A 57,671-nucleotide genomic window follows, 5' to 3' on the forward strand; every position below is an offset into this window, starting at 1 on the left:
ATTTTGTACCATTTTTGCAATGGCATCTTTACGCATAAAGACTACACCTGGTTTTGATTTGGCATAAGTAATGAATTCATCCATTACTTTTACGATGGCGGGGCTTCCTCCAATTCTGTCGTGTAAACTCACAGACATCATGCGTCTTTTGGTAGCACCTTCAGCATAGAGTTGGTCGAATTCTAGTTTCAATTGCGCTAAGAATTGGTCAGGACTCCATTTTTTGCCTTCAATATTCACGATGTCGTTGTTGCGAATGGTGTACGGCATCACAACAAAGTTTTTACCATTGACTTTGGTAATAAAGGGTTCGTCTCTACTCAAATCATCAATGTGGTACAAAAAGCCTAATTCTTGTAATACTTTGAGTGTATTTGGACTTCTACGCAACCAATTGGCATTATAACCCACCCCTTTTTGTCCTGTGATGGCAGCTACAGTATCAACTCCTTTTTTGACAAAATCCAATTCATCGGCATAACTTTTATTCCATTGATTGTCCCAAGCAAAACCATGAGCGGCAATTTCGTGACCTTGATTAGCAATTGCTTTAGCTATTTCTTGATATCGAATTGCGGCAGCACCAACCACATGCGAGGTTACTTTGATATCGTGCTTTTTCCATAAATCGAGCATTCTGTAAATACCTTCATTCGCTCCATAACGGTACCAACTATCGGCTGCCAAATCTGGGTTTCCTTTGGGAAGCGGATTGCCTGAAAATGGACTTTCGGCGCCTTCAGGTTGGCCGCCTGTTTCAAATTGCATAGACACCGAAATCACTAATTGTGCGCCATTAGGCCAATAGGATTTTGTAAGCTTTTCTTCAGTTGTTTTTTGGCAATTCGAAAAAAAGAATAATGTAAGTAAAGAACAAAGTAGGGCTATTGATTTTGTTTTCATAATAGAGCTTTTTATTTTAGACAAAATTAATCGGTGCAATTGGGTTTAATTTTGTAAAAAACAAGGGTATATTTGTAAAAATCAATGGTATTATGAAACGCTTTACTAATTTTCATTCGCTTAATGTCTTTTCTCTTCATTTGGATGTTTGGGAATACGAATGGCATACGCATAATTTTTACGAAGTTATTTTTATTGAGCAAGGAACGGGTATGCATTTGCTGAATGGGTTACGTTTTGAGTATAACGCTGGCGATATTTTTTTGCTAACGCCTGAAGATGCTCACGCTTTTGAAATTCAGTCGACTACTGTTTTTTCTTTTGTGAAATTTACCGAGCAATTGTTTTTTGAACTAATCGATAATCCGCATGCCAAAGAAGCTGTTAGCAGTATCAAGAATGCTATGCTGAATACCAATAATCGGTTAGGGTCGGTGGTTGCCTCTTCCACAGATAGTAAGTACTTGTTTGATTTGTTGAAAGTACTTCAATATGAATTTCGAAACGATGCTCCGTATCAGTACGCTATAGCATTGTCTGTTTTTAAGTCGATGATGCTCTATTTGGCAAGACATCGTAATGAATCGGCTTTACTGCTTTCCAATGCCAATGACCGTCTCCAAGCCGTGTTGTCCTATATCCGTTTGCACGCGCTCGATGCTGAAAAGATGAAAATCAACGCTCTGGCTGCTGCTTTTCATTTGTCACCAAATTATATTAGTGCCTATATCAAAAAGCACACAGGACTCTCGTTACAGCACTACGTGATTCAAATCAAAATCAAGCAAGCCGAGCAATTGTTGCTACAAAATAATTTTAATGTGGGCGAAATTGCCAGCCGTTTGGGTTTCAATGATGCGAGTCATTTTAATAAAGTATTCAAAAAATACAAAGGTGCGGCACCTACTGCATTTCGTGTGTCGGATAAGCTTTAGAATGAATTTTTTTTAGTGTTTCCCCTTCGAGCTATTTGTTAAGTGCCTTGATTTCTATATATTTAACAAAAAAATAGTCCCATGAGAAGACACCTACTAGCACTCGTTTTTTTTGCCTTTGGCATTTGGTTTACTTTCGTTGCTTGCAATTCTAAGAAAGAAGCTGAATTTGCAGCGCCAACAGCTTCAACCGGAACTTTGTTGTATGCAAAATTGCCAATAGATTCCGTTGCTATCGCAGCATTTTATCAAAAGTTCCCCAAACTCCAATCGTACCAAGAGTCAATCAAAGCCTTGTATGCCAAGCAACAATTCACATCGATTTGGTATGACAAAAAAGGATTAGTAGAGTTTGGAAATACCTTATACTCAAAGTACGAAAACAGAGCGCTAGAAGGAGTCAAAGCCAAGTTTCCCTACGAAAACGAATTGAACACCATTTTTGATGGTCACGCAGAAACCAATTTGTCGAACGAAACCAATGACTTATTGCTAAGCCATTTGTACTTGTTTTACGCCAATAAAGTGTACAACGGAATCGACCAAAAAGTAACCGAAAAAATTGGCTGGCTTTTGCCTCGCAAAGAAATTGGGTATACAGAATTGTTAGATTCCATTTTGTCGCATCCTAAAAAAGCCTTAAAAGATGAAAAACTTTTGTTCAGCCAATACGGGAAACTGCGTCAATTTTTGCAAAAATACCGTGACATAGAGAAAAAAGGGGGTTGGGGTACGATTACCGTTGCCACCGATTTCAAGTCGTTCAAACCCGGCGATAGCGCACAAGCCATTCAGCAAATCCGCAGTCGCTTGTTCCTTTCGCAAGACCTTTCTTCCGATTCTAAAAGTGCGATTTACGACGAAGACCTTCAAAAAGGCGTGGCTAATTATTTGGTTCGAAACGGATTCAAAGAAGATGTGGTTTTGTTGCCCAAACACATTCAGGCGATGAACGGACCAATTGAAGAACGTATTCAGCAAATTATGGTCAATATGGAGCGTTGTCGCTGGATTTCACCCGACTTAGAAAAAGCCAACGAATTCATCGTGGTCAATATTCCGTCGTACTATATGTACCTGAGTCGCGGGGGTAAAAAAATCTTCGATTCGCCAGTTGTAGTCGGAAAAGCAATGAATAAAACCGTGATTTTTAGCGGCAAAATGAGTTATATTGTTTTTAGTCCGTATTGGAATGTTCCTACCAGCATCATCAACAAAGAGGTGAAACCTGGTATGGCCAAAAATCCCAATTACTTGGCCAATCACAATATGGAATGGAATGGTGGTCGCGTGCGCCAAAAACCCGGAAACAGCAATTCTTTGGGGTTGGTTAAGTTTATTTTTCCCAATTCAAACAATATTTATTTGCACGATACACCTTCCAAAGGCTTGTTTGCCAACGAAGAGCGTGCTTACAGTCACGGTTGCATCCGCGTGGGAAAACCTCGTGAATTGGCCATCAAAATTCTAGAAAACGACAAAGCGTGGACACCTGAAAAAATCGATGCGGCGATGCATAAAGGCAAAGAAAACAGCTATGTCTTAAAGAACAAAATCCCCGTTTACATTGGCTATTTCACTGCTGTAGTCAAAGACGATGGGCAAATCTACTTCTACAAAGACGTCTACGAAAGAGACGAGCGATTGGCTAATTTATTATTCAAAGAAGAGTAGTTTTTGGAGCGGGAGTAATGTGGCTTTTTTGGGCAACATCGTCCCGTCATCCATTATATCTTTGCCTTTTTAAAGGAAAAAGGCAAAGGATGCCATTCCTGCCGGGGCTATAAGGTTATAGGGTTGCTTTTTTGGGAGTTATTAATTGTATATTGTTGATTGCCATTTATTTTTGGTAATTAATCCAAAGTTTTAGTATAAAGTATATTTTTAGAAATCAAATAGAAAATTCACAAAATGCAAATAGGAATAATAGGACTTGGAAAAATGGGATTTAATCTCGCTCTAAACTTAAAAAGAAACCAATATCAGGTAGTAGCACAAGATGTAAATACAGATTTTGTTGCTAAAATTGGTAAAGAAGGAATTGAAACAGCTTATACTGTCGAAGAATTGTGCCAAAAACTAAGCAATCGAAAAGTAATTTGGCTAATGGTTCCTGCAGGAGAAATTGTTGATTCGGTGATTAATGACTTGATTCCTTATTTGTCCGCCAATGATATAATAATTGATGGAGGGAATTCTAATTTTAATGATTCCAAGCGTCGTTATTCAAAATTAAAAACACTTGGAATGAATTTTTTAGATTGCGGAACTTCAGGCGGAACTTCCGGAGCCTTGCATGGAGCTTGTACCATGATAGGTGGAGACCCAGAGGTGTTTGATTATGTAGCAAAAGTGTTTAAAGATATTTCTGTTGAAAATGGTTCTCTTTATACCGGTGCAGCAGGAAGTGGTCATTTTACCAAAATGGTGCATAATGGTATTGAATATGGGATGATGCAATCTATCGCCGAGGGATTTGAAGTCTTTGAGCATTCAGAATTTGATATTGATTTTCAAAAAACTGCTAAATTGTTCAATCATGGTTCTGTGGTACGCAGTTGGTTGATGGAATTGACCGAAAATGCTTTTGCAAAAGATCCAAAATTAGACGGTATCAAAGGAATTATGCATTCTTCTGGCGAGGGTAAATGGACATTAGAAACCGCCCTAGACTTAGGTGTACCCACTCCTGTTATTGCCCTTTCTATTATGATGCGCTATCGATCACAAATGTCCGATACTTTCTCTGGCAAAGTAGTGGCAGCACTCCGAAATGAGTTTGGGGGGCATGCAGTAGAGAAAAATGAATAATATTTTTGTCTCCATTCAATTCAATGAAGTACTCACGTTTATAAAATTATAATTCATGTCTTTACTGATCCTTATCGCAAGTATTGTTTTGTTATTGGTTTTGATTTCTGGCGCTAAGCTCAATGCTTTTATAGCTTTGATAATAACAGCTTTTTTCGTTGGAATTTTGAAAGCGATGCCATTCGTTACTTTACTTGAATCTATTCAGCTAGGGATTGGAAATACGTTGGGTTCTCTAGTTCTCATTATTGCATTTGGAGTGATTTTGGGGAACTTACTATCAGAAAGTGGAGCCGCTCAAAGAATTAGTTCGGTAATGATCCGAACTTTTGGTATGCAACACATCAAATGGGCAATGGTGCTTACGGGTTTTTCTGTTGGGATTTCAATGTTTTATAACGCTGGTTTTATCATACTAATTCCAATGGTTTTTGCAGTTGCCAAAAGTACAAAACAGCCTATTATTTATTTAGGCATTGCGATGGCTTCAGCTTTGTCTATTACTCACGGTTTTTTGCCACCGCATCCGGGGCCAACAGCCATTGCTGTTATTTTTAAAGTGAATATTGGGAAAACCTTACTTTATGGCTTAGTGGTGGCAGTTCCCGCACTAATTGTTGCAGGCATAGTTTTTCCTGAATTGATAAAAAAAATTCAAGCGTTCCCTCCAAAAGGATTATTCGAAAGCAAAACATTCGCAGAATCTGAGTTGCCTTCTTTTAAAATAAGTATCATAACAGCATTAGTTCCTGTTATTTTAATGGCGTCTGCTACTTTTAGCGAATTGGTTTTAGATGAAGAAAATAATTTGCGTGCCTTTTTAATTTTTATTGGTAATCCCACCACTTCTTTACTACTCGCAATTTTGTTTGCGATAGTTGCCTTGGGGCTTTTTCGCGGTAGAAAAATGCAGGATATTATGGATAGCTCTGGAGCGGCATTAGGTTCTGCTACAATGATTATACTAATAATTGCTGCTGGTGGTGCCTTTAAACAAGTTTTGATAGATAGTGGAATAGGAACAGATGTAAGTCTTTTTTTTAATGAATCTTCTCTTTCTCCTTTGGTTTTAGGTTGGCTGATTGCAACAATCATTCGTATAGCTTTAGGTTCTGCTACAGTTGCAGGATTAACAGCTGCAGGAATTGTACAACCCTTAGTAATTCAATCGGGTGTCAATCCAGAATTAATGGTACTTTCTATTGGTGCAGGTAGTTTAATGTGCTCTCACGTTAATGATACAGGATTTTGGATGTTCAAAGAATATTTTGGGATTAGTGTTTCGGATACGTTTAAAACTTGGACAGTAATGGAAACCATTATTGGTGTTATGGGATTAATAGGTGTACTGCTATTAAATGTATGGATCAAATAAATAGAACGCCTATGTATTATGTTGGAATTGATATTGGCACCACAGCTACAAAAGCAGTTTGTTTTGATATTCAAGGAAATGTTGTCGAGGAACTGTCGATTTCGTATCCTATGTTTCATCCCAAACCACATTGGAGTGTTCAAGATCCACAAGAAATATTAGACACTGTTGTAACATCAATACGAACTATAACCAAAGATGTTCGACCAGAATTTATTAGTTTTAGTGCAGCCATGCAAAGTATTATTGCCATTGATTCAAATGGAACACCATTGACTCCTGCTATATTATGGGCTGATAATAGAGCCATAGCTTTAGTTGAGGAACTCAAAAAGTCCAATAAATCAGAATGGTTGTATCAGAAAACAGGAATTCCAACGCATCCTTTTTCGCCTTTGGCCAAAATAGCATGGTTCAAAGCGTTTGATGCTGAAACGTTTTCCAAAACCTACAAATTCATTAGTATAAAAGAATATGTTTGGCATCAACTTACAGGTGAATATGCTATTGATACTTCAATGGCATCAGGAACAGGAATAATGAACATTTATACTTTGCAATGGGATGATGAGATTCTTTCTTTTTTAAATATACAAATGGAGCAGCTTTCTCCAATTTATGAAGTAACCCATAGTTTAAAAGGGATCTCAGATGGTTTTTTATATGTGATTGGAGGAGGAGATGGTGCTTTGGCAAGTCTAGGAACAGGCGCAATTAATGAAGGATGCATCGCTTTAACCATTGGTACTAGTGGAGCAGTTCGACTCCCAATTGATCAACCCTTTCTTGATGCCCAAATGAGAACGCAATGTTACCATCTCAAAGAGAATCAATACCTTACTTTAGGAGCTGTAAATAATGGAGCAATTGTGTTGCAATGGCTAAAGGAAACAATGCTAAAGACAACCGTTCCTTATGAAACTCTTTTTCTAGAAGCTGAAAAAATTCCTCCAGGTGCTGATGGATTGCTTTTTGTCCCTTATTTACTTGGAGAGAGAGCGCCAATTTGGGATGCATCCGCTCAAGGAACTCTTTTAGGAATGCAAATTACTCATACCCAATCGCATTTGGTCAGAGCTACTTTAGAGGGGATTTTGTTTGGATTATTTCAAATTACAGAAATTCTAATTCCTGATGAAGAAAAGCGAAAAAATACTACTGTTATGGTTAGTGGGGGATTTGGTAAAAGCGACTTTTGGTTACAAATAGTTGCTGATATTTTTCAAATGAAAGTGTCTATAACTAACACAGTTGAAGGTGCTGCTTGGGGTGCTGTTTTAATTGGTTTGGAGGCTACCGCCGGAATTGTAAAAACGAAGCATGATATTGGAAAAACATTTTTTCCAAATCAGTCAAATGCCGAAATATACAAAGAAGCCTTTAAGAGATTTAAAAAAGTATATACTCTGCTAAAAGAAATATAGTGTTTGCTGTTTTTAGCTGATTAGCTGTATTTAAATTGAATCATGTTTCATTGTGGTTAAGTTTAAAGTAATTTCCCCGCCAAGAAAAATGCCGAAACAGAGAAGTAAATAATCAATCCCGTAACGTCCACCAAAGTAGCCACAAACGGAGCCGAAGCCGCTGCAGGGTCGAGTTTCATTTTGCGTAACAAAAACGGAATCAAGGAGCCCGAAAGTGTTCCCCATAAAACGATAAATAGGAGCGAAGTGGAGACACTCAATGCTACCCATAGCCAATATGGACCGTAATCATAAATTCCAGCTTCTTGCCAAATCACAATTCGGATAAAGCCTAAAAGTCCTAAAATACCACCCAATAACAATCCAGAAACAAACTCTTTTTTCATTACATACCACCAATCACGCAATTGCAATTCTTTTAGCGCCATAGCACGAATAATCAAAGAAGCCGCTTGCGAACCCGAATTTCCTCCACTCGAAATAATCAACGGAACAAACAAGGCCAAAACTACGGCTTTGGCGATTTCATCATCATAATGTCCCATAGCCGATGCGGTGAGTAACTCTCCCAAAAACAAAACGACCAACCAACCCGCACGTTTTTTGACCAAATCGGAGAGTGAAGTTTTGGTGTACGAAACATCCAATTCTTCCATACCCCCAAATTTCTGCATGTCCTCGGTATCTCGTTGTTCTATTTGCTCCAATAAGTCGTCAAAAGTCACTATGCCCACCAAGATTCCTTTTTCGGTCACAATAGGTAAAGCTTCACGGTCGTATTTGTCAAAAATCGCCAAGCTTTCCTCAATTTTTTCGGTGGTGCGAATGGCGATAAAATTTTTATCCATCAATTCTTCAATCAATGTGGTGTCTTCAGCCATAAGTAATTGACCAATACGTAAATCATCAATTAACTTGTTTTTGTCATTCACTACGTAGACAAAATTGAGTGTTTCTGCTTTTTTACCATAAATCTTAATCGATTCCAACACACGTTTTACCGTCCAATCCTTTTTCGCCTGAATGTAATGAGGCGTCATTAATCGGGCAATACTATCACTTTCATAGCCCAGTAAATTCAGCGCTTGCTCTCTTTCTTTTTGGTCCAACAAATTGATGATTTCCTTGATGATACTATCTGGGAAATCCGTCAAAAGAAGCGTTCTATCATCGGGAGCCAATTCGTTAAAAAGTTCCTTTGTGGCTTCATTTCCTAAATTCAAAATCAGCTCTTGTTGAATTTCACTATCAAAATACGGAAATACCTCAGCTTTGGCTTCTCCAGCTAAAAGGAGAAAGGATAGCACGCGGTCTTTACTGCTTTTTTGTGTCAATTGGTCTGCAATGTCGGCTGGATGTTTGGAGGTAATGTGATCCATAGCAATAAAATTAATGAGGTATTTACTTTTTCGTTTTAGACAGGATAAACTATCTGTTTTTGGGTGGTATCGATTTGTTTCGGCTTTGAATTGTTTCAAAGCTACTCCAATCAATTGGTTTTATAATTGATTCATTTTGTGCGGGATATTTTGAAAGCATTTGCGCGGGGCGAACGGGTCTTTTTTCAAATCCGCCGCCACAATTCGGACAAACATTTTCTAAAACACTAGTAACACAATCCGAACAAAAGGTACATTCAAAAGTACAAATCATGGCATCTGTACTTGCGGGAGGAAGTGGCTTTGCACAGTTTTCGCAGTGAGATCTTAGTTCTAGCATAAGCTTGTTTTTATGTCAGGGTAGGGAACAAATCAGAATTTATTTTTTAGGCTCTTCCATTACTTGCCCAGCTTCAAGCAATGCTTTTTGGAGCGTTGCATAAGGGACTTCTTGAACACTACTTTTGTTTTGTATGGCCAAGGCTGCTATTTGTGCGCTTGATTCGGCCAAAATCATAAAAATAGGCTCCATGCGAATGCTTCCATAAGCGATGTGCGAACTTGATACGCAAACAGGCACCACCAAGTTGCTACATTCATTGGCTTTGGGTAAAACGGTTCCCATGGCTATTTTATAGGGCTTCGGTGGTTCGATGCCTACATCACCTTCGTTTTCTATCCATCCTTCTTTGGTGACATAGCGTTGTACATTATGAGAATCTAAGTTGTAAGACCCCATACCAATGGCATTTTCGGCTTGCGTTTCTCCTCGTACTACATTTCCAGTCATGACGTATGCACCAACCATTCGTCTGGCTTCTCTGATGTATAATTGATGGGGAAAACCGCCATTGTCTAGGAATTCATCTTTTGGATAACCCCATTTTAGCATCGCGGTTCTGATTTTTTTGGGTACTCTAGGATCTGTAGCCGTAAAGTAAAGTAGTCCTTTTTGGTAGTTTTCGTGTTCTTTGGCTATGGCTTTTCGGCGTTCGTATGAAGCTTCGGGATAGTCGTAGTTCATTCCAATATTGTCATGGCTAAACGGACCGTGATTGTTCACATCGGTTTTGAAGTTAGGAATAGCATCAAATTTTTTGAAGGTTTTTTTCCAGCCTGCTTGATACAATCTTCCTAATATTTCATAGTCTTTGGGGTCATATCCTTCTGGTTTTTCTATCGGAATTTGGTTTTCTTTTACGGTGGTTAAGCATAAGCGGTAGCAGTAGGCTTCCATTTTATGATCGCCTGTTCCATTTTTACTAACTGGGTCTGGTGAAATTTTAGGCAACAAGCCTGAAGAAGTGTCACCCGGAACCCAATAAGGGTTTATCTTGAAATTTTTGAAGTTATGATCGTGCTGGTATAATTTTTTTTGCACCCCGTTAAATTTCTCAAAGTATACGGCATTGGCTTCTCTGCCAACATGATAAGAAATACCAGCTGCAGCCATCAAATCGCCTTCATAGGTGGCATCAATAAATACTTTTCCTTCTATTTTTTTTCCGCTTAAGGTGTAAAAAGCCTCAATGGTGGTTCCTTTTTTATCTATTTTTTTGTTGCGATCCAGCCATTCGTTTTTATAGACTTTAATCTTGTGGTCAGCAATCCATTGGTCGAAAATATGTTCAGCTACATGAGGTTCAAAGACCCACATGGTTTTTGACTTTTCGTCTATAGCAGGTGTACCTTGACCTTTGGCATTAAAACTTGATCTTTTTTGCCATTTCCAAGCGTTTTCGGTTTGATAATAGTCGTATACTTTTTTATAAAACATTTTGGATAAACCACCTATCAATTGTGTTTTCCCAGCATCGGTATACCCAAGTCCAGAAGCCGACATGCCACCCAAATGTTGATCGGGCGAAATAACGAGTACCGATTGCCCAAGTTGTGCCGCTTTGACCGCTGCAACCACCGCTGCCGATGTTCCACCGTAGACTACAATATCCGCCTGAAGTGTTGTGTTGTTTTGCCCCCAAAGCGAACCACCTAGTAATAAACTATAAAATAATACCTTGATTTTTTTCATATGATTATAGTAAAGTGATACTTAGGTTGATGAATTATAACTAATTGATTATAATTCTTTTATAGTATTTTATTTTGTACAAAAAGTACCTATAGCATAAGTTTTGGCTTGTCCGCTAATGATAACACGATCGCCACGTAATTCACAATTCAGTTTACCCAATCTTTCAGAAACTTGAAGCGCATAGAGTTCTTTTTTACCCAATCTTTCTGCCCAAAGCGGAATTAAAGAGCAATGTGCTGAACCAGTTACAGGATCCTCGAGTATTGAAGCTTGTGGTGTAAAAAAGCGAGAGACAAAATCACTATTTTTTCCGGGAGCAGTTAGAATTACGCCTCCAGTTTCCATATTGATTTGGTCAAATAAATTGCGGTCAATTTGAATGTTTTTTACAGCTTCTTCATTATCATATATTAAAACATAATCTCTTGATTTTAAAACTTCTTTTGGTGCTATACTCAATGATAACTTTAGGTTTTCTGGTAGTGTTGAAGGAACTGGCATTCTAGCAGGGAAATTCAAGAAATAGTAATCGCCTTCTACTAAAACCGTAAGGTCTCCGCTTAGGGTTTCGAAAACAAACGTGGTTCTTGGATCATTTAGAATAGTTTTTAAGGCATGAACCGTAGCCAAAGTAGCATGACCACATAAATCCATTTCAATCTCGGGGGTGAACCAACGCAGGTGAATTTTTTCGCCTTTGTCTACAAAAAAAGCGGTTTCGGCAACAGCATTTTCTTGAGTGATTTTTAATAAAAGCGCATCGGGTAACCACTCTTTTAAGGGAACGACTACGGCTGGATTTCCTCCAAATAAAGTATCGGTAAAAGCATCAATTTGATAAAAGTCTAATTTCATGGGGATGTAATTGTTAGCTAGTTTTTTTATTTTTATCAAAAATAAGGATTTCTGTGGTTCTTATGGTTTTTTATTCTTACCGACGGCTGATTTTTTGAGGTTGATTTTTTCAATAAAAAAAAACTGATGTTTTGACGATCAGGTTTCATTTTCTTAGTACGGGCTAGTTTACAATTGGTACGCTTCTTTCAAAAATGCTTTTAAAGAAGTTGGTTCTTGACCGATGAACGTTTTTAAACTGCTGTCTACTTCTTCAAAGTCATTGTTTTTCATTCCTGCTGCGAAAAGCACCGACATGGTAATGATGGATTCTGGTAGTCCAAATCCTTTCAAAGCGTTTTCAAAATCGGCCGAGGAAGGGCTGATGTATGGTACTTCTTTCCCTGAGAGTTCTGATAAATAACTAGCAATTTCGGTGAAAGAATGCGCTTGGCTTCCGGTAAGATGGTACGTTTTATTTTCGTGTCCATTGCTTGCTATAATTTGAGCAATTGCTTTGGCTAAATCGTTTCGGTTTGCAAAAGCAACTTTCCCTTCACCTGCTGGGAAAAACACTCCTGTTTCGAGTACATTGGCTCCAATAAACATTGGCACCACGTCGGCATACAAACTATTGCGTAAGAAAGTATAAGTTAGTCCGCTTTGTTTGATGTATGCTTCTGTCTCAAAATGATCTCCTAGTAGCGGTTTTAAGGGGGAAGTTTCGATATCTTTTATTGCAACTCCAGTGTAAAAAATATGTTGTACTCCGGCAGCTTTTGCGGCATCAATCACATTTTTATGTTGACCAATTCGGTCATTAAAGTCACTTGATGAGATTAAAAGAACGCTGTCGATTCCTTTCATGGCTTCTAATAGACTTGATTGATCTTGATAGTTCCCGATTTTTACGGTTATTCCTTTTTCAGAAAACGGAAGGCCTTTTTCTGTGCTTCTTGCGAGTACCGAAAGTTCAGCAATAGGATGTTTTGCTGTTAGTTCTGATACAATTTGACTTCCTAGTTGGCCTGTGGCTCCAGTAATTAATAGTTGACTCATTTTTTATTTCTTTAATTATTAATACTTACTTTTGTAGAGCAAATATCTTTTAGTTAGTTTGATTATACAAGACGGTACTTTTTTGTGCTTAACTAACTTGAAAGTTATTATTATTGAAAATCAATGATTTATGGAGGAAATAAAAATAAAAAAAGAAGATTTTAATTTATTGAATTGTCCTATTCGAACGATTTTAGATCGCTTTGGAGACAAATGGTCGGTTTTAGTCTTATTGATTTTAGGCGAAAAAAAGAAGCTTCGTTTTAATGCGATTAATAAAGAAATTGGAACCGATATTTCACAAAAAATGCTGACGGTTACCTTACGAACACTAGAAGCCGACGGTTTGGTTCATCGTACCGTTTATCCCGAAGTTCCGCCAAGAGTAGAGTATGAAATTACACCGTTGGGAGCGTCTCTAGTGCCGCATATTGACAATCTGGCGCAATGGGCGGCAGTCAATATGGAATCTATTAAAACGTCTCGCGAACGATTTAAAAAATAGATAGAATACTATTGCTTTCCGTTTGAGGCAGCTGCTTCAAAATTGTCGTAATAGGTAAAATCTTTGGTGATTAGTCCATTTTCGATGGTGAAAATGGTGCAAATGGGGAGGGTAAATTTTGTGTTATCTGGAGCTGTTCCAGTAGAAACGAATTCAACTACAATATGATTAGTATTGGTAGGATATAGTTGGATGATGGAGTCGTGAACGTCTGGAAAAAGGGCTTCTAGTTCTCCATATTTTTTAGCAATTTCTACTCTGTTTTGTTCTACGATGCCAGTTCCTAAACTCGGATCCTTGAAAAGTGCTTTTTCACTGTACATTTTTGCCATTTCTTCCCATTGGTGTTTGTTAAATAGCTCGTAATAGCGTTCTACTATTTTTTGATTCTCGTTTGAAGAAGTAGAGGGGTTGATGCAAGATAGTAATAGCAAAAAGAGAAAAGAAATACCGTGAGTGTTTTTCATTTTAAATAGTATTTTGTTGTTTTTTTAATTACTTATAAAAATATAAAAAATAGTTAGCGTTTTAGCTTCTGATGTCTCTATTAATTATAAGAACTCACGGATATTTTGGCTAAAGCCTATTTCAATTGAATTTTTACAAAAAAACAATCGCATTCAGGTTTTTAATGGTTGAAGTAGTTTGTTTTTAGGTCAGAATTTCTAAAATAATTTATTGTTTTTTTGTAGTACAGACGTTTCTAGCCCTGATGGGTGCGGCATCCTGTGGCTCTGGGGTTCAGAGCCACAGATATAGCGTACAGCAGGATTAAGCTCCTAAAAAAAAAGCGACTCCTTTACAGAAATCGCTTATGGATAGGGCAGAGGAGGAATTATTGATTTTGTAAAAACGCTTTCAGTTCCTCGTAGGTTTTGATTTTAGTACTTATTTTATCTTTGTTTAAGACACTTTCTATTTGTGGCGGAATAGGTAAAGTCACGCCTAATGCGGGTTCTACGATGTCTAAAAACTTGATAGGGTGGGCGGTTTCCAGAAAAATTCCCAAGGCATCGGGATGGTTTTGCAACTCTTTTTTCAATCCTAAATACCCTACTGCTCCGTGTGGTTCTGCGATGTAGCCTTTTTGCTCTTGGATGGTTTTCATGGCCTCGAGTGTAGCAGCATCGCTAAAGGTGTAGGATGAAAAGTCTTTTTCGAATTGTTTCAAATCATTTTGATACATTTCTTGTATGCGCACAAAATTACTCGGATTGCCTACATCCATAGCGTTCGAAATCGTGGCGATGGAAGGTTTTGGGTCGTAAACGCCATTTTCTAGGAAACGCGGTACGGTATCATTGGCATTGGTAGCAGCTACAAAATGTTCGATAGGTAAGCCTAATTTTTTAGCGATAATACCTGCGCATATGTTGCCAAAATTTCCACTAGGACACGAGAAGACCAATGGTTTTTGTTGTTTTTTTAAGGCTTTATAGGCAAAGAAAAAGTAGAACATTTGGGGTAGCCAACGAGCAATATTGATGGAATTTGCAGAAGTTAAATGAACAGCAGCCAATTCAGAGTCCAAAAAAGCTTTTTTGACCATGTCCTGACAGTCATCAAAAACACCATCTACTTCGAGCGCTTTGATGTTTTGTCCCAAAGTGGTCAATTGGCGTTCTTGAATGTCACTCACTTTACCCGATGGATACAAAATCACTACATCTACTCCAGTCACGCCCAAAAAACCACTGGCTACGGCACCTCCTGTATCTCCAGAAGTGGCTACCAATACGGTGTTCTTTTTCGAAGGGTCGTTTCGGTTGAAATAAGCAATGCAACGCGACATAAAACGTGCGCCTACATCTTTAAATGCCATTGTTGGACCGTGAAATAATTCTAACGAATAAATCCCGTTTTCGACTTCGACTACAGGGAAATCAAAGCAAAGCGTTTCGGCTATGATTTGGCGTAGCGTGTCGGCTGGAATTTCGTCGCCTACAAACTGCTGAATGGCTTGAAAAGCGATTTCCTCGTTGGAAAGCTTTTCGATGTTTTCAAAAAAATCGGCCGCTAAAGGTTGAATCGATTCGGGAAAATATAAGCCTTTGTCGGAGGCCAATCCTTGTACCACCGCTTCCTCAAAAGAAACGTTGGGTGCATTATGGTTTAAGCTATAGTATTTCATTTTTATTGAATAGTCGCTCTCGACTGTGCTCGAGCTGACAGTAATTAGTGATTAGTAATTAGTGATTAGTAATTAGTAATTAGTCCTTAGTGATTAGTAATTAATCCAGATAATTAGTTTATGGTTTGTTCTTTTGCTTGCATAAAACTGTATTCCCCCTTTCGGGGGTTATGGGGCTATGCTATTATACTAACTCCATCTGGATTAATTTTCGACACGTGAATTTCGTAGGGTAAATTCATTTCCTCATAAATTTTACTCATGGCATCAGCTATCTTCTGAGCGTTGGTTTCGCCTTTGCTTAATGCAAAAATTGAAGGGCCAGAACCTGAAATTCCAGAGCCCAAAGCGCCGTTTTCGTATGCGGTTTGTTTGATGGCATCAAAACCAGGAATCAGCATACTGCGAACGGGTTCTATGATTTCGTCATGCAATGATCGCCCTATAAGTTCGTAATCTTGAGTGTACAAGCCAGCGACTAAACCACCCACATTGCCCCATTGCTTAATGGCACTTTTTAGGGAAACGGTTTGCTTCAAAACCGAACGCGCATCCGATGTTTTGAGTTCAATTTGTGGATGAACTACAGTGGCGTATAATTCTGAAGGACTGTCGATTTTGATAATGTCTAAAGGGTTGGAACTTCTCACTAAAGTGAAACCACCCAAAAGGCAAGGCGCTACATTATCAGCATGGGCATTGCCACTGGCTAATTTTTCGCCTTGCATGGCAAATTGCACCAATTCTTTGCGCGAAAATGGTCGGCCAAGTAATTCATTGATTCCAAAAACGGCTCCGGCTGAACTTGCGGCGCTGCTTCCAATGCCACTTCCGGCTTTGATGTTTTTATAGATTTCGATTTCAAAACCTATTTCGGTTTCGAAAGCTTCTAGCAGTGCCAAAGCTGCAACTCCTGCTACATTTTTCTCGGTTTCTAAAGGCAAATCAGCGCCTACGATTTTGGTAATTCGAACCCCTTTTTCGGAAGAAGTCCGCACAATCATTTCGTCGCCTGCCGTGGCCAAACACAAGCCCAATACATCAAATCCACAAGAAAGATTAGCGATAGTAGCTGGACAAAATAGTTTTATTTCTTTCATAAGTCAGCCCCTCCCGACCTCCCCCAAAGGGAGGAGTACAGAGGATTTATTAGTTAATATTTATTTTTAAGCTCTCGAGATTCTTCGCCGTGGCGAATTAGGAGGCTACACATTTCCAATACGAATTACATCGGCAAAAATTCCTGAAGCCGTAACAGCAGCTCCTGCTCCAGCGCCTTTAATCAATAATGGTTGTTCTACATAACGATCGGTGTAGAATAACACAATGTTGTCTTTTCCTTCTAAGTTGTAAAACGGATGGTCTTTGGCGATGAATTGCAATCCAACATTGGCTTTGCCGTTTTCGAATTGGGCAACAAATTTGAGACGGGATTCTTTTTCGTTAGCTTCTTTTAATAATTGCTCAAAATGGGAGGCGTTTTTAAGAAGTGATTTAAAGAAATCGTCATTGTTATTGGTTTTCATGCATTCGTCTGGTAAGAAAGAAAGGTTTTCTATATCTTCAATTTCCATCTGATAACCGCTTTCTCTAATAAGAATTAAAATCTTTCTTGCTACATCAACTCCGCTCAAATCGATTTTTGGGTCAGGTTCTGTAAATCCTTGAACGCCTGCTTCTTTTACTACATCATGAAAAGAATAATTTGGACCGAAATTATTAAAGATAAAATTCAAACTTCCTGATAAAACCGCTTGTATTTTGTGCACTTTATCGCCTGATGCAATTAAGTTTTTTACGGTGTCAATAATTGGTAAACCTGCACCTACATTGGTTTCGAATAAGAAAGGAGCATTGTATTTTCTGGATAAATTTTTAAGGTTTTGGTAGTTGGCATACGCCGATGAACAAGCAATTTTGTTACAAGTCACTACTGCTACGTTTTGTCTTAAAAATTGTTCATAAAGCTTAGACACACTTTCATTGGCAGTAATGTCGACAAATATGCTGTTGCGTAAATTGAGTTCTTTTACTTTGGCAATAAAAGCCTCGGCATTTGCGGGTTCACCACTTGCTAAAAGGGATGCCCATTCTTTGAGCGACATGCCTTCTTCGTCAAAATACATGTTTCTAGAATTAGAAACAGCAATAACACGTAAATTGATTTTTAAATTTTCTTTTAAGAATTTCTTTTGTTGGTGAATTTGCTCCATGAATTTTTCGCCCACGTTACCCACACCCATAACAAACAAGTTAAGTTGTTTGGTGTTTTCTTCAAAGAAGTTTTCGTGTAAAGTATTCAAGGCTTTTTTGACATCTCTTTCATTGATAACCACAGATATGTTTCTCTCAGAAGCCCCTTGTGCAATCGCACGTATGTTGACATTGTTTTTTCCAAGTGTACTAAACATACGTCCGCTAAGCCCTTGGTGGTTTTTCATATTTTCGCCTACTAAAGCAATAATGCATAGGTTTTTTTCAACTATGCAAGGTTCGACTTTGTTTTGAGTAATTTCAATTTCAAACGCTTTGTTGATGGCGATTTCTGCATTTTCTGCATCAGAATTCAAAATACCAATACAGATGGAATGTTCTGAAGAAGCTTGCGTAATGAAAATAACATTGATGTTTTCGTTTGACAATACTTCAAAAAGACGTTTAGAAGAACCCGCCACGCCAATCATTCCCGAGCCTTCGAGCGTAATAAGTGTGATGTTGTCAATGTGACTGATTCCCTTTACCGGTGAGCCATTAGCAGCAATTGTATTCGAAATAAAAGTACCTTCTGCTTCTGGCTCAAAAGTGTTTTTGATTAGAATTGGAATATTTTTTCTTAGTACTGGCTGAATAGTTGGCGGATATAAAACTTTAGCCCCAAAATGCGACAACTCCATAGCTTCTTGATAAGAGATAGTTGCAATAGGTTGTGCTTGTTTTACCAATTTAGGATTGGCAGTGTACATTCCGTTTACATCTGTCCAAATTTCCAGTTCTTCTGCTGCTAATGCGCTGGCAAGAATCGCTGCTGAATAATCTGAACCGCCACGTCCTAGAGTAGTGGTGATTCCATCCTCAGTTGCTCCAATGAAACCTGGAAGGAGTACTACTTTAGAATCATTTGTTGCAAAGTAATCTTGGATGAGACGATTGCTTACTTCAAAATTCACGCTTGCTTTTCCAAAAGTTGCGTTGGTTTTAATGAGTTCACGACTGTCTTTATAACTACTATTTTTTAAGTTTTGTTTTAAAGCTTCAGCAATGATGAATGAAGATAATAATTCACCAAAACTTAAAATGGTATCGGCAGTTCTTGGAGATAACTCACCCAACAAGAAACAACCATCCAACAATGTTTCTAGGTGATTGATGATACGTTTGATGTGGCTCAACAAAGCACTTTGCTCGCTTACTGGTATTAATTGCTTTAAGGTATCGAGGTGTTTTTTCTCAATTTCTAAAACGATGTCTCTAAAACTTTCATCGTTTTGTGCGGCTTTAGAAGCAGCTAGTTGCAGCAAATCTGTGACTTTGCTTAAGGCAGAAACGACTACTGCAAGTGATTCTTTTTCTGCTTTGTTAGTTATTATCGCAATTACTAGTTTTATATTATCTGCATTGGCTACTGAAGTTCCGCCAAATTTTAATACTCTCATTGTATGTTTTTGTTTAATTGAATGCTAAAGTTTGCTGCCTCCCAAAAGTCTATTTTCTAAAAAAATAGATGGAATAAATCGGATGATATGTAATAAAGTATACCCCTAAAGGGTAGTAGTGGTTGTAGTAGTAGAAGTGGTAGAAAAAGCAATTGCAACCCCAGTTGGCGTTGTCATTAGTAGTTTATATGTGCTTTTTATACTTCTCATTTTGATTTTTCAAAAGTACAGTTTTTTTGTAAAGATTTAGAACTGTTTAGTCTTTTTACGAATATTTTAAAAATAAGGAATCATTATTCATAAAATTGCACATAATTTATTTTTACTCAAGAATGATTATGATTTTTACTTTGTTTAATATAGTTGTCCTATAGGGTTTTTGTTTGTTCTTGTGTATTTTTAATTATTTTAAAGTCCTTTTTTGTAAATGAAGCTCTTGATTAGCGAATAATGTTGATTAATAAAGTAATGGATTGAAGCTACAGATTTCGTTACTTTTTTAAAGATGTAAAGCAGTATATTTTTTTAAATTATTTCTATTTTCAGTTGGTTTTTAATGTGAATTTATTCAATTTTGGCGCTTAAACGATTCTTAAAATGGATAATACTCATTATATTTCTACTGAACTTCTTACTTTTGAAGCACTACAAGAGATTGTTACCTTTCAAAAGACCATTGCTCTCTCTGAAGAAGCTAAAGTAAATATTCAGAAATGTAGGGATTTCTTGGATAAAAAAATGGCAACTCATAACGAACCTATTTATGGGATCAATACTGGTTTTGGCTCTTTGTGTAATGTCAAGATTTCCAATGAAAATCTATCGAAGTTACAAGAGAATTTGGTTAAATCACATGCTTGTGGTACAGGTGAAGAAGTGCCAACTTCTATTGTGCAATTGATGTTGTTATTGAAGATTCAATCTTTAAGCTATGGTCACTCTGGAGTGCAATTACAAACGGTTGAGCGTTTGGTTGATTTTTATAATAATGCAATCTATCCTGTTGTTTATACATTAGGTTCTCTTGGTGCATCAGGAGATTTGGCTCCTTTAGCACATTTGTCTTTACCTTTGATTGGAGAAGGAGAAGTATATTTTGAAGGAAAAAGAGTCCACTCAAGCGAGGTGCTTAAAGTTTTTAACTGGGAGCCTATCGTTTTACAATCCAAAGAAGGTTTGGCTTTGTTGAACGGAACACAATTTATGGCGGCTTATGGCGCACACATACTTATAAAAGGATACAAATTATCTTATTTCGCTGATTTGATTGGCGCAATTTCTTTGGAAGCTTTTGATGGACGAATTGAACCTTTTAATGAATTGATACATTATATAAGACCGCACAAAGGACAAATTGTAACGGCACAACGTGTAAATGAATTTTTAGAAGGTAGTCAAATTATTGAACAACCTAAATCGCATGTACAAGACCCTTATTCCTTTCGTTGTATTCCACAAGTACATGGCGCTTCAAAAGATGCGATGGAATATGTGAAAAAAGTTTTTAAAACTGAGATTAATTCTGTTACTGATAACCCAAATATTTTTATAGAAAGTGACCAAATCATATCTGGTGGTAATTTTCATGGACAACCTTTGGCTTTGGCTTTAGATTTTATGGCGATTGCATTGGCGGAGTTAGGAAGTATTTCAGAAAGAAGAACCTATCAGTTAATTTCTGGCTTACGAAATCTTCCAGCCTTTTTGGTTGATAATCCAGGATTGAATTCAGGTTTTATGATTCCACAATACACCGCAGCAAGTATTGCAAGTCAAAACAAGCAATTGGCTACTCCTTCCAGTGTTGATAGTATTGTTTCTAGCAATGGTCAAGAAGACCATGTAAGTATGGGGGCTAATGGAGCTACAAAATGTTTGAAAGTACTAGACAATTTAGAACGAATTTTGGCAATTGAATTGATGAATGCTTCACAAGCTATCGAATTCAGAAGACCTTTGCAGTCAAGTGAATTTATAGAAATATTTTTAGCATCTTACAGACAAGAAGTTCCTTTTGTAAGCGAAGATAGAATATTGCATTACGATATCGAAAAAACCATTTTGTTTCTTGACAGTTTTCATATCGAAGACGATTTGTTAACGTTAAATTAACATTGGCTTAAAATAATGAACTAATTTTGCAATTCTAAATCCTTATAAAATGACATTAAATAGTGTTTTCCAATTTTTAGTACCAAAGGACAAAAAGTTTTTTCCTTTATTTGAAGAGGCATCAAGCAACTTAATTGAATTAGCTTCTAATTTGCACGAAGCAGTAAACTTACCTCTAAAGGAAAGAGAAGTTTTGTTCTTAAAAATTGATGAATTAGAACAGCGTGGTGAAGACTTAACGCGTCAAACCAATTTAGAATTAAGTAGAAACTTTATTACTCCTTTTGATAGAGAAGACATACACTCATTGATTACTTCAATTGATAACGTGGCCGATAATTTACATGGTGCAGCTAGTAGAATGCGTTTGTATCAAGTAGATAAAATCACCAAATCTATCCGTAAATTGACAGAAATCAATTTAGAAGCTTGTCAACATATTGATGCTGCTGTAAAAGAGTTGAAAAACTTAGAGCGAATGAAAACCATTACTACGGCTTGTGCTAAAATCAATAAATTAGAAAACAAGTCTGATAATGTTTACAATAAAGCTGTTTTTGAAATCTTTGAAAACGAAACTGACGTAAAAAATATCATTAAATACAAAGAAGTTCTTTCTGTATTAGAAACTGCTACTGATAAATGTAAAAGTGTAGCTAGTGTTTTGGAATCCATCACTGTAAAACACTCATAAACTTAATTTATTCCTTATAGAAAATACAATTATGGAATTTACTTTATTAATTATAATTATTGTTTTAGCCTTAATCTTTGATTACATCAATGGTTTTCACGATGCGGCTAATGCAATTGCTACCGTAGTTGCAACAAAGGTACTTTCTCCATTTCAGGCAGTATTATGGGCAGCTTTCTTTAACTTTTTAGCCTATTGGGTATTTGGTTTTGGTGTAGCTGACACAGTTGCAAAGACCGCAAGCACAATGGATATAAATCTAGTAGTGATTTTAGCTGGAGTTATTGCGGCGATTTGTTGGAACTTGCTAACTTGGTGGTTAGGAATTCCTTCTAGTTCTTCACATACTTTGATAGGTGGTTTTGCTGGTGCAGCCATTGCCCACGCTGGTTTTGGTGTGGTTACTTGGTTCAAAGAAGGAAAAGATGGAGGCTTACCTTCTGGGGTTTTAATCGTTATAGCATTTATTGTTTTAGCGCCTTTACTAGGAGCTTTGATTTCTTATTTGATATCGATTTGGTTATTGAATTCTTCTAAGAAAAGTATTTACCCCAAAATATTTACCTTGTCAATTATGGCAGTAACTGTTTGGTTTGTTGAAAAACAAATGAAATATTATGCTGATATTGAAAAACCAAGATTTGATTCTCATTTTTGGAGTGTTGCTTTTGAAGCGCATAATATCAAGTGGTTATTAGTTGCATTTATTATTTTGTCAATTAGTACTTTTTGTTTGATTTTTAGCAGTTTGAATATTCATCAAGCGAATTCTTGGTTGAAAAAATTTCAATTGCTCTCTTCTGCTGCATTTAGTTTAGGACACGGAGGGAATGATTCCCAAAAAGTAATGGGAATAATTGCTGCTGCAGTTGCAGTATATATTCATACGAGTGGAGTAGCGCAAGAGTCTTTGCCAGACTGGTTGAATGTAATTTTGCCAAATGATGATAAAGGTATAAAGGGCGCAATGCCATCTTGGATTCCGTTAGCTTGTTATTCTGCTATCGCAGCAGGTACCTTGAGTGGTGGTTGGAAAATTGTGAAGACAATGGGTTCTAAAATCACTAAAGTATCTTCATTCGAAGGTGTTGCTGCTGAAACAGCTGGTGCATTAACCTTATACTTTACAGAGCATCTTAAAATCCCAGTAAGTACAACGCATACTATTACAGGTTCTATTATTGGTGTAGGATTGACCAAAAGAGTTTCTGCAGTTCGTTGGGGAGTAACCGTTAGTTTGATGTGGGCTTGGGTTTTAACTATTCCTATTTCAGCATTGTTAGCAGCGATTACTTATTACGTACTAAGTATCTTTTTGTAGATAACAAGCAATACATAAAAAAAAGGACTATGAAGAATTTTTCTTGATAGCCCTTTTTTTTTGCTGTTTAACGTTCACAATATTTTTTTAATGAATACAATGCTTTTTCTTGAATTTTCTTTTGAAAAAAGCCTGTCCATCCTAATAAAAATCCTTTCCATCCCATAGCTTGTTGCGACCATTTCCATACATTGAAGTTATCGGTATGTTTGTATATAAGCCCATCTTTGAATTCAAATTCAGCGGCAATATGATTGACTACTTTTCGGTTAGTTTGTGAAAAAGTGTAATGTGCAACCCATTTTGCTGTGCCATAAGTATCATCTGCTTTTACTTCATTGTAATCTATTTTTATAGCTCCTTTGGCTCTTTCTAAAAGCATTTTCCACATCATACTGGCTTGTTCTTCTTTTAAAAGTCCAAAAGCAGGGTCACGAAATTGAATGTCGGGATGATAACATTCTTTCATAGTAAGGGCGTCTCCATTTTGAAAAGCTGTGTAGAATTTATGGATGAGTTGTTCGTTTGGATGCATGATTATGAGTTAATTTTTAATAATAAATTAGGGTCTGGGCAATTGGATAAATAAAAAGAAAGCGTACTTTGACTACATACTCCAGGATAATCACCTTCTTTATCCTGTATATCTTTTATGATTTGGAAATGCAAATGAGGTGCATAGTCGCCATTTACGCTTGCTTTTCCTAATGTGGCTATTTGTTCTCCTTTTTTTACAACTTGTCCCTTAGATAGCTTTTGAATGCTCTCTAATGATAAATGACCATATAAAGTGTAAAATCGATGATTATCTATTTCGTGTTCTAGTATAATTGTAGGGCCATAATCTCCCAATTGATTATTGAATTGAAAGCTGTGAACTTTTCCATCTAAAGCTGCTAGAATAGGAGTATCGGCACTTGTCCATAAATCTAAACCAATGTGTATGTTGCGCTCTTCTTGTTCAGTCATGTTGAATACTTGGCTTCTTTTGTATAAATTTCGTGTCTCGTTATATCCGCCGTAGGCGACTCTAGCTTTATTTTGTTTTAGAAAGTTGTCTATGAAGTTTTCAAAATCAGCAGAAGTAGTTAAATTATAGTTTGTTAATTCTTGATTGTGAATGGATAAATCTAAGGCAACATATGAAGAATAGGTTACTGTTGGAGCAATTACCTTTATTCCTTCGAGTTTTTGTAGTACTTGTTCAAGTGAGGTCATTCCTTTTTTTATTGAATTTTAAAAGTAATAAAAAAAGTATATAACAAAATGGTTATTTTATAAATAAAAATGCCGTTCCTGTTCGAAACGGCATTTTTTATAAGTGTTTGTTTTTAGTATAAACTAGGAAATTTAGCAGGATTGCTTTCGTGCATCATGCTGTATACTTTTTCGAAAATATCCTCAGCAGATGGTTTTGAAAAATAATCGCCATCGGTTCCATAAGCAGGGCGATGTGCTTTGGCAGTAAGTGTTTCAGGCTTGCTGTCTAAGTATTTGTAACCATCTTGAATCTCTGTAATTTGTTGTAGAATAAAAGCAGAAGCTCCTCCAGGAACATCTTCATCGATAACTAAAAGACGATTCGTTTTTGCTACACTTTTTACAATATCATGATTCAAGTCAAAAGGAAGTAAGGATTGAACATCGATAACTTCGCAATTGATTCCCACTTCTAAAAGTTCATTAGCAGCTTGTTGTACCAAACGCAAAGTTGAACCGTAAGATACCAAAGTGATATCTGTTCCTTCTTTCAGTGTTTCAACAACTCCAATTGGTGTTTTGAATTCACCATAATTAGTTGGAGCTACTTCTTTCAAACGATAACCATTTAAACATTCAATCACCAAAGCTGGTTCGTCACATTCTAAGAGGGAGTTGTAAAATCCAGCAGCTTGTGTCATGTTTCTAGGAACCAATACATGCATTCCTCTAACTGCATTGATAATCATTCCCATTGGAGAGCCAGAATGCCAAATTCCTTCTAAACGATGACCGCGAGTACGAACGATTAATGGTGCTTTTTGTTTTCCAACGGTACGGTATTGCAACGTAGCCAAGTCATCACTCATGATTTGGATAGCATACAGTAAATAATCTAAGTATTGAATCTCTGCAATAGGACGTAATCCTCTCAATGCCATACCAATCCCTTGACCAAGTATGGTAGCTTCACGAATACCTGTATCGGCAACACGTAATTCTCCATATTTTTCTTGCATACCTTCCAATCCTTGGTTCACATCACCAATAGTACCCGCATCTTCTCCAAAAATCAAAACTTCAGGATATTTGTTGAAAAGAGCGTCAAAGTTATCGCGTAAAATCATTCTTCCGTCAGTATCAGCAGCTGCATTTTCGTTATAAGTTGGAGCTACTTTTTGTACTGATTGAACATTGAATTTAGATTCAGAGTAAAGATTGCTACTGAATTTTGGTTGCGTTTTATTGATGTATGCTGATATCCATTGTGCTAATTCAGCATGACCTTTTTGGTTGATTAGCAGACGTAAAGATTTTCTAGCGGCAATTAAAATTTCTTTTTTTAATGGGTTTTTAATGGCTTTTAAGTCAGCAATATGTTTTGCGATAAAATCTTTATTGATGCTTGAAGGTGCTAATTGTTCTAATAGGGTAATTAGCTCTTTTTGTTCATTAATTATTGGTTGAATGAAGTTATTCCAAGCTTCTTTTTTTGCTTCTAAAACTTCTTTTTTTGCTTCTGCATCAATCACGTCTAATTCTTCTGGAGAAGCAATATTAATGGCAATCATCCATAAACGCATTTGACGTAAACAGTCATATTCTTTTTCCCAAGCCAATCTGTCGCTGTTTTTATAGCGTTCATGAGAGCCTGATGTAGAATGACCTTGAGGTTGTGTAAGTTGTTGTACGTGGATTAAAACAGGGACGTGCTCTTCGCGCGCTATAGCTGCTGCTTTTTCGTAAGTAGCAATCAATTCCGCATAGTCCCAGCCTTTTACTCTAAAAATTTCGTAACCGTTATTTTTTTCGTCTCTTTGGTATCCTTTTAGAATTTCAGAAATATTTTCTTTAGTAGTTTGGTGTCTAGCATGAACAGAAATTCCATATTCGTCATCCCAAACACTCATTACCATAGGAACTTGTAGTACTCCAGCAGCATTGATGGTTTCAAAAAACAAACCTTCAGATGTACTTGCGTTTCCGATAGTTCCCCAAGCAATTTCGTTTCCGTTTTTAGAAAAATTAGAAGAATTACTTATCTCAGGTATGTTTCTGTATATTTTTGAAGCTTGTGCTAATCCTAACAATCTTGGCATTTGGCCTGCTGTTGGAGAAATATCGGCACTTGAATTTTTTTGTTGTGTTAGGTTCTTCCAACTACCATCCTCATTCAAACTGTGTGTAACAAAATGGCCTCCCATTTGTCTTCCTGCCGACATAGGGTCGTGGTTCAAGTCTGTGTGACCGTATAATCCAGCAAAAAATTGAACCGGAGTTAATTCGCCAATGGCCATCATAAACGTTTGGTCTCTGTAATAACCAGAACGGAAATCTCCGTTTTGAAAAGCCTTAGCCATTGCTAATTGTGGTACCTCCTTACCATCACCAAAAATACCAAACTTAGCTTTCCCGGTAAGTACTTCTTTACGTCCTAAAAGGCTACATTCGCGACTGGTAATGGCTAATTTGTAATCGTTTATAACTTCTGTTTTAAAATCTTCAAAAGTTAAAGTAGTGTTGTGTTGTTCTTTTACCATGATGTAGTAGATAGTAATTTTATGCAAACTTACTTAAAAACAAGTGATTTTCATAATTCGTTACATAAAATAAAATTAAATTATTTTCAATCAAAACCGTTTTTTAAGGGTTTTAAATTGTTTAATTATTCGTTATTTTATTAAAATAATAGTAAATTACTATTTTATTGTTGGTTTTTAAGCGTTTTTAAAACCATTTTCTTGTAAAAAGATTGATTAGTTTACTTGGGTCAAATGTAACGACAAAGCGAATTTTTTGATTATAATTTCTTTGAGAAATTTCCCATCCATTACTTGAACGAACTGGAAAATAGAGTTCAAAATAATCTGTTAATAAATTCAGTCTAACGCCACTATCATAAACAAATTGTGCTTGTGTACCTTTATTTTTAACAAAACCTGCATCACCATACAATTCTATCCAATTCCAAATATTGAAACTTGCGTTAAAAGTTGTTAACCATTGATTGGCATAGGGCGTGTCGAGTTTTGATTTAAATCCTCCCTCAGCCAAGATAAATTGTCGACTAAAAAATCCGGTACTTTCTGAACGCCCATAATAGTTGTAATCAAACAAATAATCCGTTGGGCGGTCTAGTGCGTAGCTGAAAAAATCTGAACCTGTAGACGTATTATACAAAAATCGACCAATGAACAATCTTAAATTCAGTTGGCGATTGCCTCTAAATAATTTTCGGTAATCAATCTCTACCGATGTTTTGCCAAATTCTTTTGCCAATTGTAAATCTGTTGAAAAACTCAAATGATTGGTTATTTCAGTTTTTGAATTGATGTATCTGGCATTAAAAACCGAATAGTTTAGCATAGAATTATCCACCACAATCTCGCTTTTCTCTCTATCGACCATAACATGCCGAAATACTAAAAGTTGCTTCCGATTGTCTCTAAAATCTCTGCCTCTAATCTGCATTTGAACCATAGGATTGAGTCGAAGATAAGTGGCATCAGGAGCATAATGAAAATAGGAAGCTCCCAACGAATACCTTACATTGTACAACCTACTTTCTCGATAGTTTTCATTCACTACAAAAAATCCAGAACCCGAAAAAGTCTTTGCTTTTAAGGAATACATCGGGCTCATATCGAATGTAAATGGCTTGTTTAAAATCGTTTTGTTATGAAATCGAATTCCCGGTGAAAACCCATCATATACATTAAATCCTAATACAGGAGTATACAAGACTTGATTGTAATAGGGGTCTTCCAAGTCTTTCAGTAAAACGAACTTTAAAGGGCGATTATTTGGAAAAAAACCATTTAATTTTCTCCAATTATTTCTTAAGTTAAATTCAGGAACTTCATTGTTTAAGTTCAAAATTATTTTTTCGGCATTTTCTCTTGGAATGCTGTAAATAGTATCTGGTTTTTTGGGAATATCAAGCCATTTGCTAAATACAACAGCTCCTTTTTTTGTACCATAAATTGGAACAGGGACAAAAACATTTGTTTTGTTTTTGATAGAAAAGCGAATACTATCGTTTGTAGTACTCACTAAATCAAATTTAAAATCAATTAATTTTCTTGAGTTAATAATTGTCTCAAAAAACCAGTCAATATTTTTTGTTGTATTCGATTTAAGAATGCTTATTAAATCATCATCATTGGTTTGTTTTCGTTGATTTAAATCATAAAAAGCCAATATGCTTTTAGGCACAATTGCTTCTTTTAAATAATTATTCAAGTACTTAAAACTCAATCCAGCTCTGTATTTACTTGCAATTTGTTCATTGAATTTTATTAAAGTATTCTTTGGGTCACCTAGTGGTTGGTCTAGATTTTTTCTTGCCATTAGCATATAGAAGTAGCTGTATTGGTCATTAAAATCGAGATTGATCAAATTGTAACTTTTTAATAGTCTTATCTTGCTTATGGTTCCAAACATTTTACTGTCAGGATGGTAAGTGTCTATATAATTCATCATAGTATATATTTGTATACCATCATAAATCCAATTGTCCTTTCTGGGGTCTAATCGCAAAGTGTTCTTTAAATAATTATTCAAAAAAGTTTTCAAAAACTGCAATTCAAATATAAATTCATTGCTAAATGGACTCAAAAAAGAGGGTAACTGATTCAATCCATAAAACTGATTGTGTTCGTAATCAGATTGGGCAACCGTAATTTTACTATGTGGATAACTACCTATTTCGTTTTTTGCAAAATGTGCAATTCTATCAATGATAATTGCTTTTTGAATAGGGTCAATAGCATTATCTTTTAGGTTTGTGTGTATGTCAATAAGGTCACTTTTATAATTTGTAAAGCTGCTTTTTTCCTCAATAAAAAGACTAAAATCAGTTCTGTTATCATCATTCAAATGATAAGTTGTAGCGCTGTTGTCTGAGTCTTTTTTAAGAGACTTCAAATCTGTAGTTACAGCATAATTTAGGGGAACTTTTAGCATTACGTCAAAAGAACTTAATGCATTTGCTATGTCCTCTAGATTTGCATTGCTATTCTTTGTAAAGGCATGGTTTTCATATCGAGCTGGCGACAAAAACCAATTTTTAAGGTTCATTTTTTTTGCAGAATAGCCAATACCAGTAAATCTATCACTTGGTATTTTGGCTAAGTAATTAAGTTGAATTATTAGGTTTTCGCCAGGAAGTAGTGGTTTTTTTAATTGTATTTCAATGACATCTGGTTTTTTGTTCAAACGTTCCCAAGACATCTCTTGTAGTTCTGTATCTCGAATACTTAAATTAAAAGTGCCACCTCGTTCTTCTTTTTTTGACAAATGAAAACCGCGATAAAATTCATCAGAAAAACGTTTGCTAAGCGGAGTCGATAGGTCTGAGTAAGCATGATTCCAATCGTTCAAAACGATGGTTTTTAAGGTATCGCCACTATCATTATTAAAATTTATTTCTTGCGCTACATAAAGTGATTTGGCAGTCCAATTTACTGTGGCTTTAAGCTTTGTATGATGTTGCCCTTTTGTAGAAAAAGACAAGAACAACAGTAACAAAAAAAATAAACAAGTAGATTGGCGCATCAAACAGCTATTGGGTTTAGGGGTAAACTTACATTCAATTAAAATAGAGTTGCTTTTTTTGAAGCAGAAAAAATAGGCTTTTCAGGAAACAACGTCCCGCTATCCGCTATATCTTTGTTTTTTTAAAGAAAAAAAACAAAGGATGCCGCTACTATCGGGGCTAAAGATAAACATTTAGCTTTCTTGGTTTCATTTCAAAACAAAAATCTAACTCTTCCACATAAAAATACATATTCTCCTTGAAACGAACTACTAATTGTAAAAAAAAACTGTCCGACAGGACAGTTTTTCTATTAAAAGTTTGGACTCAAATCATACTTCTTATAAAACTTATCCAACACATCTAGCACTTCATCTTCTGTGTCTACGAGTTTAAATAAGTCCAAATCATCTTCGCTAATGGTATGCTCTCTTTCTACTAACACGCTTTTAATCCAATCAATCAAACCAGACCAAAAGCTAGTTCCTACCAAAATGATTGGGAATTTGCCAATCTTTTTTGTCTGAATCAAAGTAATAGCTTCGAATAGTTCATCCATAGTACCAAAACCACCTGGCATCACAATAAATCCTTGTGAATATTTAACAAACATTACTTTGCGCACAAAGAAATAGTCAAAATTCAGATTCTTATCGTGGTCAATATAAGGATTGAAATGTTGCTCAAACGGCAATTCTATATTCAATCCAACAGAAGTTCCTCCGCCTAAATGTGCTCCTTTGTTTCCTGCCTCCATAATTCCAGGCCCACCACCAGTGATGATGCCGTAACCTGCTTTACTCACTTTATAAGCAATTTTTTCAGCCAATAAATAATAAGGTGTATCAGGTTTTAGACGTGCCGAACCAAAAATTGTCACACAAGGCCCAATTCGACTCATAGTTTCGTATCCATTAACGAATTCGGACATAATTTTGAAAATTGCCCAGCTATCATTCGTGCGAATTTCATTCCAAGTTTTGCGTTTCAATTTGTCTTGAATCACTTTGTCTTCGTCGTTATCAAAATCTTCTAATTTCATAATTTTTAATTTTTGCTATTTTTTTACTTCCCCTCCAAAGGCGGGGAATTTAAACCAATTCTTTCTTTAAAAAATGACCTGTATAACTCTTTTTTACTTTAATGATTTCTTCAGGTGTGCCTTTGGCTACGAGCTGTCCGCCACCTTTTCCACCTTCAGGACCAATGTCAATGATGTAATCGGCGAGTTTAATGACATCCATATTGTGTTCAATAATCAAAACGGTATTGCCTTTATCCACCAATCGATTAATTACATCCATCAACACCCGGATATCCTCAAAATGCAAACCAGTAGTAGGTTCGTCTAAAATATAGAAAGTATTTCCTGTATCTTTTTTAGATAATTCTCCTGCTAGTTTAATACGTTGGGCCTCACCACCAGAAAGCGTGGTACTTTGTTGTCCTAAGGTTATATAACCCAAACCAACATCTTGCAAGGTTTTTACTTTTCTATAAATTTTTGGGATATTTTCAAAAAATGGTACAGCTTCATCAATCGTCATATCCAACACATCCGAAATCGATTTGCCTTTATAACGAATTTCAAGGGTTTCTCTATTAAAACGCTTTCCTTGACAGCTTTCGCATTCTACATACACATCTGGTAAAAAGTTCATTTCGATAGTTCGAACACCTGACCCTTCACAGGTTTCGCAACGACCACCTTTTACATTAAAACTAAAACGTCCCGCTTTGTAACCCCGAATCATACTTTCGGAAGTCATCGTAAACAAATTGCGGATTTCGGTAAAAACCTCAGTATAAGTCGCAGGATTAGAACGCGGTGTTCTTCCAATTGGACTTTGGTCAATATCAATTACTTTGTCAATATGTTCTAGACCTTCAATCTTTTTATAAGGTTGTGGTTTTTTGACTCCGTTAAAATAATAAGCATTCAGAATAGGGTAGAGGGTTTCGTTGATTAAGGTAGATTTTCCACTCCCTGAAACGCCTGTTACACAAATCATTTGCCCTAGCGGAATTTCTATAGAAACATTTTTTAGATTGTTTCCAGTTGCTCCAGTTAGTTTTAGAAATTTACCATTGCCAGTTCGGCGTTTTTCTGGAATGTCAAATTTCATTTTTCCATTCAAATACTGTGCAGTTATAGTATTGGATGCTAAGGTTTCTTGTGGGGTCCCAATACTAATGATTTCTCCGCCATATTTTCCCGCTTTTGGACCAATATCAATTACATAATCGGCACGTTCAATCATATCTTTGTCGTGCTCAACGACCAAAACCGAATTGCCAATATCACGCAATTGTTCAAGCGAATGAATAAGCTTTTCATTATCTCTTTGATGTAAACCAATACTAGGTTCGTCTAGAATATAAAGCACACCCACCAATTGCGAACCGATTTGGGTAGCCAAACGAATACGCTGTGCTTCACCACCAGAAAGTGATTTTGAGCTTCGGCTTAACGCCAAATAATTTAAACCAACATTCATCAAAAACGCTAATCTATCTTTAATTTCTTTGATGACTTCTGTTGCAATTCGTTTTTGTTTGTCTGTCAAATGATTTTCTAAATCCAAAAACCAAGCGGTCAATTCTGAAATGTCCATAGTACACAATTCAGAAATATTCTTTTCGTTTACTCTAAAATAATTAGCTTCCTTTTTAAGGCGAGAACCTTCGCAAACCGGACAAGCAATTTCATCCATAAATTCTTTAGCCCAACGCTTGATAGCAGTAGAGCCGCTTTCGTCGTGTTGGTTTTTGATGAAATGCGAAATGCCTTCAAAATCAATTTTGTATTCTCTAGTTACGCCCAAATCTTTCGATTGAACTGCAAATTTTTCTTTACCACCATTCAAAATCATTTCCATAGCTTCTGCTGGAATTTTTTCGATTGGGTCCGTTATTTTAAAATGGAATTTTTCGCCAATAGTTTCAAGCTGCTTAAAAATCCAAGACGACTTGTATTCTCCAAGCGGAGCAAAACCACCCGCTTTGATGGATAATTTTGGATTGGGAATGATTTTTTTGGTATTGATTTCATTAATAGTTCCTAATCCATTGCAGTGTTCGCAAGCCCCTTTTGGTGAGTTGAAAGAAAACAAATTGGGTTCAGGATTTTGATACGAAATTCCAGTAGTGGGGCACATCAAATTACGGCTAAAAAAGCGTACTTCATTCGTATCCTGATTCAAAATCATCAATACATTTTCTCCGTGATGCATAGCGGTATTGATGCTTTCAGACAAACGTTTTTGTATGTCATCAGAAGTATCAACAACAATTCTATCCACTACAATTTCTATATCGTGTGTTTTGTAACGGTCGAGTTTCATTCCGGGAGTAATGTCTACAATTTCTCCATTTACTCTTACTTTTAGAAAACCTTGTTTGGTAATTTGTTGGAAGAGTTCAGCATAATGTCCTTTTCTCGCTCGAATGATTGGAGCCAAAATATTGATTCTTTTTCCATTAAAATCCTGAATGATTAATTCTTTGATTTGCTCATCAGAGTAGGAAACCATTTTTTCTCCCGTATTATAACTGTAGGCATCAGCACCACGCGCATATAACAAACGCAAGAAATCGTATATTTCAGTAATTGTTCCCACGGTAGAACGCGGACTTTTGCTAGTTGTTTTTTGTTCAATAGCAATCACAGGCGAAAGACCATCGATTTTATCAACATCAGGACGTTCTAATCCTCCTAAAAATTGTCGGGCATAAGCCGAAAATGTTTCTACATAGCGACGTTGTCCTTCTGCATAAATAGTATCGAAAGCCAAGGATGATTTTCCCGAACCCGAAAGTCCTGTTATGACAACGAGTTTTTCTCTAGGAATAGCAATGTCGATGTTTTTTAGGTTATGAACGCGAGCGCCTTGAACTTCAATGGTATTGTTTGTATCTAGCATAGTTTAGCAAATTCCGAATAGGTCGGAAGCAAAGTTACTATTTTGATTTATTCTTTTGGTAGAACACTATCGAAGATTGTGTTAAAAAAGGGATACAAAAAAGCGCTAACTTTTTGGGTTAGCGTTTTCTTTTTCTGGTACTGATATAGGCTTCAATGGCCTCTTTGGTGGTATACCAATTTCGCCCTTCTTTGTAGGCGTCTATTTTTCCCGTTCGAGCTAATAAACTAACATATTCTTGTCCGTAAGGGCTGCTTGGTTCACTAACAATATTAGCTATTGTTTGAAAGTCGTTGTTACTATCAGGCATAGCATTTAGGTAAATATTCAAACTTCGTTCCAATGCTTGACTCATCAAAAGTATTAGTTTTTGATAGTTACCATTGTTGGCTTGATTGAGGGCTTCATAGTATTTTTTTCTATCGTTTTTGAGTATGATAGCTGGTGGAAAACCACATCGCATCAATAGCAAATTCATACTCAAACGAACGGTTCTTCCATTGCCATCAAAAAAAGGATGAATCCAAACTAATTTGTGATGAAAGATGGTGGCCAACTCAATATCGTTGAGATTTAAAGGGTTGGTGTTAATGAAGTCAATCAATTCATCTAGTAAATCCGAAACTTTATTCGCATTGGGTGGAATAAAATTGGCTCCCGAAATACGGACACCTCCATTACGTAATCTACCTGCGAAATCATCTTCAATCGAGCGTAATACCAAACCGTGTAACGATAATATATCAATACTTCGTAATACATAGTTATCATTGATTATCGAAAAAAGGTAATCAATGGCTTTATCATGGTTGTGTGCTTCAAAATGTTCTCTCAATGAAATCCCTTTTATAGTAATTCCTTCTTGCAAGACCATTTGTGTTTCTCTAAGTGTTAAGGTGTTTCCCTCTATACTATTGGAATTGTAGGTCCACTCTATAGATAAACTTTCTTTGATTTTATTCAAAGCGATAGTAGGCAAGGGTCTGCTGTTTTGCAAATCTTGCTTTTTTTGATACAATCGTTCAAAAGTTGATTGAAATTCTTCGCGATATCCTAAGTCTATTTTCCACATAACCCCACAAAAATACAACTAATATCGGATAAATAAAAATATTTACCCATCCGATAATAAAAAAAACGCTAACCGAAGTTAGCGTTTTTAAATATCAAAGTATTGTGAAATTATTCTGCTACAAACTCTGCATAAGTTTTAAGTGTAAACGGGATATTCTGTTCTTTTGCTTGTTTTAAATAGGTAGCTTCGTTTTTCGCTTTTAAGTTTTTAAATTCGGTCATTGAAGTGTCAAAACGTTGCAAAATAGCATCTTTGTTTTCTAATTGTGAAGGTGATGGAGCAGTAAAATTCCCTGCTACAGAAGCATAAAGTTCACCTAATTTTTCTCTCAATTGCGGTTCAGCTGTTGCTACGTATCCATCGCCGGTAGTAACTACCATTTTCGCTTTAAGACTTTCAAAGTCAGTTTTTATCTTAGTTCCTTGTTTGCTAAAACTTTTGTTTTTAGCAATCAATTGATCTAATAATTTTACAGTTTCATCAATCTCATAAACGGTATAAGCCAATTCTTCGTTTTTGTTAAACAATTCACGAGTGGTTTCTTTTTGTTTCAAACGATCAGCTGCAGAGATACTACTTTTCGGATCGTTTAGTACTTTAAGATTGTGCGTATAGGTTTCTTTACCTTTAGTTAATACTACTTTATAAGTACCTTCTTGTACTCTAGGAGCAGTAAATCCTGCAAAAGAAAGCGTTTTGGCAGCAGCAATTTTTGGATTTTTCATATTGAAATCCCAGTTAACTACATTAATTCCTTTTTGCTTTCCAGGTGCCAATGAAATGATTTTATTCCCTTTTTCATCTTGAATTTCAATATCCATTTTACCTAATGTGTGTCTTTTCTTAAGGTAATAAATGATTTGAGCACTTGTAGATGGATTTCTACCTACAAATTCAAGCTCTGTTGCTGTAGTTCCAAAGCTGGATTGTTCCTCAATAATTGCAGGTTTTAAATCAAAAAAGTGTACATCTTTAGCTAAAACCTCTTGATTAATTTGACGTAAAGGAGTGATGTCATCTAAAATAATAACACCTCTACCGTGTGTAGCCATAACTAAGGAATTGGTTTTTTTATTGATATCCATAAAGTGAACTGCTACTGATGGCATATTATTGGTAAAATGAGACCAGTTAGCTCCTCCATCAATTGTGATATACAATCCTTTTTCTGTTCCTAAGAATAATAAATTTTCATTTTTGAAATCTTCTTGAATGTTACGAACAAAGCCATCAACGTCTGGAGTTATGATTGATTTCCAAGTCTTTCCATAATCGGTTGTTTTGTAGGTATAAGGAGTGTAGTCATTTTTGGCGTGACCCTCAAAAACAGCATATGCAGTTCCTTCTCCAAAAACACTTGCTTCAATATGATAGCACCAAGTATTTTTTGGCAAGCCACTAATATTAGCTACCACATTAGTCCAAGTTTTTCCTCCATCTTTAGTCACTTGTACATTACCATCGTCAGTACCTGCCCAAATTACTTTTTCGTTCAAAGGAGATTCTGCAATAGTAAAAATGGTACAATGTTGCTCAGCACCTGAATTGTCAACAGATAAACCACCTGATTTTGTTGTGTCCATTTTCAGAGGGTCTTTGGTGGTCAAATCTGGAGAGATTTTAGTCCAAGTTCTTCCCATATCTTCTGATTTGTGTACGAATTGGCTTCCCATATAAAAACGATCGGGTTGTTTTTGGCTTATTTCCATCGGAGCATTCCAATTGAAACGCAATTTTGGATCCCCTTTTACTGCCAATGGCTGAATCGTAATCAATTCTTGTGTATCTGTATTGTAACGCCAAACATTTTCAGCACCTTGCATTTCGCTATAAATAATGTTCTTGGTTGGATGTTTGATTACTCTAAATCCGTCACCTTGACCAATTCTGGTCCAATCACGAGATTCCACTCCGCCTGGACTTTTAGAAGGACCATACCAAGAACCATTGTCTTGTAAACCTCCATATACATTGAAAGGTTCTTTGTCGTCTATACTTACGTGATAAAATTGAGAAACAGGTAAGTTGCTTACCATTTCCATAGTGTTTCCGCCATCCCAGCTTCTATACACACCTCCATCAGTACCGCAGAAAATACGATTACTGTCTAGGTTGTCAAAAGTAATGTCATGAATATCAGAGTGCATAACACCTAAATTTTTAAATGTTTTTCCACCATCTCTACTTATGGAACCATTTAAACCACCTTTAACTACGATATCTGGATTTCTAGGGTCAACAACAATTCTTGAAAAGTAAAAAGGACGTACTACTAATCCAAAATCACTATTCAAGTGTTTCCAAGTAGCCCCGGCATCTTCAGAACGATACAATCCGTTCAATTCAGCTTTTTCGGTCTCTAAAACAGAATATAAAATGTTGGAGTTCGAAGGAGCTACAGCAATAGCAATTCGACCTAATTGTCCAGCAGGGAAACCGTTGTGAATTTTGTTCCAAGTTTTTCCGCCATCGGTTGTTTTATACAAAGCCGATTTAGTTCCTCCTGAGCTGAATGACCAACCTGTTCTTCGGAATTCCCAAAATGAGGCATACATAATGTTGCTATTTTTTGGATCCATAATCAAATCTGAACAACCTGTTTTATTGTCCACGAACAAGACCTTATTCCATGTAGCTCCTCCATCGGTAGTTTTGTATATTCCGCGTTCGTCGCTATCGCCCCAAAGTGCACCAAGAACAGCCACCCAAACTACATCGCTGTTTTTAGGGTCGATTACTATGGAAGCAATACGGTCTGATTTTGGTAATCCCATATTTTTCCAGTTTTGTCCGCCATCGGTAGATTTGTATATTCCGTCTCCCATAGAAACACTATTTCTAGTCCACGTTTCTCCAGTTCCTACCCAAATGTTTTGGTCAGGTTTTGAAGGGTCGATAGCCACACATCCAATCGATTGAATATGATCATCGAATACAGAATTGAATGAAGCACCGCCATCGTTACTTTTCCATACACCACCGCCAGCTGTGGCAGTAAAGATTATTTTGTTGTTTGTTGGGTGCATTTCAATATCGGTGATCCTACCGCTCATTAATGCTGGCCCAATGTGCCTGGCTTGAATATCACCAAACAATTCTTTGCCTTTTAGTACTATTTTGTCCTGCGCAAGTACTGTAGTTGCTGATAGTATTCCTAAACAAGCAACCCAAATAGTCGTTTTTTTCATAAAGCTAATAGTTAAAAAAAGTCCTTACTTTTCAATAAGGACTTTGAGTTGGTTTTGTTTTATTTATTGAGCTGGAAAAGCATAAGCTTTTGCGTCTACAGTTGGATTTAAAGTGATTTTTTTAACTTTCATTGATTGTCCACCTTCATTTACAGCAAAAGGAAAGTAAATGCCATCCACTTCTTGATAATCACTCATAGTAGAAACTGATTTTTGGCCTTTCATCGGACCCTGTTTGATTTCACTTTCTTTGGCAATTGGCAAATTGTTTTCGGTATCAAAGAAATAATAACTTATATCGTCTGTTTGAACACCATTAACCGTGATTGGTTTTTTGGTTAATTTTATTTTGTTGCACTCTGTACCTTCTTTGGTTTCTTTTCCCATTAATTCTATTGAGTACCCTTTTGTTTTGTAATCTAAAAAAGGATCTGGAAAATCTGCTGCACTCAATTTTGTGTTAGCAGTAGTTTCAGCATCTGATTTCTCGGCTTTCATAGTTGTAAAGTTAGTATACCACATAGTTTCACCATCAAAAGCAAATTGTGTCATTTCTTTGCCTTGTAAATTGAATTTTAAATACATTTTCCCACCCGGTTCTTGTACTACTTCAACAGGAATTTCCATTCCTTGGGCATTCACAACCATTTCCATTTTAACTCCTTTTAGTGCTTTTAACTTAGCAGCACCACCAATTGTAGTAATGTATTTGGATACAATTTCGTCAGCAGTTTGCGCAATAAGTGAGGAACTACTTGCAAGAAGAAACAAGGCTAAAGCAGTCAATTTTAATGTTTTCATAATTTTTGAGTTTAGTTATTTGATTTTAATTGGGTTAGTAGTCGCTTTGCCTTTTTTGTTACAAAAAAATATTTTTTAAAACACAAATCAGTCAATAGTCATCGCTTTCAGTTTGGTTCGGTAAGCCTCTAAAGCAACTGATTTTGAAATAAAGCCATAGTATTTTCCAAGTTGTACAACAGGGAGAAATGCTTTTCTGGTTTGTTCAAATTTATTCATCACAATTTCCATACGATCGGTTGGTGCAATTAATGCAGCTGGTGCAATCATAATTTCTTTGACCAAAGTATATTTTACGCGATAGGTATTGAATATGATTTCTCTGATGTCGTTAAAATGTACAACACCTAATAATTCATTTTCTTCGTTGACTACGGGAAAAATCACTTGGTCCGAGTGAGAAATTAAATCCACCAAGCGTTCTAAATTTTCATTCGGAGAAATAGTGAGATAACTGGTATCAATTATAGTACTAGTCTCTAAAGTTGATAAAACGTTAGCATCTTTATTACTGGTAAAAGCGTGTCCTTTTTTTGCCAAATTTTTCACATCCATCGAATGTTTTTCAAAGCGTTTTGAAATGGCGTAACTAGTTGAGGCAACAATCATCAACGGAATCATCAGTCCATAACCACCCGTAATTTCAGCAATTAAGAAAATAGCGGTAAGCGGAGCGTGAAATAATCCACTCAAAATACCTGCCATTCCAACGATTGTAAAATTACTTACAGGCAATTTCGCTATGCCAATAAGATTGAGTAATGATGAAAAGAAAAAACCAACATAAGAGCCTAAAAATAGAGAGGGAGCAAAGTTTCCTCCATTTCCACCACAACTTAAGGTAAATCCCGTAGCAAAAACTTTGAGCATCATACTAGCACCAATGAATAAAAGTAACATCCAATTGTTATTGCGGAAGCCTTTGAAGAGTGTGTTTTCAAGTAATTGTCCGGGGTCATTTTGAGACAAAATACGAATGCTTTCATACCCTTCTCCAAAAAGTGTTGGGAATACAAAAATCAACAAAGCCAAGATACTTGAACCTAACAATGCCTTTTTGTAAACAGAAAGTTTAGAAATATGAAAATACCGTTCTATTTTTTGAAAATATCTTGAATAATAAACGGAAATAAATCCTGTAAAAACACCTAAAAAAACATAATAAATGATATTAAGATGATGAAAATGCTCTTGCTGTTTGAAGGATAGTAAAATACTTTCATCTAATGCAACCACAGAGACCATCGCACCAGTTGCTGCGGCAATCATAATGGGTGTAAAAGCAGAAATACTTACATCAACTAGTAATACTTCTACCGCAAATAGTACACCGGCAATGGGAGCATTAAAAGCTGCCGCGATTCCTGCCGCAACGCCACAGCCGATGAGTAATGTTCTGTCCTTATAACTCAAATGATATTTTTGTGCATAATTGGAACCAAATGCTGCACCTGTAATCACTATAGGACTCTCCAAACCAGCCGAACCACCCAAACCAACAGTCAATGAACTAGTCACGATTTGAGCATACATTTGTTTTTTTGGGATAATACTTGCTTTTTTGGCAACGGCATATAAAATCTGAGAAGTTCCTTTTTCTATGCTTCCGCCAAGTAATTTATTCACAACAAAAACAGTAAGTAAAATTCCTATTATAGGCAGAATACTGTTGATGTAGTTGAGTTTTAAAATACCATTGACATAGGTTGCAAACGTAAAAACCGAATGCGCAAACGATTTTAGGACAATAACCGCCAATCCTGCCGATATTCCTACCAATACACTCGATAAAAAGATGAATTGTTTACTAGTAAATTTACTTTGACTCCATACAATTAGTGATTCGAAGCGATTTATCACGCTAGTAATAATGGTGCTGAAATTCATAATTTTTGTTTTTCAATAATACGTAAGGCTTCTTTTTTGCTTAATGGTTTTAAATTGGTGCTTATAACATAGTTTTGGACAGTTATCGGATTGATTTTACTGTATTCTCTTAATGCCCAACCTATTGCTTTTTGAATAAAAAATTCATTACTTTCTTTAAAGTGCTCACAAACAGCTTCTAAGATACTAAAATTGGTGTTCTTTTTATATTCTAATTGAAATAAAAGTGTACTTCTGTTCAACCAAATATTAGAAGCATTAGAAAATTTCTCAATCACCATATTCGTTTGTTCAGGAAATTGAGTCAAATAGCGCCCCAATAAATATTTGCTAATCGTATCGACAGTATCCCACCAAGAGTAGGTGAGTAGTAGTTGTTCTATCCACTGAATGTCATCTTTTTGTAATTTTTTGCTACAATTCTGAATTAAAAGTTCAATTGCGCAATAATGAAATTCTCTTTGCGGTTTTTCATAAAGCTGAAACGCCAGCGCGCGAGCATTTGCTTTTATATTATCCGAATATTCGGCACTAACCGATTTTAAAATTGCTCTTCGTTGTGGCATAGCAATACCAAAAAACGGAAAATGATTTTTCATATACGCTTCCATAGCACAACTTTGTGCTGTATTCGCCTGCGCTATAAATTCTTTTTCTAAGGCTGTAATGAAATCCATAATTAAAAGCCAACCGCTGTATCGTCACCTCTAAAATCAGCTCCACCTTCTAGTTTTTTATTAGGTAAAACCAAAATTGCATCGACTTTGCCAATGACAGGAGTCGTTTTTTCATTGATGATATAGCCCTTTGTTTTTAGTTTTTCAAAAGTAGTAGTGTCGAATGTTTTTGGTTCAAACGTAATTAAATCAGGCAACCACTGATGATGAAAACGAGGCGCATTTACAGCCTGTTGCATATTCATTTTATATTCGTAAACATTTAGAATCGTTTGTAAAACCGAAGTAATAATAGTAGAACCACCCGGCGAACCTACTACCATAAATAATTGCCCGTTTTTTTCAACGATAGTTGGAGTCATAGAACTTAGCATTCGTTTTCCGGGAGCAATACTGTTGGCTTCGTTCCCTACTAAACCAAACATATTTGGGGTTCCGGGTTTGGCACTAAAATCGTCCATTTCGTTATTGAGGAAAAAACCTAAAGCATCGCAATAGTATTTGGAACCATAGCCATCATTTAAGGTTGTGGTAGCAGCCACTGCATTTCCAGCGGCATCTACTATAGAATAGTGAGTGGTTTCTGTACTTTCGTTATACTTCACTTTTCCTTCTTTGATTTCAGAGGACAAGGTGGCTTTTTCTAAACTAAAACTACTCATACGTTGCTGTAAATAGTCATCTGCTAACAATGCTTTAATTGGGATTTTGACAAAATCGGGGTCGCCAAGATAGTGACTTCTATCTGCATAAGCCCTGCGTTCCGCTTCTACAATTACTTGTATGGACTCTGTTGAATTATGTCCCATTTTAGATAAATCAAAGGGAGCAATCATTTTAAAAATTTCAGCCAAGCAAATACCACCGCTACTTGGTGGAGGCATAGAGATGATTTTTAAATCTTTGTATTGAAACGAAAGAGGAGTACGCCATTTGGCTTCGTATTGTTTTAAATCCTTCATTGTGATGATGCCTCCTTTTTGTTGTAGGTACTGCACTAACGTTTTAGCCGTTTGTCCTTTGTAAAATTCATCGCGACCATTTTTTGCGATTCGCTTTAGCGTTTCGGCTAGAGCGGGATATTTTATGGTATCTTTTTCTTTAAAAGGTTGTGCGAATAAGGTGTTTTTTCCATTCGCTTTTATAATTTCTTCTCTGTAATCGTTCAATCGGAGCTCTTGTTTGCGCGTAACTACAACCCCTTTTTCTGCCAAAGCAATTACAGGTTTTAGTATTTCGGACATAGGCAGACTTCCCAGTTTTTTATGAACGGCAAAAACACCAGCGATGGTTCCGGGTACACCAATGGCCAAAGGTGATTCGGTACTTTTTCCTTTGATGACGTTACCTTCTTTATCCAAAAACATCGTTTTATGGGCTGCCAAAGGTGCTTTTTCTCTGTAATCTAAAGAGCCAATTTCGCCATTGGCTTTGCGATACACCATAAATCCTCCACCGCCTAAATTCCCTGCATACGGATAAGCAACTGCCAAAGCCAATTCGGTAGCCACCATAGCATCAAAAGCATTGCCGCCTTTTTGCATAATTTCTACACCTATTTTAGAAGCTTCTTCTCGTGCAGATACCACCATAGCTTTGTCCGCGATTAATCCAGTTTGCGCCTGGACATTTTCACTCAAAAAACTACAGAAAATAGAAAGAAAAAGAAATTGAAAAATTTTCATAATTGTTGCATTTTTATTGTCACTTGTTCTTGTAAGTCTTGGAAAAAAATAGTGAACTCTTCTTCAAATTCGGGATAAAATTCAACCAATTCATTCGAGGAAAACCTCATTTTGGATGCGTTTTTGGTTCTATTATCCATTTGTGTCAAAATCCGACCAATCCCTTCTACTGTTTGATAACTCAATAACCAATTGTGCTCTATTAGGTAAGGCATCATACCTTTAGTTCTTTCAGATAATATATCGTAATTGTCTCTTAACGATTGATAAAAACTTTCGGTAAAATCCTCTAGATTTTCATCAGAATAAGTACTCCAATTTTTGGCTAAAAAATGGTCGTAAAACAAATCAACAATCACTCCAGCGTAGTGATGGTATTTGGAGTGCAGTCTTTGTGTACTTTGTCTAAATACGGGATGCGCATCCGTGTAAGTGTCAATAAAACGATGCAAACGAATGCCTTTTTGTATAGACAAAGGGAAGTGCTCGTACTGTTTTCCACGAATGCCATCGGCCATAAAATTGCCTATTTTGAGTAATTCATCATCACCCGAAAGAAAAATGTGCGCGAGAAAGTTCATTGTTTTGCTTTGACTATTTTCAAAGATACAAACTTTAAAAAGCCTCACAATAGAAGCCTCATTTTCCTTTACTAAAAACTTTTCGTTGGAAAGACTATAAGCCCACCCAACTTTTTTATATTTGTAGCTATAACCAAATTGAAATAAAATGACATTAATCAAATCAATATCAGGTATCCGAGGAACCATTGGAGGAAAAGTTGGTGACAATTTAACTCCTGTAGATGCAGTAAAATTTGCTTCGGCCTACGGAACTTGGTTAAAAAAACATAGCAACAAAGAAAAAAATACCGTTGTAATTGGTAGAGATGCTCGTATTTCTGGACCTATGATTCACAATTTAGTGGTGAATACTTTATTAGGTTTAGGTATTGATGTAATCGACTTAGGATTGTCCACAACACCAACCGTTGAAGTAGCAGTTCCTATGGAAAAAGCCGATGGTGGAATTATTTTGACAGCTTCTCATAATCCAAAACAATGGAATGCATTGAAACTTTTGAACGAAAAAGGCGAATTTTTAAGTGGTGCTGATGGCGAAAAAATATTAGCCATTGCCGAAGCGGAAGCTTTCGATTTTTCTGACGTGGATAATTTGGGCGAAATCACAATCAATGACGCATATATGGATATTCATATCGATGAAGTATTGAATTTGCCATTAGTCGATATTGAAGCAGTAAAAGCGGCCAACTTCAAAGTGGTAGTCGATGGAGTAAATTCATCTGGCGGAATCATCATCCCAAAATTGTTGGAACAAATGGGGGTTGAAGTAGTAAAATTATACTGTGAACCGAATGGTCATTTTCCTCACAATCCAGAACCTTTAAAAGAACATTTAACGGATATTTCAGCTTTAGTAGTTGAAGAAAAAGCGCATTTAGGAATCGTCGTAGACCCAGATGTTGATCGTTTGGCTTTCATTTCCGAAGATGGCGAAATGTTTGGCGAAGAATACACTTTAGTTGCTTGTGCGGATTATGTGTTGAGCAAAACTCCGGGTAACACGGTTTCGAATATGTCTTCTTCAAGAGCGTTGCGCGATGTAACGGTTGCTCACGGCGGCAGCTACGAAGCGAGTGCAGTAGGCGAGGTGAATGTTGTGGAATTAATGAAAAAAAATAACGCTATCATCGGAGGTGAGGGCAATGGTGGAATCATCTATCCAGAATTGCATTACGGACGCGATAGCTTGGTGGGTGTGGCTTTATTTTTGACGCATTTGGCCAATAAAAAAATGAAAGTGTCTGAGTTGCGTGCTTCGTATCCAGAATATTATATGAGTAAAAACAAAATCGAGTTGACGCCTCAAATCGATGTAGATGCGATTTTGGTAGCGATGACCGATAAGTATAAATCAGAAAACATCACGACCATTGACGGTGTGAAAATAGATTTTGCCGAAAATTGGGTACACCTAAGAAAATCAAATACAGAACCGATTATCCGTATTTATACCGAGGCAGCTACACAACAATTGGCCGACGATTTAGCGTTGCGAATCATAGATGAAATTAAAGCAGTCGCTGGAATCTAAAAAGACAAGTTTAGTTTTTAGGACCGAAACAAAGGCTAATCAGGAAACAGGATTCCCGCTATCCGCTATATCTTTGTTTTTTTAAAGAAAAAAAACAAAGGATGCCGCTCCTATCGGGGGTAAAAGAGTCACAATTGGCTTTTTTGGTTTCATTTTTTAGCATTATAAATCAAGAAAAACCTTTTCAGTAGCAGTATTGAAAAGGTTTTTTTATTAATGTTAAAACCAAAATCAATCCTACGTTTTCAATCAAATACAATATATTTGCAATCAAATGAAAGATATAATGACAAATAGCATAAAAGAGACGGCTTTAGAACAATATTTTCAGCAATTTCGCAAAAACATCATCGGGATTGAGCAAGAATTTGAATCACCTTTTGGACGAAAAAAAATAATCTACACCGATTGGACAGCAAGCGGCAGATTATATCGCCCCATCGAAGAAAAATTGATGAATGCCTTCGGACCTTTTGTTGCTAATACACATACGGAAACCACCGTTTCTGGAACGGCTATGACCAAAGCCTATCACCACGCTAGAAATATCATTAAGCAACACGTTAATGCCAATCAAAATGACGTTTTAATTACGGATGGTACTGGAATGACGGGTGTGGTGAATAAATTCCAACGTATCTTAGGGATTAAAGTGCCAGAAAATTTAAAAGATTTTGTAGCTATTCCAGTAGAGAAAAAGCCAGTGGTCTTTATTTCTCATATGGAGCACCATTCCAATCAAACTTCTTGGTTAGAAACCATTGCCGATGTTGAAGTAATTCCTTCAACCGAAGACGGACTTTTTTCATTAGAAAATCTAAAAGTATTACTCGAAAAATATAAAGAGCGAACATTAAAAATTGCTTCCATCACTTCTTGTTCCAATGTTACAGGTATTCGCACACCTTATCACGAGGCTGCCAAAATGATGCATCAGCATAATGGCGTATGTTTTGTGGATTTTGCTTGCTCAGGTCCCTACGTTTCCATCGATATGCATCCTGAGGATGAAGAAGCTTATTTGGACGCTATTTTCTTTTCCCCACACAAGTTTTTAGGTGGGCCAGGTACCTCAGGAGTATTGGTTTTTAATAAAAAATTGTACAATAATATGGTGCCGGATTGTCCGGGTGGTGGAACCGTATCGTGGACAAATCCTTGGGGTGAACATAAATATATTGACAATATTGAAGACAGGGAAGATGGAGGAACGCCAGGTTTCTTGCAAGTGATAAAAACCGCTTTGGCCATTCAGTTGAAAGACGAAATGGGTATTGACAATATTTTGAAACGCGAACACGAAATTGTGGACTATGTTTTTGATTCATTACAAAATGTTCCCAATATTAAAATTTTGGCAGGACAACATCAAGAACGATTGGGCGTGATTTCGTTTTTTATAGATGATTTGCATTTTAATTTGGGAGTGAAACTACTCAACGATCGTTTTGGAATCCAAACAAGAGGAGGATGTAGTTGCGCAGGAACTTACGGTCACTTTTTGCTACACGTAGATCAAGAAACGTCTCATAAGTTGGTTAACGAAATAAGTTTAGGAGATTTAATCCGTAAACCAGGTTGGATCAGAATGTCTATTCATCCGACTACAACTTCAGCTGAAATAGAATACGTTTGTAACGCTATAAAATCTTTAGCTGAAAATCATAAAGAATGGGCCAAAGAATATCAATATAATGCCGAAACCAATGAGTTTTTGCATCAAAATGCTACTTCATTCGAAAATAAATTAGTTGAACAATGGTTTGCTAAGTAGGTATTAAATTTCCATAAAAAAACTCATTACAGTTCGTAATGAGTTTTTTTTATGGATTAACGTTTGTGTTTCCATCTTTTATGTGTCCACAAATAATATTCAGGTGCATCTAAAATTTGTTGCTCTACCAATTTCAAAAATCGCTCTGTGATTTCAAAATCAGGTACGCTTTTCGCATCAGATGATAAATCAATAAAAGTAGCTTCGTAAAAACCTCTTTTTACTTTTTTTACATCAACAAATAGTACATTCATATCGTAACGCTTGGCAAGCATTTCGGCTCCGGTGTGAACGGGAACTTCAACACCCATAAAAGTGTGCCAGTGAAAAGCACGATCTAATTTAGGTGATTGATCACTTACTAAGCCATACATACACATTTTACCGCTCTTTTGATTTTCACGCATCATTGGTATCGCTTGTTTTGTTTCAGCCAATTCAGCATTAAATTTGGATCTAATATCGCGTACCAATTGGTCAAAATATTTATTCCTAATTTTTTTATAAACACCAATACCAAAAAAAGAAGTTTGATTATTAAGAGTCATTAACCATTCCCAACTTGCATAATGTGAGGTTAATAACGCAACACTTTTTCCTTTTTTTTCAAATTCTTTTACCAATTCGATATTGGTTATTTTAAAACGCTTGTCCATTTCGTCTTTAGAGATAGATAATGTTTTTACCATTTCTAAAAACAAATCACATAAATGATGGTAGAATTTCTTTTCTACAACAAGTCGTTCTTGTTCAGTTAAATGCGGAAGTGCTAGCGCTATGTTGGCACGGACTGTTTTTTTACGGTAGCCTACAATTCGATAGACAATTACATATATAAGATCTGAGAACCAATAAAAAACACGAAAAGGGAGTATAGAAATAATCCAAAGAATTGGAAAAACTATGATATAAACCAGAAACTGCATGCTAGATTTTTTATGCAAATATAGCCCAAAAAAGGAAACAATTTAATGTTGGAACAACTAGGGTTTAAAAATGTAAGATTACTATCTTTACCATTATATATAAAAAGTTTACTATGAATATGATTTTGCTAGTCCTTATTTTGGCTAATGTGGTAATAAGTTACAAAGGTTGGAATGACCTTTATTTCTTTAGAAAATACGAATTCCATATAGGAAGTATTCGAGCAGGTGAACAAATCCGAATGCTGACTTCTGGTTTTCTACATGTTGATGCTTCTCATCTTATTTTTAATATGCTGACATTGTATTTTTTCGCCCCAGTAGTAATAGGTTTTTTAGGGACTTTTTCCTTTGTTTTGGTGTATTTTGGAAGTTTGGTTTTTGGAAGTTTGCTTACGATGTCTTTTCACAAAAACGACTACAGTTATAGAGCTGTAGGCGCTTCAGGTGCCGTTACAGGGGTGTTGTATTCCGCTATTTTATTGCAACCGGATATGATGTTGGGATTGTTCTTTGTAATTCCAATTCCAGCGTATCTTTTTGGAATATTGTACTTGTTGTATTCTATTTACGGGATGAAAGCTCAAAATGACAATATTGGTCATACAGCGCATTTTGGTGGGGCAGTTGGAGGTTATGTGATTACTTTGGTAAAAGAACCGCAGTTATTGGTCGAACACACTTTGATGGTGATTCTTTTGGCGATTCCAATTGTTCTTTTGTTTATTTTAGAAAAAAGAGGAAAGTTATAATGGCATTACTTTTGTAATATGCCATAGCAATAAATAATCAATTATAAATTAAATCCCATTCTTATGAAAAAAGTACTTACCCTGTTATTTGTCTTTTCAATGATTGTTGTTCAAGCTCAAGACATTAAGCCAACACCACAAATTAGTGTGAATGGAGAAGGAAAAGTAAAGGTAACTCCTGATCAAGCAGCAATTGTAATAACTGTAGAAACTAAAGGAGCCAATGCTAAAGATGTTAAGAAAGAAAATGACCAAAAAGTTGAAGCTGTTCTAAAGTTTATAAAAAAAATAAACTTACCTACAGAAGACTACAAGACTCGTCGTATTGCGCTAAATCCACAATATGAATATGAATCAAAAAAACGTTCGTATAATGCTAGTCAAACCATTGAAATTTTATTGAAAGATTTGACCAAATATGATGGTTTAATGGAGGGCTTGGTAGATGCCGGAGTTAACCGTATTGATGGTGTTACGTTTCAATCATCAAAATTAGCACAATATCAAGCGGAGGCCAGAAAATTAGCGATGAAGGATGCCAAAGCTAAAGCAGATGATTTCGTGTCTGTATTGGGGCAAAAAGTAGGTAAAGCGTTAATGATATCTGATAATTCTCAAAATTACTATCCATCACCTGCACCAGTGTTTGCAATGAAGGCTACTATGAGTGATGCTGCTGAGTCTACACCGAGAGAAACATTAGCTATTGGAGAAATTGCAATTGTAGTAAATGTGAGCGTGAGTTTTATTTTAGAATAAACCAGAATTTTGTATAAATAAAAAGTCCCGATGCAAATCGGGACTTTTTTTGTGGGGAGAGCAGGATTCGAACCTGCGAAGTTTTCACAGCAGATTTACAGTCTGCCCTCGTTGGCCGCTTGAGTATCTCCCCAAGACTCATAAGCTGTTGCTTATTGTGTTAACCGGGTGCAAATATAAGAACACTTTTGAGTTCTCCAAATAAAAAATACACTTAATTTTCGGATATTTTTTAATGTATTGGTAGTGAATAAAATAAAAAAATCTCCACTAGGGAGATTTTTTTATTTTTTAGTAGTTAGGACTATTTTTTAGCTAAAAGTTCCACTACTTTGGCTTTTAGAGCAGCACCACTTAATCCTTGTGCTACTATATTTCCTGAAGCATCTAGCACAAATGTAGCTGGAATGGCTTCAACTTTATATTGTTTTGCAATCGGTTCATCCCAGAATTTCAAATTTGAAACTTGTGTCCATGTTAGCCCATCTTTTGCAATCGCTTCTTTCCAAGCTTTAGCTGATTTGTCTAAGGAAACACCAATGATATTTAATCCTTTTGCGTGTAATTCTTTGTATAAGGCTACCATGTTTGGATTTTCTTTGCGGCATGGAGGACACCAAGACGCCCAAAAATCAACAATAGTAACTTTTCCTAAACTTTGTTTTAAGCTAATCACTTTTCCTTGCGGGTTAGGCGCAGAAAAGTCGGCTCTTCATTTTGCTGTTCCTGGTGCAGCCGGTGCAGTTGGAGTTGCTCCAACAGTTGGCGCTTTCATTTCAGTCAAACGCGCTTTGATTGCTTTACCTGGTTTAGTGTTTTTTAGAGATTCCTCTAAACTTTCGTATAGTTTCTCTGCTTTTTTAACATCAGTAGATGGATCATTCAACATTCCTTGAACGATTAATGCGCTAATGAATGATTTTGGGTGAGTTTCTGCATAAGAAACATATTTATTTTTTGATGCAGTGCTAACTTCTTGTTGGATAGTCATGAATTCTTTCATCAAGCTGTTGATAACGGCAGTATCTTTTTTAGCTTGAGCATCATTCATTTTTTGAGTGTTAGCTGTTTGAAAATCTACTAATTTCTTTTGAACTTTTGTAATTTCTTCATTGAAAGTAGCATATTCGTCATTATTGTAAGTTCCAGAAATTTTAGATTTTTGAAGGGTATCTTTGTTGATTACGATTTCAATAGATCCGTTTTCTAGGATGAATGGTAATTTTCCTTGAATTCCTTCAACTGTTATTAAATGGAATGCTGGTTCAGTAGCTTTACCTTCGATTTCAAATTTACCATCTTCAACTTTTACAGTATCAATAGCAATTACACCTAGTTTGTCATCTTGACTTTCTAAAATGATTGTTTTTCCATTTTCAATTCCTTTGGCTGTACCAGAAATTGTGTAGGACGTTTTGTTGCATGAAAACAATACAACAGAAGCAGATAATAATAAAATGATTTTTTTCATTTTTGAGTTATGTTATTAGATTTTGTTTGCAAAAGTATTTAAATTTATAAATTACACATACTATTGCGACCTAAATTTTTGTTATAGTCTAATTTTTTTAAGAAACATTTATGAACTCAAAAAAAAAGCACTCAAAATGAGTGCTTTTATAGATTATTTTTGAAAATAATTAATCTTGATTGATGGTTTTTCTCCAAGTGAACGCATTAAGAATGTGTCTTTTGGCAAAACGTCCTGGTGAATCAGCATTGACCATTTTTACGTAAGTTGCTTTTGGTACACTAATGTATTCGTAGACACTTCCGTTAGAGAAATTGATAATCAAACGTCCTTCTACAAATTTGTAGTCAGTAATGGTTGATGTAGCAATAGTCTCAGTATATTCTGGTAAGTTTTGTTTTATAGTCTCTGGATTGATACTTACTAAGAAATGGTAAGCTTCAATGATTTTTTTACTGTTTTCTTCAGCAGCTTTTAATCCTTCTTCATCGCCTTGAAATTTATCAGGATGCGCGTCTTTCATCGCATTGCGATAAATAGTTTTTAACTCTTTAAGGTCTACGTTTTTGTCTACATTCAGTAGTTTGCGGTATTCAACGATTTTTTTCATAAATAAGGTAACTTATTGTCTTTTAATGTGAAGTAATGAATTAGAATTCAATTTTGACAAATTTTTTGCAAAGGTACACTTTTTTTTATCTTTTTAGTTTCGGACCAAAAAAAAATCAAAAACTAGCTAAAGTTTTTGATTTACAATGTGTTATTGGGAGACTTATTGTTCTGGTTTCATATTGGCTTTATCGAAATTTTTCGATTTTTTGGGATACTTGTCATAACTTTTGTCACTTGGGTTTTCTATAACCGACTTGATTGTGATGACATCGCCTAATTTAAATTGTAAAGCCATTTTATAATCTAGTAAATAAGTACCACAAAAAAAGTTGTTGTCTTCGTCTTGTTCTATTATTCCTGTATATACTCCTTTTTTAAGCATTTTGCTTGGTATTCCTTTTTCCATGATTCTGAAACTTCAAATTTATAAAGGGCAAAGATACACAATAATTATGGCTATTATATTCGTTTTGGTTATTCTGCTTACCTTTGCAGCTATGAAAAACGTTTTTCGACCCGCACCACAATCTTTTAAAAACACTTTTTGTGTGTTTAACGAGGTTGCTTTGGAGCAAATTGAGGGATTGGTTTTGCAGTATCATAGTGCCTCGGGGAGTAAGTATTATTATACTCCTGAAGGGATGTTTCGTTTATCCAATCATTGGGGGCGATTTGCAAATAGTAAATGGCGTTTGGAACCATTGGAACCCGCCACAAGCTCTAAATTTAAAGTAGGATTTGCGCGATGGGAGGATTTTTATCCCGATAACGCAGAAGAAAAGCTGTATTACATTGCAGCAGATTACGCTAAGAGAACCGTAAATTATCAGCATAAACAAAATCCTAATTATAATGAAAAAGCGGTGCTTCGAACCAGTTTTGAGACTACCAAAAGAATCAAGCAAATTCGGAATTTGTTCGAATTGACCAATTGGGCGAAGTATTTTGACTATGAAGATATAGACGAATTAAGAAAAAAAATAATTGAGGAACTTATCTATACCGAGCGCTCTCTTGAAGAAATAAAACGTAGCATACAATGGGAAGAAACAACGAAAGAAACATAAAGCAACACAACGACAAGTTGCACAAAGCCCAAGATAAGGCCAAGAAAGCGGCTATGGAGCGCAAAGCAAAATTGAAAGAAATTGTAAAAAAGTTTAATGAAGACCAAGCGTCTAATAATGAATAATATGAGCGAGAATCCGTTTGACCAATTGAAAATACAAGTGCAAGAAATCATCGACTTGATGGCACAAAAACAAAACCGTGAAGCCAATAATAAATTGACCGAAGTTAGTGAAGCTTTGGATGAACTTCTAGACCATTCAGAAGATGATGCTGATTTAATTGAAATCAGCAAATACCAAGTGTTGTTGAATCAGTTGTTTCAAAAAATCAATCCAGAGGATGAACAATAGTGTTTGCCCTTGTGGTTCTGAAATGGTTTTTATGGACTGTTGTCAAAAATACATTTTAGGCTACGAAACCGCGCCAACCGCTTTGGCTTTGATGCAATCACGATATAGCGCTTACGTGTTTAAAAATGCGGACTATTTGGTAGCGACTACACACGAAAGTACAAGAAGTCTTTTTTCTAAAGATGAAGTTTTACGTTGGGCTAGTGAAAACCAATGGCAACAATTGAAAATCATAGCTTTTGATGCTACAACTGTTGAATTTCAAGCTTTTTTTAGAGGTCCCGATGGCAAAGATTACACTCATCACGAACGCTCTACTTTTGAAAAAGTGAATGGACATTGGTATTATATAGACGGTGTTTTTTTCGAAACTTAGCCGTTTTTTTGCTAAATTTAGGGGTTACTTTCTAAAACAATTGAGCTATGTTACAGTACAGCGGTTTCCTTTTGGTGGTTTTAGTGTTTCTTGGTTGTAAAGCTCCTAACAATGCTATAACCGAGAGTTCTTCTAGCACAAAGCCTAGTAAGGCTTATCAGGAGCAAATAGAAAATATGGAGCAAGGAATTTATTTTCGAGCGATGGGGATTGAACCCGAATGGAGTTTGAAAATTAGCTCAAATCAAATTGAGTTTACTTCTTTATTGCCCGATTTTAAGGCATTCAATGCGCCGCATATTGAGCCTATACGTGCAATGGATGCCAATGTAAAAAACTACCGATTGACTACTGAAATGGGAAGTTTGCAAATTACGATACAGCAACAAACTTGTACCAATACAATGTCTGGTAAAGAATTACCTTATACCGTTCGGGTGGAGGTAATAAATAGTAAAACCAATAAATCGGCTACATTTTCTGGATGTGGGTATTATGTGATTGATGCAAGACTCCACGATATTTGGGTGTTGGAAAAAATGAACGGTGAAAATGTGTCATTAAATAAATTTGACAAACAATTGCCTTATATTGAGATAAACAGCACTGATGGAACCTTTATGGGTTATGCGGGTTGTAATCGAATGAATGGGAAACTCTTTTTTGAAAAAGGTTTGTTGCGCTTCACAAATATAACTACAACTGAAATGGCTTGTGGTTCCCAAAATAGAGAAAGTGAACTACTTCATTCGCTACAGAGCAGTACGAGCTACAATGTTGCCAATATGCGATTAACGCTGACTAATCCGTCTGGAATTGAGTTGGTTTTTAAGAAAGTAGATTAATTGTTTGATTTTGTTTCTTGCTTTTACTATCAATTATTGCACTTTAAAAAGAATAATAATTAGATTGAGGCTGTTTTAAATTAACTTTTTGCTTTTGGCATATTTAATTCTTCACCAGCACAATCCACAAATTCATCGTCCTTAAGTGCTTTCAAACCGATTTCTTTTCGAGCTTTATTTGTAGCTTCTTTGGTTTGAATGCAAGGTTTACCAAATTCTGAACCGTAAAACACTCTTCTAGTTTTTTTATTTTTACTTATTGTCCAATAATATTTGTCAATAACTGCTGCTAAAAAGTTAGGTTTCATATTCCCTTTTTTTACTTCATTCAGAAATAAATCAAAATGGATTTGCTCATTAACTATTCTATGTGGATTGTGAAGTAATATTGCTCCGAATGCACCCTGAACGCATTCATAGTTGAAATTTTTTTCACCCAATAATGCTTTGGTTGGAAATCCATTGATTTTCACGAAAGCTACTACTTTCTTGAAACTGAAGCTATCAATGTTTTGGACCAATTTTGACTTGTCTTTAAATCCTTCCGGCAATCTAATTCCTTGGTCTAAACCATACATTTGACAAACTTCAAAAGCTAAACTGTCTTGTTTTGATTGAATACTTTTACTGGTATTAAGGTTAGTAAACTTAGAGTTTGAACAACTTAATAGAATTGATATAAAAAGTATTGATAGAACAAAGCAAAGGTGTTTTTTCATTATTTAATTTTAAAAAGAGAAGAATGATAGTATTTCTTAAGGTTTGGATAGTGAATTCTCGCTGGTTTTCATATTTAGATTCGTTTAAATCCGCGTTATCTGTGTTCCACTTTCAAAATGAGCACAAGTAACAGATTGTCAAATCCTTTAAAGTTGTAAATATAAGAAAAATCATCTATTTTATTGCTTTTAACTAAAAATTAATAAACGTTAGACGAGCAACAGCATCAAAATACTGTACTTTTAAAATTGTAAATAGTATAGTTAATGTATTGGTGTTTTGTGTTTACAAATTATCCAATTGTTACTCTTTAGCCCCGGTAGTAGCGGCATCCTTTTTCTTTTTTCTTTAAAAAGAAAAAGATATAGCGGATGACGGGACGTTGCTGGCTAAAAAGCCTATTGTTTCTGCTCCAAAATAGGAGTGAAGTTTGTATTGAAAGTATTGTGATTCCTAATCCTATTTGTTGTTTGCGATGAAAAACCAAAACCGTGCTGGATTTTATTTTAAGACGTATGAAGCGCCATTTCAGTCGCCGTTTGACCGTTTGTTTCCTATTTTTAAAGAATTAATTACGCATACTTCTGGCGATTTTGACGAGGCGATTGCTTGGCTGCGCGAATTGGACAAGGAATATAAATTGACCGATGCCAGTTATACCATTGATGATTTTATTGAAGATTTAAAGAAAAAAGGCTACATCCGTGAGGAATTGAAAGATGATGGCACCACTGGAACGGGCATTACGGCCAAAACCGAACGCGCCATCCGACAGCAAGCGCTGGATACCATTTTTGGTACTATGAAACGCTCCGGGAATGGTAATCATAAAACGAAACACAGTGGCAATGGCGATGAACATACGGGTGAGTTTCGAGAGTTTCATTTTGGGGATAGTTTGGAACGTATTTCGCTCACAGAAAGTTTGCGCAATGCCCAAATCAATAATGGCGTTGCCGATTTTAAACTCACAGAAAACGACTTGGTGGTTGAGGACACCCAATACAAAGCCCAAATGAGTACGGTTTTGATGATTGACATTAGCCACAGTATGATTTTGTACGGCGAAGACCGCATCACGCCTGCCAAAAAAGTAGCGATGGCATTGGCCGAATTGATTACAACACGTTATCCAAAAGATACTTTGGATATTTTGGTTTTTGGAAATGATGCTTGGACTATTGCGATTAAGGATTTACCGTATCTAAAAGTCGGACCTTATCATACTAATACTGTAGCTGGTTTGCAATTGGCTATGGATTTACTCCGAAGAAAACGCAACACCAACAAGCAAATTTTTATGATTACCGACGGGAAACCAAGTTGTGTACGGGAGAAAGATGGCTCGTATTATATGAATAGTAATGGCTTAGACCAATACATTGTTGACAAATGCTATACTCAGGCGCAACAAGCCAGAAAATTACACATTCCTATCACCACTTTTATGATAGCGAATGATCCGTATTTGCAAAAGTTTGTGACCTATTTTACTGAAGCCAATCAAGGAAAAGCCTTTTATACGGGATTGAAAGGACTGGGTGAAATGATTTTTGAGGATTATGAGGCGAATCGAAAGAAGCGAATTAAGTAGTTTTCGGGTATCAGTTATGAGTTAAGAGTTGTGGGTTATGGGTTATCAGTTATGAGTTTAATAAAGCAAGCATAAATTAAGATCAAAATAAAAATACCATCAATGAAGGATATAACAACTTTAGGCGCATTAAAACAATCGGGTTATAAACCAAGAACGATTAAAGAAGAATTGCGCGATAATTTGAGGAAGAAATTGCAAGCAGGTATTCCAACTTTTGAAGGGGTACATGGATTTGAAAATTCGGTGATTCCAGAGTTGGAGCGCGCTATTTTGTCGAAGCACAATATCAATTTGCTGGGACTTCGCGGGCAAGCCAAAACTAGACTGGCTAGAAAAATGGTCGAATTATTGGATGAGTACATTCCATTTGTGGCGGGTTCTGAGATTAATGATGATCCTTTCCATCCGATTTCTCGTTATGCCAAGGATTTGATTGCCGAGTTAGGCGATGCAACGCCCATAGATTGGTTACCTAGAAGTGAGCGTTTTTATGAAAAATTAGCGACGCCCGATGTAACAGTAGCCGATTTGATTGGTGATGTCGATCCTATCAAGGCGGCGAATTTAAAGTTGTCGTATGCTGATGATCGTGTGATTCATTTTGGTATGATTCCAAGAGCGAATCGCTGTATTTTCGTCATCAATGAGTTGCCCGATTTACAAGCTAGAATTCAAGTGGCGTTGTTTAATATTTTGCAAGAAGGTGATATTCAAATTCGAGGCTATAAGTTAAGAATGGCTTTGGATATGCAGTTTGTTTTTACCGCCAATCCAGAAGATTACACCAATCGTGGGAGTATTGTTACGCCATTGAAAGACCGTATAGGTTCTCAAATTTTAACGCATTATCCAGAAACTATTGCTATTGCTCGCACCATTACGCAGCAAGAAGCCAAGTTAGAAAGCAGTCAAACCGACGTCGTGTATGTGCCTTCTTTGGCCAAAGATTTGTTGGAACAAATTAGCTTTGAAGCTCGTGATAGCGATTTTATTGATCCTAAAAGTGGGGTGAGTGCTAGAATGAGTATCACGGCCTACGAAAACCTGATCAGTACTGCCGAGCGTCGTGCTTTAAAAGCGGGTGAAAGCACGACGTCTGTTCGTTTGTCTGATTTTATGGGTGTCATTCCTGCCATAACTGGAAAAGTGGAGTTGGT

48 protein-coding genes, 1 tRNA gene and 1 pseudogene (2 of these 50 running past the window's edge) are annotated in these 57,671 nt (G+C 36.2%); 20 read left to right on the plus strand and 30 right to left on the minus strand.

Features of this window, described 5'->3' with window-relative positions; genetic code table 11:
- Positions 1-903: the 5' portion of a polysaccharide deacetylase family protein gene (locus ACSVH9_RS03165; protein ID WP_438062446.1), read on the minus strand. 48 nt of this gene lie to the left of the window's left edge; only the first 903 of its 951 coding nucleotides appear in the window; the start codon lies at positions 901-903; its stop codon lies off the left edge, out of view.
- Between the two features lie 92 nt (positions 904-995).
- On the opposite strand from ACSVH9_RS03165, the gene ACSVH9_RS03170 reads away from it, so the two are divergent.
- From ACSVH9_RS03170 to ACSVH9_RS03190, 5 genes are all read left to right on the plus strand, one after another.
- Positions 996-1,838, plus strand: a complete 843-nt coding sequence (locus ACSVH9_RS03170) for an AraC family transcriptional regulator (protein ID WP_438062447.1) — start codon at positions 996-998, stop codon at positions 1,836-1,838.
- Between the two features lie 81 nt (positions 1,839-1,919).
- A complete protein-coding gene (locus tag ACSVH9_RS03175) occupies positions 1,920-3,512 on the plus strand; it encodes a L,D-transpeptidase family protein (protein WP_438062448.1) in 1,593 nt (530 codons plus the stop codon).
- A 237-nt stretch (positions 3,513-3,749) separates the two neighbouring features.
- Positions 3,750-4,649: a phosphogluconate dehydrogenase (NAD(+)-dependent, decarboxylating) gene (gene gnd / locus ACSVH9_RS03180; protein ID WP_438062449.1), complete on the plus strand. Its 900-nt coding sequence runs from the start codon at positions 3,750-3,752 to the stop codon at positions 4,647-4,649.
- 55 nt (positions 4,650-4,704) lie between these two features.
- Complete coding sequence (locus tag ACSVH9_RS03185; protein WP_438062450.1) at positions 4,705-6,024, plus strand: gluconate:H+ symporter; 1,320 nt, start codon at positions 4,705-4,707, stop codon at positions 6,022-6,024.
- A complete protein-coding gene (locus ACSVH9_RS03190; RefSeq protein ID WP_438062451.1) occupies positions 6,012-7,448 on the plus strand; it encodes a gluconokinase in 1,437 nt (478 codons plus the stop codon). The genes ACSVH9_RS03185 and ACSVH9_RS03190 overlap by 13 nt, the downstream gene beginning before the upstream one ends.
- 62 nt (positions 7,449-7,510) lie before the next feature.
- Here the strand turns inward: ACSVH9_RS03190 and mgtE are convergent, their stop codons facing one another.
- The 5 genes from mgtE to ACSVH9_RS03215 form a co-directional block, all read right to left on the minus strand.
- Positions 7,511-8,827: a magnesium transporter gene (gene mgtE / locus ACSVH9_RS03195; protein WP_438062452.1), complete on the minus strand. Its 1,317-nt coding sequence runs from the start codon at positions 8,825-8,827 to the stop codon at positions 7,511-7,513.
- 49 nt (positions 8,828-8,876) lie between these two features.
- A complete protein-coding gene (locus ACSVH9_RS03200; protein WP_438062453.1) occupies positions 8,877-9,167 on the minus strand; it encodes a DUF1272 domain-containing protein in 291 nt (96 codons plus the stop codon).
- 39 nt (positions 9,168-9,206) lie between these two features.
- A complete protein-coding gene (locus tag ACSVH9_RS03205; RefSeq protein ID WP_438062454.1) occupies positions 9,207-10,859 on the minus strand; it encodes an FAD-dependent oxidoreductase in 1,653 nt (550 codons plus the stop codon).
- A 69-nt stretch (positions 10,860-10,928) separates the two neighbouring features.
- Positions 10,929-11,717 carry a PhzF family phenazine biosynthesis protein gene (locus tag ACSVH9_RS03210; protein ID WP_438062455.1) on the minus strand — a complete coding sequence of 263 codons (789 nt, stop codon included), beginning with the start codon at positions 11,715-11,717 and terminating at the stop codon, positions 10,929-10,931.
- A gap of 168 nt (positions 11,718-11,885) precedes the next feature.
- On the minus strand, positions 11,886-12,755 hold the full coding sequence (locus tag ACSVH9_RS03215; RefSeq protein WP_438062456.1) for an SDR family oxidoreductase: 870 nt from the start codon (positions 12,753-12,755) through the stop codon (positions 11,886-11,888).
- Between the two features lie 130 nt (positions 12,756-12,885).
- Here ACSVH9_RS03215 and ACSVH9_RS03220 point away from each other — a divergent pair, with 130 nt between their 5' ends.
- Positions 12,886-13,260 (plus strand): winged helix-turn-helix transcriptional regulator, encoded by a 375-nt coding sequence (locus ACSVH9_RS03220; RefSeq protein WP_438062457.1) that lies wholly within the window; start codon positions 12,886-12,888, stop codon positions 13,258-13,260.
- An 8-nt stretch (positions 13,261-13,268) separates the two neighbouring features.
- On the opposite strand, the gene ACSVH9_RS03225 is transcribed toward ACSVH9_RS03220, so the two are convergent.
- The 4 genes from ACSVH9_RS03225 to thrA form a co-directional block, all read right to left on the minus strand.
- Positions 13,269-13,727 carry a nuclear transport factor 2 family protein gene (locus ACSVH9_RS03225; protein ID WP_438062458.1) on the minus strand — a complete coding sequence of 153 codons (459 nt, stop codon included), beginning with the start codon at positions 13,725-13,727 and terminating at the stop codon, positions 13,269-13,271.
- 368 nt (positions 13,728-14,095) lie between these two features.
- Positions 14,096-15,391 carry a threonine synthase gene (gene thrC, locus ACSVH9_RS03230; protein ID WP_438062459.1) on the minus strand — a complete coding sequence of 432 codons (1,296 nt, stop codon included), beginning with the start codon at positions 15,389-15,391 and terminating at the stop codon, positions 14,096-14,098.
- 176 nt (positions 15,392-15,567) lie between these two features.
- Positions 15,568-16,491 carry a homoserine kinase gene (locus ACSVH9_RS03235; RefSeq protein ID WP_438062460.1) on the minus strand — a complete coding sequence of 308 codons (924 nt, stop codon included), beginning with the start codon at positions 16,489-16,491 and terminating at the stop codon, positions 15,568-15,570.
- A gap of 105 nt (positions 16,492-16,596) precedes the next feature.
- Positions 16,597-19,044, minus strand: coding sequence for a bifunctional aspartate kinase/homoserine dehydrogenase I (gene thrA / locus ACSVH9_RS03240; protein WP_438062461.1), 2,448 nt, complete (start codon positions 19,042-19,044; stop codon positions 16,597-16,599).
- 597 nt (positions 19,045-19,641) lie between these two features.
- Here thrA and hutH point away from each other — a divergent pair.
- Genes hutH through ACSVH9_RS03255 form a run of 3 tightly spaced genes read left to right on the plus strand, consistent with a single transcriptional unit; the run spans position 19,642 to position 23,171 of the window.
- Positions 19,642-21,156: a histidine ammonia-lyase gene (gene hutH / locus ACSVH9_RS03245; RefSeq protein WP_438062462.1), complete on the plus strand. Its 1,515-nt coding sequence runs from the start codon at positions 19,642-19,644 to the stop codon at positions 21,154-21,156.
- A 49-nt stretch (positions 21,157-21,205) separates the two neighbouring features.
- Positions 21,206-21,850 (plus strand): DUF47 domain-containing protein, encoded by a 645-nt coding sequence (locus tag ACSVH9_RS03250; RefSeq protein ID WP_159691411.1) that lies wholly within the window; start codon positions 21,206-21,208, stop codon positions 21,848-21,850.
- A 31-nt stretch (positions 21,851-21,881) separates the two neighbouring features.
- Positions 21,882-23,171 carry an anion permease gene (locus tag ACSVH9_RS03255; protein ID WP_438062463.1) on the plus strand — a complete coding sequence of 430 codons (1,290 nt, stop codon included), beginning with the start codon at positions 21,882-21,884 and terminating at the stop codon, positions 23,169-23,171.
- Positions 23,172-23,238: 67 nt separating this feature from the next.
- On the opposite strand, the gene ACSVH9_RS03260 is transcribed toward ACSVH9_RS03255, so the two are convergent.
- The 13 genes from ACSVH9_RS03260 to ACSVH9_RS03320 all read right to left on the minus strand — a co-directional run bounded on the left by ACSVH9_RS03260 (position 23,239) and on the right by ACSVH9_RS03320 (position 43,724).
- On the minus strand, positions 23,239-23,706 hold the full coding sequence (locus tag ACSVH9_RS03260) for a nuclear transport factor 2 family protein (protein ID WP_438062464.1): 468 nt from the start codon (positions 23,704-23,706) through the stop codon (positions 23,239-23,241).
- A 2-nt stretch (positions 23,707-23,708) separates the two neighbouring features.
- Positions 23,709-24,389: a peptidoglycan DD-metalloendopeptidase family protein gene (locus ACSVH9_RS03265; protein ID WP_438062465.1), complete on the minus strand. Its 681-nt coding sequence runs from the start codon at positions 24,387-24,389 to the stop codon at positions 23,709-23,711.
- A gap of 113 nt (positions 24,390-24,502) precedes the next feature.
- Positions 24,503-26,911 carry an alpha-ketoacid dehydrogenase subunit alpha/beta gene (locus tag ACSVH9_RS03270; RefSeq protein ID WP_438062466.1) on the minus strand — a complete coding sequence of 803 codons (2,409 nt, stop codon included), beginning with the start codon at positions 26,909-26,911 and terminating at the stop codon, positions 24,503-24,505.
- 187 nt (positions 26,912-27,098) lie between these two features.
- The gene (locus ACSVH9_RS03275) at positions 27,099-29,927 is read right to left on the minus strand and encodes an aminopeptidase (RefSeq protein ID WP_438062467.1); all 2,829 of its coding nucleotides are present in this window, start codon (positions 29,925-29,927) and stop codon (positions 27,099-27,101) included.
- Positions 29,928-30,220: 293 nt separating this feature from the next.
- Positions 30,221-30,949, minus strand: coding sequence for a TIGR00730 family Rossman fold protein (locus ACSVH9_RS03280; RefSeq protein WP_159691396.1), 729 nt, complete (start codon positions 30,947-30,949; stop codon positions 30,221-30,223).
- A 49-nt stretch (positions 30,950-30,998) separates the two neighbouring features.
- The gene (gene uvrA, locus ACSVH9_RS03285) at positions 30,999-33,830 is read right to left on the minus strand and encodes an excinuclease ABC subunit UvrA (protein ID WP_438062468.1); all 2,832 of its coding nucleotides are present in this window, start codon (positions 33,828-33,830) and stop codon (positions 30,999-31,001) included.
- A 118-nt stretch (positions 33,831-33,948) separates the two neighbouring features.
- Positions 33,949-34,902 (minus strand): Fic family protein, encoded by a 954-nt coding sequence (locus ACSVH9_RS03290; protein WP_438062469.1) that lies wholly within the window; start codon positions 34,900-34,902, stop codon positions 33,949-33,951.
- Between the two features lie 110 nt (positions 34,903-35,012).
- Positions 35,013-38,093 carry a WD40/YVTN/BNR-like repeat-containing protein gene (locus ACSVH9_RS03295; RefSeq protein ID WP_438062470.1) on the minus strand — a complete coding sequence of 1,027 codons (3,081 nt, stop codon included), beginning with the start codon at positions 38,091-38,093 and terminating at the stop codon, positions 35,013-35,015.
- Between the two features lie 63 nt (positions 38,094-38,156).
- Positions 38,157-38,894: an outer membrane lipoprotein-sorting protein gene (locus tag ACSVH9_RS03300; RefSeq protein ID WP_438062471.1), complete on the minus strand. Its 738-nt coding sequence runs from the start codon at positions 38,892-38,894 to the stop codon at positions 38,157-38,159.
- A gap of 87 nt (positions 38,895-38,981) precedes the next feature.
- Positions 38,982-40,781: a chloride channel protein gene (locus ACSVH9_RS03305; protein ID WP_438062472.1), complete on the minus strand. Its 1,800-nt coding sequence runs from the start codon at positions 40,779-40,781 to the stop codon at positions 38,982-38,984.
- Complete coding sequence (locus ACSVH9_RS03310) at positions 40,778-41,458, minus strand: DNA alkylation repair protein (protein WP_438062473.1); 681 nt, start codon at positions 41,456-41,458, stop codon at positions 40,778-40,780. The genes ACSVH9_RS03305 and ACSVH9_RS03310 overlap by 4 nt, the downstream gene beginning before the upstream one ends.
- Positions 41,459-41,460: 2 nt before the next feature.
- Positions 41,461-43,143 carry a gamma-glutamyltransferase gene (ggt, locus tag ACSVH9_RS03315; protein ID WP_438062474.1) on the minus strand — a complete coding sequence of 561 codons (1,683 nt, stop codon included), beginning with the start codon at positions 43,141-43,143 and terminating at the stop codon, positions 41,461-41,463.
- Positions 43,140-43,724 (minus strand): ACP phosphodiesterase, encoded by a 585-nt coding sequence (locus ACSVH9_RS03320; RefSeq protein WP_438062475.1) that lies wholly within the window; start codon positions 43,722-43,724, stop codon positions 43,140-43,142. Before ACSVH9_RS03320 ends, ggt begins: the two co-directional genes overlap by 4 nt.
- 148 nt (positions 43,725-43,872) lie before the next feature.
- On the opposite strand from ACSVH9_RS03320, the gene glmM reads away from it, so the two are divergent.
- Together glmM and ACSVH9_RS03330 are read left to right on the plus strand one after the other, a co-directional pair.
- Entirely contained in the window at positions 43,873-45,261 is a 1,389-nt protein-coding gene (gene glmM / locus ACSVH9_RS03325) for a phosphoglucosamine mutase (protein WP_078213132.1), read from the plus strand.
- Positions 45,262-45,547: 286 nt separating this feature from the next.
- Positions 45,548-47,035, plus strand: coding sequence for an aminotransferase class V-fold PLP-dependent enzyme (locus tag ACSVH9_RS03330; RefSeq protein WP_438062476.1), 1,488 nt, complete (start codon positions 45,548-45,550; stop codon positions 47,033-47,035).
- 56 nt (positions 47,036-47,091) lie between these two features.
- On the opposite strand, the gene ACSVH9_RS03335 is transcribed toward ACSVH9_RS03330, so the two are convergent.
- On the minus strand, positions 47,092-47,961 hold the full coding sequence (locus ACSVH9_RS03335; RefSeq protein ID WP_438062477.1) for a lysophospholipid acyltransferase family protein: 870 nt from the start codon (positions 47,959-47,961) through the stop codon (positions 47,092-47,094).
- Positions 47,962-48,074: 113 nt separating this feature from the next.
- On the opposite strand from ACSVH9_RS03335, the gene ACSVH9_RS03340 reads away from it, so the two are divergent.
- Positions 48,075-48,713 carry a rhomboid family intramembrane serine protease gene (locus tag ACSVH9_RS03340; RefSeq protein WP_159691351.1) on the plus strand — a complete coding sequence of 213 codons (639 nt, stop codon included), beginning with the start codon at positions 48,075-48,077 and terminating at the stop codon, positions 48,711-48,713.
- A gap of 63 nt (positions 48,714-48,776) precedes the next feature.
- Positions 48,777-49,472 (plus strand): SIMPL domain-containing protein, encoded by a 696-nt coding sequence (locus tag ACSVH9_RS03345; protein ID WP_438062478.1) that lies wholly within the window; start codon positions 48,777-48,779, stop codon positions 49,470-49,472.
- A gap of 52 nt (positions 49,473-49,524) precedes the next feature.
- Here ACSVH9_RS03345 and ACSVH9_RS03350 read toward each other — a convergent pair.
- The 5 genes and pseudogenes from ACSVH9_RS03350 to ACSVH9_RS03370 form a co-directional block, all read right to left on the minus strand.
- Positions 49,525-49,605: transfer RNA gene (locus tag ACSVH9_RS03350), tRNA-Tyr, on the minus strand.
- 171 nt (positions 49,606-49,776) lie between these two features.
- A pseudogene (locus ACSVH9_RS03355) lies at positions 49,777-50,166 on the minus strand (peroxiredoxin family protein); the annotation flags it as partial.
- Between the two features lie 18 nt (positions 50,167-50,184).
- Positions 50,185-50,943 carry a DUF4369 domain-containing protein gene (locus tag ACSVH9_RS03360; protein ID WP_438062479.1) on the minus strand — a complete coding sequence of 253 codons (759 nt, stop codon included), beginning with the start codon at positions 50,941-50,943 and terminating at the stop codon, positions 50,185-50,187.
- A gap of 169 nt (positions 50,944-51,112) precedes the next feature.
- Entirely contained in the window at positions 51,113-51,553 is a 441-nt protein-coding gene (locus ACSVH9_RS03365) for a KTSC domain-containing protein (RefSeq protein WP_064714805.1), read from the minus strand.
- 162 nt (positions 51,554-51,715) lie between these two features.
- On the minus strand, positions 51,716-51,961 hold the full coding sequence (locus tag ACSVH9_RS03370) for a hypothetical protein (RefSeq protein ID WP_159691339.1): 246 nt from the start codon (positions 51,959-51,961) through the stop codon (positions 51,716-51,718).
- A gap of 91 nt (positions 51,962-52,052) precedes the next feature.
- Here ACSVH9_RS03370 and ACSVH9_RS03375 point away from each other — a divergent pair, with 91 nt between their 5' ends.
- Genes ACSVH9_RS03375 through ACSVH9_RS03395 form a run of 5 tightly spaced genes read left to right on the plus strand, consistent with a single transcriptional unit; the run spans position 52,053 to position 54,197 of the window.
- A complete protein-coding gene (locus tag ACSVH9_RS03375; protein ID WP_438062480.1) occupies positions 52,053-52,622 on the plus strand; it encodes a hypothetical protein in 570 nt (189 codons plus the stop codon).
- Positions 52,595-52,747 (plus strand): hypothetical protein, encoded by a 153-nt coding sequence (locus ACSVH9_RS03380; protein ID WP_298299828.1) that lies wholly within the window; start codon positions 52,595-52,597, stop codon positions 52,745-52,747. Before ACSVH9_RS03375 ends, ACSVH9_RS03380 begins: the two co-directional genes overlap by 28 nt.
- 1 nt (position 52,748) lies before the next feature.
- Positions 52,749-52,976, plus strand: coding sequence for a hypothetical protein (locus ACSVH9_RS03385; protein WP_300976626.1), 228 nt, complete (start codon positions 52,749-52,751; stop codon positions 52,974-52,976).
- Complete coding sequence (locus ACSVH9_RS03390) at positions 52,966-53,352, plus strand: YchJ family protein (protein ID WP_438062481.1); 387 nt, start codon at positions 52,966-52,968, stop codon at positions 53,350-53,352. Before ACSVH9_RS03385 ends, ACSVH9_RS03390 begins: the two co-directional genes overlap by 11 nt.
- Before the next feature lie 47 nt (positions 53,353-53,399).
- Positions 53,400-54,197, plus strand: a complete 798-nt coding sequence (locus ACSVH9_RS03395) for an META domain-containing protein (RefSeq protein ID WP_438062482.1) — start codon at positions 53,400-53,402, stop codon at positions 54,195-54,197.
- An 80-nt stretch (positions 54,198-54,277) separates the two neighbouring features.
- Here the strand turns inward: ACSVH9_RS03395 and ACSVH9_RS03400 are convergent, their stop codons facing one another.
- Positions 54,278-54,916 carry a hypothetical protein gene (locus tag ACSVH9_RS03400; RefSeq protein WP_438062483.1) on the minus strand — a complete coding sequence of 213 codons (639 nt, stop codon included), beginning with the start codon at positions 54,914-54,916 and terminating at the stop codon, positions 54,278-54,280.
- Between the two features lie 476 nt (positions 54,917-55,392).
- On the opposite strand from ACSVH9_RS03400, the gene ACSVH9_RS03405 reads away from it, so the two are divergent.
- Positions 55,393-56,511, plus strand: a complete 1,119-nt coding sequence (locus ACSVH9_RS03405; protein WP_300976630.1) for a vWA domain-containing protein — start codon at positions 55,393-55,395, stop codon at positions 56,509-56,511.
- Positions 56,512-56,613: 102 nt separating this feature from the next.
- Positions 56,614-57,671 carry the 5' portion of a magnesium chelatase gene (locus tag ACSVH9_RS03410; protein WP_438062484.1) on the plus strand. It continues 400 nt past the right edge of the window, so the window shows 1,058 of its 1,458 coding nt (coding positions 1-1,058); it begins with the start codon at positions 56,614-56,616; its stop codon lies off the right edge, out of view.

The sequence above is a fragment of the Flavobacterium sp. RSSB_23 genome, from assembly GCF_051547145.1.
Taxonomy (GTDB): Bacteria; Bacteroidota; Bacteroidia; order Flavobacteriales; family Flavobacteriaceae; genus Flavobacterium.

Bases quoted from the DNA above. Each gene is read 5' to 3' on its own strand.
- ACSVH9_RS03170 (WP_438062447.1), top strand. From the start codon at position 996: ATGAAACGCTTTACTAATTTTCATTCGCTTAATGTCTTTTCTCTTCAT.
- ACSVH9_RS03175 (WP_438062448.1), top strand. From the start codon at position 1,920: ATGAGAAGACACCTACTAGCACTCGTTTTTTTTGCCTTTGGCATTTGG.
- gnd (WP_438062449.1), top strand. From the start codon at position 3,750: ATGCAAATAGGAATAATAGGACTTGGAAAAATGGGATTTAATCTCGCT.
- ACSVH9_RS03185 (WP_438062450.1), top strand. From the start codon at position 4,705: ATGTCTTTACTGATCCTTATCGCAAGTATTGTTTTGTTATTGGTTTTG.
- ACSVH9_RS03190 (WP_438062451.1), top strand. From the start codon at position 6,012: ATGGATCAAATAAATAGAACGCCTATGTATTATGTTGGAATTGATATT.
- mgtE (WP_438062452.1), bottom strand. From the start codon at position 8,827: ATGGATCACATTACCTCCAAACATCCAGCCGACATTGCAGACCAATTG.
- ACSVH9_RS03200 (WP_438062453.1), bottom strand. From the start codon at position 9,167: ATGCTAGAACTAAGATCTCACTGCGAAAACTGTGCAAAGCCACTTCCT.
- ACSVH9_RS03205 (WP_438062454.1), bottom strand. From the start codon at position 10,859: ATGAAAAAAATCAAGGTATTATTTTATAGTTTATTACTAGGTGGTTCG.
- ACSVH9_RS03210 (WP_438062455.1), bottom strand. From the start codon at position 11,717: ATGAAATTAGACTTTTATCAAATTGATGCTTTTACCGATACTTTATTT.
- ACSVH9_RS03215 (WP_438062456.1), bottom strand. From the start codon at position 12,755: ATGAGTCAACTATTAATTACTGGAGCCACAGGCCAACTAGGAAGTCAA.
- ACSVH9_RS03220 (WP_438062457.1), top strand. From the start codon at position 12,886: ATGGAGGAAATAAAAATAAAAAAAGAAGATTTTAATTTATTGAATTGT.
- ACSVH9_RS03225 (WP_438062458.1), bottom strand. From the start codon at position 13,727: ATGAAAAACACTCACGGTATTTCTTTTCTCTTTTTGCTATTACTATCT.
- thrC (WP_438062459.1), bottom strand. From the start codon at position 15,391: ATGAAATACTATAGCTTAAACCATAATGCACCCAACGTTTCTTTTGAG.
- ACSVH9_RS03235 (WP_438062460.1), bottom strand. From the start codon at position 16,491: ATGAAAGAAATAAAACTATTTTGTCCAGCTACTATCGCTAATCTTTCT.
- thrA (WP_438062461.1), bottom strand. From the start codon at position 19,044: ATGAGAGTATTAAAATTTGGCGGAACTTCAGTAGCCAATGCAGATAAT.
- hutH (WP_438062462.1), top strand. From the start codon at position 19,642: ATGGATAATACTCATTATATTTCTACTGAACTTCTTACTTTTGAAGCA.
- ACSVH9_RS03250 (WP_159691411.1), top strand. From the start codon at position 21,206: ATGACATTAAATAGTGTTTTCCAATTTTTAGTACCAAAGGACAAAAAG.
- ACSVH9_RS03255 (WP_438062463.1), top strand. From the start codon at position 21,882: ATGGAATTTACTTTATTAATTATAATTATTGTTTTAGCCTTAATCTTT.
- ACSVH9_RS03260 (WP_438062464.1), bottom strand. From the start codon at position 23,706: ATGCATCCAAACGAACAACTCATCCATAAATTCTACACAGCTTTTCAA.
- ACSVH9_RS03265 (WP_438062465.1), bottom strand. From the start codon at position 24,389: ATGACCTCACTTGAACAAGTACTACAAAAACTCGAAGGAATAAAGGTA.
- ACSVH9_RS03270 (WP_438062466.1), bottom strand. From the start codon at position 26,911: ATGGTAAAAGAACAACACAACACTACTTTAACTTTTGAAGATTTTAAA.
- ACSVH9_RS03275 (WP_438062467.1), bottom strand. From the start codon at position 29,927: ATGCGCCAATCTACTTGTTTATTTTTTTTGTTACTGTTGTTCTTGTCT.
- ACSVH9_RS03280 (WP_159691396.1), bottom strand. From the start codon at position 30,949: ATGAAATTAGAAGATTTTGATAACGACGAAGACAAAGTGATTCAAGAC.
- uvrA (WP_438062468.1), bottom strand. From the start codon at position 33,830: ATGCTAGATACAAACAATACCATTGAAGTTCAAGGCGCTCGCGTTCAT.
- ACSVH9_RS03290 (WP_438062469.1), bottom strand. From the start codon at position 34,902: ATGTGGAAAATAGACTTAGGATATCGCGAAGAATTTCAATCAACTTTT.
- ACSVH9_RS03295 (WP_438062470.1), bottom strand. From the start codon at position 38,093: ATGAAAAAAACGACTATTTGGGTTGCTTGTTTAGGAATACTATCAGCA.
- ACSVH9_RS03300 (WP_438062471.1), bottom strand. From the start codon at position 38,894: ATGAAAACATTAAAATTGACTGCTTTAGCCTTGTTTCTTCTTGCAAGT.
- ACSVH9_RS03305 (WP_438062472.1), bottom strand. From the start codon at position 40,781: ATGAATTTCAGCACCATTATTACTAGCGTGATAAATCGCTTCGAATCA.
- ACSVH9_RS03310 (WP_438062473.1), bottom strand. From the start codon at position 41,458: ATGGATTTCATTACAGCCTTAGAAAAAGAATTTATAGCGCAGGCGAAT.
- ggt (WP_438062474.1), bottom strand. From the start codon at position 43,143: ATGAAAATTTTTCAATTTCTTTTTCTTTCTATTTTCTGTAGTTTTTTG.
- ACSVH9_RS03320 (WP_438062475.1), bottom strand. From the start codon at position 43,724: ATGAACTTTCTCGCGCACATTTTTCTTTCGGGTGATGATGAATTACTC.
- glmM (WP_078213132.1), top strand. From the start codon at position 43,873: ATGACATTAATCAAATCAATATCAGGTATCCGAGGAACCATTGGAGGA.
- ACSVH9_RS03330 (WP_438062476.1), top strand. From the start codon at position 45,548: ATGACAAATAGCATAAAAGAGACGGCTTTAGAACAATATTTTCAGCAA.
- ACSVH9_RS03335 (WP_438062477.1), bottom strand. From the start codon at position 47,961: ATGCAGTTTCTGGTTTATATCATAGTTTTTCCAATTCTTTGGATTATT.
- ACSVH9_RS03340 (WP_159691351.1), top strand. From the start codon at position 48,075: ATGAATATGATTTTGCTAGTCCTTATTTTGGCTAATGTGGTAATAAGT.
- ACSVH9_RS03345 (WP_438062478.1), top strand. From the start codon at position 48,777: ATGAAAAAAGTACTTACCCTGTTATTTGTCTTTTCAATGATTGTTGTT.
- ACSVH9_RS03360 (WP_438062479.1), bottom strand. From the start codon at position 50,943: ATGAAAAAAATCATTTTATTATTATCTGCTTCTGTTGTATTGTTTTCA.
- ACSVH9_RS03365 (WP_064714805.1), bottom strand. From the start codon at position 51,553: ATGAAAAAAATCGTTGAATACCGCAAACTACTGAATGTAGACAAAAAC.
- ACSVH9_RS03370 (WP_159691339.1), bottom strand. From the start codon at position 51,961: ATGGAAAAAGGAATACCAAGCAAAATGCTTAAAAAAGGAGTATATACA.
- ACSVH9_RS03375 (WP_438062480.1), top strand. From the start codon at position 52,053: ATGAAAAACGTTTTTCGACCCGCACCACAATCTTTTAAAAACACTTTT.
- ACSVH9_RS03380 (WP_298299828.1), top strand. From the start codon at position 52,595: ATGGGAAGAAACAACGAAAGAAACATAAAGCAACACAACGACAAGTTG.
- ACSVH9_RS03385 (WP_300976626.1), top strand. From the start codon at position 52,749: ATGAGCGAGAATCCGTTTGACCAATTGAAAATACAAGTGCAAGAAATC.
- ACSVH9_RS03390 (WP_438062481.1), top strand. From the start codon at position 52,966: ATGAACAATAGTGTTTGCCCTTGTGGTTCTGAAATGGTTTTTATGGAC.
- ACSVH9_RS03395 (WP_438062482.1), top strand. From the start codon at position 53,400: ATGTTACAGTACAGCGGTTTCCTTTTGGTGGTTTTAGTGTTTCTTGGT.
- ACSVH9_RS03400 (WP_438062483.1), bottom strand. From the start codon at position 54,916: ATGAAAAAACACCTTTGCTTTGTTCTATCAATACTTTTTATATCAATT.
- ACSVH9_RS03405 (WP_300976630.1), top strand. From the start codon at position 55,393: ATGAAAAACCAAAACCGTGCTGGATTTTATTTTAAGACGTATGAAGCG.